The following is a 52,955-nucleotide window of genomic DNA, read 5'->3' as shown; positions in this document are numbered from 1 at the left end:
CCAGCCGACCAGCAGCTGCCAGGGAGCGGTGCTAAGCGCGAAGATGAGGAATCCGATGCATACCAGTACGCCACCTAACCCGATGACCCCACGTACTCCGTGAGCGTCACAGTGTCGACCGATCGGCACGGCGAATATCGCGCCGACCAGCACCGAGCCGGAGAACGCCATGGAGAGCAACGCGATGGAGTAGTCGGCCCCCGCGGCAGTCGAGGTGATCATGACCGAGGTACCGAACAGGATCGCGCCGAAGCTCACACCTATGCTCAGCGCTAGGGAGTAGACGAGACGACGGAAGTGCTTCGAATGGGGAGAAACCTGTGGCATGGATCCTTCTTGGTGTCGAGGGCATCACGAGATGCCGACTCCACTCCTGAAGGTTTCTGTCCCTTAAGATCCATGCCGCTGGGGTGCAGGGGCATATCGCGGCGCTTGAACCAGACTCGACGTGACCGTCGACGGAACCCTAGCCGCCTGTGCTGGCCGGTACCCCTGAGTCTAGCTGACAGTCCTGCTTTGGCTCTCCCATACGGAGTCTCAGCTCAGTCCCAGCGGAACAGAGCCCCCGCCACAGCTGCCCCCATTACGGCCGAGCCACCAAGTACCAACCAGTTCTGCATCTCCACGCCTTCGCCCGACCAGGCCGATTGGAAGGCTTCCACAGCTGCACCAAACGGCAGCCACGAACTGACAGTTTGCACAGCATCCGGAAGATTCTCCGTTGGTCCGAACATGCCACCCAGGGCGGCAAGCCCGAAGAAAGCGATCAGACCGATAGCAACGGAAGAGTTCGGAGTGGGAGAGATCGAGGCCACGATCATGCCTACCCCATACATCGCCGCGCAGGTCGCCAGCAGCGCCCCTACCGCCATCAGCGGCGACTTCGGCAGGTTTGCACTGAAGAACATCATGGCCACCGCGAAAGCAACACCGATGCCGATAATGACTTGAATGAAGCTGACCACCATCTGGGCGACCAACACCATCGTCGGCGAGGCCGGGGTCACCGCCAGTCGGCGCAGCAGTTTGGTCTTGCGGTAGGTGGCCAGGAAACTAGGCATATTGATGACCGCGATAGTGGTCACGACCATGGTGACCACCACAGGCAGCAGGTAGTAGTCCATGACGGTGATTCCGTCGCTCATCTCCAGACCGACGTCGTCGAACGAGATTGCCTGCATCACCAAGATCAGCAGCGGCATTCCCAACGGGACTATCAACCCCGCGGTGTCGCGTATGACCATCTTCGCTTCCGCCTGGATCAGTTTCAGCCAGGCTGCTGCGCCGGGTCTACGGACCTGAACAGTTTCCGTTGTCATCAGTCGTCCTCTTCCTGATCAGTCAGTTCTTTGCCGGTGATGGTGACAAAGGCGTCCTCGAGTGTGGTTGTGCCGGCTTTCTCCATGAGTTGGCCTGGAGTGCCTTGGGCGACGATCCGTCCGGCATCGATCAGTGCCACTCGGTCGCACAGCCTCTCCACCTCATCCATGGCGTGACTCACCAGGATCACTGTCTGCCCGGCCAGTGACTCGAGAGTCCCCCAAATCCGACGGCGCGCTCTCGGGTCCAGACCGGTGGTCAGCTCATCAAGAATCACCACTCGGGGCTGGCCGATGAGTGCCAACGCGATGGAGAGGCGCTGCATCTGACCGCCGGAGAGGTCGTCGAATTTAGTCTTGGCCTGATCGGTCAGCTCCATCATGGCCAGGGCTTCAGCAGCATCCCGCGGATTAGGGTAGAAACTGCGGTAGAGATCCACCAGCTCCCGGACGGTCAGCGAACCGTGGAGATAGGCCTGCTGCAGTTGGACTCCTAGAATCTGCCGCACCTTCGCTCGATCGGTGAATGGGTCCAGGCCTTGAATCCGCACTGTTCCCTCAGAGGGTTTGCGCAGCCCGGCGATCATCTCCACCGTGGTGGTCTTACCGGCCCCATTGGTCCCCAGAATGCCGAAGGTCTCGCCCACTGCGATCTGGAGACTGATTCCGTCCACCGCGGTCTTGTTCTTATACCGCTTGACCAGATGCTGGGCATCCACGGCCAAGAGCGGTCTCTGGTCGCTGTTTGTTCTCATGCCCTCCAGCATTCCGCCGCCCGCCCGAACCCACTTGTGCCTTCGGTCATGACCTTCACCATGACTTTTGGCACCCCCGCACTACGTCGGTGCTCAGTAGGCTGGGGTGTTATGGACACCGATGTGCCGCCTGGGCACACACGCCGCAGGCATCTGACCGAGACATTCTCCGGGGCAGGGATCGGGGCTCTGTGCTTGGGCATCGGGCTGCTCTTGCTGTTTCTGGGTCCCGAGCCCTACATACCGCGTGGACTCTGGTTCGGGCTGTTCCTAGCGTCCCTGTTCTCCGTCGTCTGGGCAGTAGGCGGCGAGATGAGCCGCCGCAAGTCTCAGATGACCTACTGTGGCGCCGTCGTTCTCTCGTGGCTGGTACTTCTGACCATCCCGGATCAAGGCATGCTGGTGGTGCTGCTGGTGGCGGTGGCTGCAGTGGGCAGCTACCTGCTGCCGCTGTGGGCGGTGGGCGTCGTCGTCGCGCTCAACTGCTGCGTCGTCGCAGTGCAGTTCCTGATCCGCGGAACTCACCTCATCGACTTGACCATCTCCGTCGCCTTCTACCTCATCATCCACTGCGCCTCCGTGCTGAGCACCTACACACTGCATAAGGAGTCCGCACTGCGGGCCGAGTTGGAGCAGAAGAACGTGGAGCTCGAAGCGGCCGGGGTGATGCTGGAAGACTCGGCCGCCACCGCCGAGCGCCTGCGCATCTCCCGGGAGCTGCACGACACGGTGGGCCACCAGCTCACCGTGTTGAACCTGGAGCTCGAAGCGGCCAGACACCTCGCCCAGAACGGTCCGGCGAATGAGCATGTTGAACGCGCAGCAGGAGTGGCCAAGCAGCTTCTGGCCGAGGTGCGGGCCACGGTGGGTGAGCTGCGCGCCTCCGGTTCCGCTGACCTGCAGGCCAGCCTTCAGCGGCTGGCCGCAGCCGTTCCCTCTCTGGACATCCATGTGGAGGTTGACCCCGCGGTGAGCGTGGACGATCAGCAGGCCGAGGCGCTCCTGCGAGCTGCTCAAGAGATCATCACCAACGCGATCAAGCACTCCGAGGCCCAGGAACTGACTCTCAGCGTGCGCAGAGAAGGCACCGACACGGTACTGACCGGCACCAATGACGGCTACGCGCCGAAGGTAGTCACGTTCGGCCATGGGTTGACGGGCCTGCGAGAACGGGTGGAACTGCTCGGCGGAAACTTAAGCGTCAGCTCGTCACCGAATTTCACAGTGGAGGTGAGGCTGCCATGACGCGGGTGATCCTGGTGGATGACCAGACCCTGGTTCGCCAGGGCATCCGCACACTGCTGGAGATCGGCGGCATCACCGTGGTGGCTGAAGCCGGTGATGGTGCCCAAGCGCTGACGATCCTAGAGGAGGCAAGCGGGCCGGAGGCACCTGATGTGGTCTTACTGGATCTTCGGATGCCCCGGTATGACGGGCTCTGGTTGCTGAGAAAGCTGCAGGACGCCGGGCGGGAGGTTCCGGTGCTTGTGCTCACCACCTTCGACGACGACGCCCTGGTGCTTGAGGCGCTTCGCGCCGGCGCCCGTGGCTACATGCTCAAGGACGTCACCGTGGAGCAGCTCGCAGAAGCTGTGCGCGCTCTTGCAGATGGTGGAACGCTTATTGCCCCCTCGATCACTGACCGGCTGTTGCGGGCCATCAAGGCAGCTCCCGAGCCCGCAGGCTCCCAAGGTGTCGTGGTCGATCAGCTGACTGAGCGTGAGCTAGAGGTGCTGCGGCTGATGGCTGAGGGGTACTCCAACCGCCAGATTGCGCAGCTGATCCATCTGGCTGAGGGCACGGTGAAGAATCACATCTCATCAATCCTGACCAAGATGGGGGCCAGGGACAGAACCAACGCGGTTCTGCGTGCTATCCGGGAAGGCCTCCTGGGCTGAGACAATCCGTGTGATTGGCGCCGCTCCCCTGGGCTAGCGGTGTAGGATGACCCGGGCCGTTTCAGAGATTTGTCTCGCGGCCTGCACCTCTCTTCTGGATGAATCACCAACGAAAGGCACTATGAGCGACCTCACCACGTCGTACCCGCTTCTGACCCTGGTACCTCCGGTGCTGGCGCTGACCCTGGTGATCCTTACCCGGAAGGTACTCATCAGCTTGGGTGCGGGCGTGGTCGCGGCTGCGCTGCTGATTCATGACCTCAACCCGCTCAGCACCGTGCAGGCCGTGTGGAATGCGTTTGCTTCAATTTTCTGGGCGGACGGGGAGGTCAACACCTGGTCGGTCTACATTCTGGTGTTCCTACTGCTGCTGGGCGTCATCGCCGCCTTCATCCTGATGTCTGGCGGCACCACCGCTTTTGCGCTCTGGGCCATGCGCCGGATCCAGAAGCGGCCAGGTTCCATGTTCCTACCGGCGATCCTGGGCATCGTCATCTTCATCGACGATTACTTCAACGCCCTGGCGGTCGGGCAGATATCGCGACCAGTTACCGACCAGCACCGGGTTTCCCGTGCCAAGCTCGCCTACATCATTGACTCCACCTCTGCACCGGTTTCGGTGCTTTCCCCGGTCTCCAGCTGGGGCGCCTACATTATGGGCATCCTCGCGCCGATCGTGGCAGCCTCGACGCTGTCCATCAGCAGCGTGCAGGCCTTCCTGGGTGCCGCCGTCGCCAATTACTACGCCATTGCCGCCGCAGTCCTGGTCTGGCTGGTGATTATCTTCCGTATCGATATGGGCGCTATGCGCAAAGAGGAGCGGCGCGCCATCACCGAGGGGCAGCTCTTTGACCCCTCCGACGACGTCCCCGGGCAGCTCTCCGATGACCTCCCGGTCCACGATCCTGGTGCCCGGCGTGCGCTGATCGTGCCCTTCGTGCTGCTTGTGGTGGGAGTCTTCGCCGGCATTGTGTGGACCGGACAGCGGGCGGCGGAATCCTGGAACATCATCGACATCCTGGCGGAGACGGATGCCAGTGCAGCACTGGTGGTCGGTGGACTGCTCGGGCTGATCTCGGCGGTGTACTACTACCTGCGCAATACCCGGAAGAACCCGCAGTTCGTGCGCTCTACCTTCGCCCGCGGCTGGGTGGAGGGCGTGAAGTCCATGCTTCCGGCAATAGCCATTCTCATCCCCGCGTGGATGCTGGGCGATCTGATCGGCCAGTTGGGCACCGGGGATTACCTGGGTCAGCTTGTGGAGGCGTCCAATATTTCCGCCGGCTGGCTGGCTCCGGTGGTTTTTGTCATCGCTGCGGCCATGTCATTCGCCACTGGTACGTCCTGGGGCTCCTTCGGCCTGCTGCTTCCCATTGCCGGTGGCATCATCAACTCCATGGATCAGCCCGATCTGCTGCTGCCAGTGCTGGGTGCGGTGCTGGCCGGCGCGGTGGCAGGTGACCACGCCTCCCCCATCTCCGACACCACGATCCTCTCGGCCACAGGTTCCAGCTGCAATGTCATCACCCATGTGGTGACTCAGCTGCCGTACGTCGCTAGCGCGGCAGTCTGCGCGACTCTGGGCTATGTGGCTCTTGCGCTGACCAGCAGCGTGGTGATCGGCCTCGTCGTGGTAGCTGCTGGGCTTGCCGCGTTCGTGGTGATCATGAAGGCGACGACGATGCCGATCGAGTCAGCTCAGACGGTCTAACCCGAGCCTCTGGGCCGTTTAGGCAGCAGGGAGGAGAGGTTCATACTGGCTGCGGAGCTGGTGGTACCTCTGACTCCAGTCCAGGTCCGGGTCGCCTTCGGCCAGCCGGTCAAGGTAGGCATGCCAGCCGGGGGCGTACTGACTGAAGTCCGCGGCCTGCAGATCCTTGTGCTCCAGCGTGAGAAGCACGCCGGCGTCGTCTTCCTCCAGAGTCACTCTGAGCAGGGTCTCGGCTAGGGGTTTGGTGTCGTCGCTGGCGTGCCAGGTGAGTTCGAGCAGCCGCTGCGGTTCGCACTGCCGGATCTCTCCTTTGGCGTATTCCCTACCGTCATCCCAGTAGGTGATCCATTCCTGTCCGTCCACGGTGATGGGAGCGAACCATCGGGCCACTCGCTCGGGCTGGGTCACCGCGCTCCAGGCATCGGCCAGACTGGTGTTCAGGTACCGTTCGAATCGGATTCTGCCTGTACCACCGTTGAGGGTGATATCAGCAAACCCTGGGGGCTGTGGTGTCTTCATGCTGTTCTCTTCTCTGTGGTGGGTGGTACAACCGGGGGTTGAACGCGGCGTCGCGCAGACTTGCCACGCGCCACTTCGGTCTCCAGAGCGTCGAGTCGCTGGTTCCAGAATCCGGTGATCCGCTGGGCCCAGGCGGCAACTTCTTCTACTGCCGCCGGCTTCAGCGCATAGAGCCGCCGTTGGGCATCGACCGTCATCTCCACAACCTCTGCTTCACGCAGCACCCGTAGATGACGGGATGAGGCTGGCTGGGAGATGCCAAACTCGGCATGGAGCACTTGTGCCAGCTCCCCCGCTGAGCAGGGTCCCGAGGACAGTTCTTCCACGATTCTCCGTCTTACCGGATCGCCGAGTACATCCAGTGCGTTCATATCACCACTATTGCATCGTTGGTTATATAACGCAATAGCTATATATAAGTGCTTATTCTGAGACTGCTTCCTGCAGGGTGATCGCGTGAGAGAGCATGAGAAGCTCGCGGAGAACGCTCATATCTACCTTGGATAAGCGCGTGAGGTAGAGGCATGCCTTGCTTGTCCGGTAGCTGCCGAGCCTTGCCAACAGCTCGGGCCAGCGTTCGGCGTAGTTGCTCACCAGATAAATGGTGTGCTGGTTCTTCCCCGTGGCAAAGGCCATCAAGGGTGCTTGACCGCTGTGCCCGCTCGCGTAACGGTACTGGTACTCCCCGAATCCGATAATCCTCCCAGCCCACACCACTGGCTTTTCTCCGCTGATCTCGGCGAAGAGTGAGACAAGCTCATCTGCTTCGACCCGCCGTGGACCCACAGTTTGATCAAGCACCGCTTCCACAGGGGTGTCCGACGGCGACATCGCTGGTTGTTTAGCAGGCATCCGGGTCCCTTGCTCTTATGGTGCTGCTGAGCCTACCGCGAAGGGAGCAGCCACAACCGCTATGCGGGGTTTCCTCCGGTTCCCGGGGATCCGCGACTACTCCCTTCGCACCTACCCGTGGTTCCGGTCAGGCGACTGCGCCGCGAACAATCTCCGCAATGCGCTGCTCGGTGGTCTCGTCAAGGTCGTTGAAGTACCAGGCAGCGGGTGCAAGAAGACCGTCTCTGCCACCGGCGGGTCTTATCGGGGCCTTCTCGCTGATCCCCAGCGTCATGAGCTCGTCCTTGCGGAAGAACACCAGGACGGGGCTGCTGGCGGACTTCGCGTAGCCGGGCATGCCGTACCAGATGCGGGGTTTCAGCTCTGGCGCGGCGGCAGTGATGACCTCGTGCATCCGGCGCATGGTGTCCCGCACGGATTCGTCCATGGTCTCGATCTTGTCGAGGACCTGCTGGAGGTTCTTCTGGTCTTTGGAGTTCGGGCTAGTTGCCATGGGTAAGTCCTTTCTCACCGGCGACTGAACCGGCGCGTGAAGTGAGTGCGCAGCAAGGCGCAGCACCCCATCCGGACATGCCCTGTGAATACAGGTCCCTCCGCGATGATTCAGGCGGTCGTTCACCTGGAAGCGCGTGATGCCGAATTTATCAGCAAACGGAGTCGCTGAGGAAGATCTGCGCGGACTTCGGCGCCCGTCGTCGCACCTTGTAATCCTCCGGTGTATGAGAGTCTTTTAGTCATGCCCCTTGCAACACCACCTGCACAACCCCTGCCTGCTGAACGCCAATCGGTGCTGCGCACCCTGCGCTCCCCCAGGCTGCTCAAGGTAGAAATCCTGGCGGGGCTGGTGACCGCCCTGGCGCTGATCCCGGAGTCCATGGCATTTGCCATCATCGCCGGTGTAGATCCCCGCGTGGGCCTCTACGCGTCGGTGGTCATGGCCATCAGTATTGCCTTTGTGGGTGGGCGGCCCGCCATGGTCTCTGGCGGAGCCGGAGCGACTGCTTTGGTGATCGCACCGCTGGTGGCGGCCTATGGACTCGATTACTTCATCGCCGCAGTGATTCTGGCCGGGGTGTTTCAGGTACTGCTGGCGGTGGTGGGGGTGGCCAAGCTGATGCGGTTCATCCCGCGGTCAGTGATGATCGGCTTCGTCAACGGCCTGGCCATCCTGATCTTCTCCTCCCAATTCCCCGAGCTCATCGGCGTGCCCGGGCTGGTATACCCACTGGTTGGCCTGGGGCTGCTGATCGTGTTCCTTTTCCCCAAGCTGACCCGGGCGGTGCCGGCACCGTTCGTGACCATCGTGGTGCTGACAGTGATCACCGCGAGCTTCGCATTGGCTGTCCCCACAGTCTCTGACCGCGGTGAGCTGCCGGAGAACCTGCCGCAGCTGTTCATCCCCGAGGTGCCTTTGAGCTTGGAGACTTTCCAGATCATCGCCCTCTATGCACTGGGTATGGCCTTTGTGGGGCTGCTGGAGTCGTTGATGACCGGCAAGTTGGTCGATGACATCACCGACACCCACTCGAATAAGACGCGTGAATCCTGGGGGCAGGGAGTCTCGAACATGCTCTCCGGGTTCACCGGCGGCATGGGCGGCTGCGCGATGATCGGCCAGACCATGATCAATGTGAAAGCTGCAGGAGCTCGCACCCGGATCTCCACGTTCCTCGCCGGGGTTTTCATTCTGGTCCTTGTCCTGGCGATGGGCGAGGTGGTCGGCATGATCCCGATGGCCGCGCTTGTGGCAGTGATGGTGTTCGTCTCCTTCATCACCTTCGACTGGCACAGCATCGCTCCAGGCACACTGAGGGCCATGCCCAAGTCTGAGACGACCGTGATGCTGGTGACCACTGCGACGACCGTCATCACGCACAACCTCGCAATTGGTGTGGGGGTTGGTGTCCTCACCGCCATGGTGCTCTTCGCCCACCGGGTCTCCCGGTTCGCTCAGGTCCATCGGGAAGAGCACGACGGCGACTCGGTCACCTACCGCGTAGAAGGCGAGCTGTTCTTCGCCTCCTCGAACGATCTTTACTACCAGTTCGACTACGCAGAGGACCCCGAGCATGTGGTCATCAATTTCACTGATTCCCACCTGTGGGATGCCTCGACCGTGGCGGCCTTGGACTCGGTTGTCCACAAGTATGAGAGTTACGGCAAATACGTGGAGGTCACTGGCCTGAACGAGGCCAGCGCGCAAATGCGTGAGCGCCTGACCGGCCGCTTGGGCTCTTGAGGTCCTGACAGCTTATCGCTGGGAGTTAGTCCGGAAGCGCCGAGAGACGTGCCTGGTAAGCCGAGGTCAGCTCGGCGAGCACGCCGTCGTCGGGGAAGACTCCATCACGCAGATGCACTTCACGCAGCTCGTCCATGAACCGCGACCACAGTTCAGGGCCACCATCGGCTAGCAGCTCAGCGCGGACTTCGAGTTCGGCTGTAGTCGGCAGCCAGCGCGATCCCCAGACTCCGAGCTGCGCCAACACCGGTACAAGTTGAATCGCCGGTTCAGTCAGACGGTAGTCGATTTTCTGCTGATGACTGGGGTCTTCGTGGCGGCTGAGCAGGCCAACGTCCGACATGCGCTTGAGTCGGTCCGCGAGCACATTGGAAGCGATCCCCTCCTCGGAATGTCGCTGCAGCTCCCGGAAACGCCGATGCCGCCCGAAGATGATGTCGCGCAGCACCACGAGGGTCCATCGATCCCCTAGCACCTCGACAGCCATATTGATCGGACATCCAGACCTGCCATCTGGAACACGTAGCTCTGTCACATGAACCGGTTGTGTCACGCAATCAGTCTAGCTAGACTCGCAACTGATCCTAATAAGCAATCAGTTTTAGGTTGCAAGGCACTGCATCACTGGGTCCCGCGCTCAGCGGCATCACTAGGGAGAGTCATGGGAAGTCTGATCTATTCGATGATCGTTTCGCTGGACGGGTACGTCGCTGACAGCAACGGTGAGTTTGCTTCCTGGGCCCAGCCGGACGAGCAAGTACTGGCAGCGATCAATGAAGAAACCACTTCAGTCAGCACCTACCTGCTGGGAAGGCGGATGTACGAGATGATGGCGGTCTGGGAAACCGACCCTGAAGTCATTGAGCAGTCGCCTGAATCCACGCGATTCGCCGAAGTGTGGCAACAGGCTCAGAAGGTTGTTTACTCCCGCACCCTTAGGTCGGTACAGACCTCACGTACGCAGCTGCGCTCGCATTTCGACCCCGATGAGGTTGCGCAGATCAAGGCAGAGACGAACGGGGATGTCACTATTGACGGCCCAACGTTGGCTGCGGAGGGGATTCGACATGGGCTCGTGGACCGCATCGACGTTCTCCTGTGCCCGGTGACGACCGGCGGTGGATTGCGGTTCTTACCAGATCACAGGCTCAACCTGGCGCTGCGGCATGAGCAGAAATTCGACAACGGCATGGTTCAGCTGCGCTACGAAGTACTCACTGGGTAGCGATCACCGGGCCTAAGCCTCGGCGTAGACGCCCAGTCGATTCCCGCTGGGATCAGTGAACTCGAAACGTCGCCCGCCGGGGAAATCATAGGGTTCTGCCGTGATGCTCCCTCCGGCGGCGCGGACGGCATCAACCGTGGCGTCCAGATCTTCGGAAAAGAGAAGCACGAGCGGACCTCCACTTTGAGGCGCCGTGCCGGCGTCCAAACCACCGATTTCACCCTCCCCGTCCGGTGATTTAATCCCGCTGTACGTCGGCCCGTAGTCGTTGAACTCCCATCCAAACGCAGACTCGTAGAACGCGCGGGTCGCGGCGAGGTCCTTGACCGCGAACTCGACGTAACTGATGGCATGATGCTTCTGTACAGGCATGGCGACACCTCAAGGGATAGGGACTCGACTTTCTGAGTATTGCAGGCGAGTCCGACGACGTGAAGTACTGAGCCACCTCTGAACTTTCCGTTCAGGGTTGTCCCTGACCCCCGGCGTCCACCGGCTGCTCTCCGCGCAGGTAGAACGCTCCGAGTGAGCCCGCGAGAGTGGCGAAGACGCCAACGGAGTACACCGCGAGCACCAACTGCACCGCCTTGGAGAGTGGGTCCTCGGTCGTGATCCCTGTACCGGTCACCGTCGCCATGGCGGCTTCATACAGCGCGCTGCCGTAGCTGGAGTGAGCTTCGAAGGCGTACAGGAGCTGACTTGCCGCCAGGATGACGACTCCAGTCACCGCAGCCAGCCATCCGATGCGGCTCGAAAGGAGCCTCCCCGCCGAACGGGAACCGCGGACTCCAGCCGAGAGAATGCTGCCCACCCTGGCCACACGTGCCACGCGCAGCAACCGCACTGCCTGCAGCGCTCTGACGAACCGAAGGAACGGCACAAGGAGAAAGATCACCTGCCACCAGTTGCGCCGCCAGAAGGTGGCCTGGAAACGGGCGATATATGCACGGAGGACGAACTCTGCGACGAAGACCGCCCAGAACCCCCATCCGGCGATCATAAGGGCCATGCTCCACCCCGGCTCCGTCACCAGCAGCTGCCCCAGGAACACAAACAGAAAGAGCACTCCGAGCAGACCCATAGGGCGGTCCAGGCGAGCGGCGAGCACTTCTGCGGCCTTCACGCGCTCGGCCTGCTCCTCTTCTTGCTGCGTCGGTGTCCTGTTCACGGTCTGATGACCTCCAAGGCCGAGGGTGAGGGGTGTCCTGAGACCACTTTAAGAGCCTTCGAGCCGGTTGAGGCTCTCACGCCGCCCACGCGTTGCCGGCTGTCACTCATCTGAGGCGGCGCGCGCTGGCGTTCAGCCCGCTGTCCCCCGGTGGATAGGCTGGCTGGATGGCAACAGTTCTCCTCGTGCGGCACGGCCGCACCACAGCAAATGCCACTGGTCTGCTGGCCGGTCGAACCGCTGGCGTCAGACTGGACGACGTTGGGTGCGACCAAGCGGCTCTCACCGCAGACCGGCTCGCCGCCGTTCCCCTGGTCGCGGTGGTGTCCAGCCCGCTTGAGCGTTGTCAGCAGACCGCCCAATACATCCTGGATCGTCAGGTCGGCACCCCCTACGCGCCGGTTGATCACGGTCTCACCGAATGCGACTACGGTCAGTGGCAAGGCCGCACGCTCGCCGAACTCGCGACCGATGACCTGTGGCCAAAGGTGCAGACGCAGCCATCCGCCGTCGTCTTTCCCGAGGGTGAATCAATGGCCGAAATGCAGGCTCGGTCGGTGGCAGCGATTCGCCGCCACGATGCGGCCTTCGAAGCCGAACACGGGCCTGAGGCAGTGTGGGCTGCGGTCAGCCACGGTGACATCATCAAATCGATACTCGCCGACGCGCTGGGCATGCACCTGGACCTGTTCCAACGCATCACCGTGGGCCCGGCCTCAGTATCGATCGTGCGCTACTCCGCGGACCGGCCGAACGTCTACGCGATCAACACCGAGGCAGGTGAACTGTCGTGGCTGTCGAAGGGCATCCAGTCCGGCGATGCGCCCGTGGGCGGCGGCGCAGGGCACAGGGCATAAGGCTTTAGGCATAAGCACTGCGAACCGGCTGCACCTAGAATTGGGACATGCCTACACGTGTTCACGAGTTTGACTGGCCTGATCGGGCCGTCGTCGGCACCATAGGCCCTCCGGGGGCGCGCACGTTCTATCTGCAGGTGCGCTCGGGAAAGCAACTGCTGAGCATCGCCCTGGAGAAGCAGCAGTCGGCTCTGCTCGCGGAGATGATCGACGATCTCCTCGACCAGCTGATCGCCGTTGAAGGCAACCCCTTCAGCGTTCCCACGAGCACTCCGGTTGAACTTGTCGACAATGATCAGCTCGAGGCAGTTCAGGAGCGCTTCCGCACCGGCGCCATGCGCCTAGGCTGGGATCCCACCACGGCCCAGGTCGTCATAGAGGCCTACCCCATCGCAGATGCCGAGGACTACGACGAGTCGTCGGAGGAGGACGGCGCTGACGAGACCGAAAAGCTGTTGGTGCGGATGCCCGTGGGCACCGCTCGCGCCTTTGCGAAGCGCACACTTGAGGTCGTAGGTGCAGGCCGCCCCGCGTGCCCGCTGTGCGGTTACCCCATGGATGCCGACGGCCATACCTGTACGCTTCCCGAGCGCTGATGTCGACGACGGACCTCGTCACCGCCGAACTGACGCTCACCGGGCGCATCAGGACGGCTTCGAACGCCACATTCTTAGGCAGCATAGGCGAGGTGACCGTGGTCTATAAACCCATAGCGGGTGAGAGTCCGCTGTGGGACTTCCCCGACGGCACCCTCGCGCACCGGGAAGTGGCCGCTTACCTGGTCTCGGAGACGCTGGGGTGGGACGTGGTTCCGCACACCTGGCTGCGCGATGGCCCCCTGGGCGAAGGTATGGTGCAGCTCTGGCAGGAGCAAGACCGGAATCACAGCGCCGTCGATCTGGTGGCAACGGATGATGCGCCCACCACTGGCTGGAAGCACGTTCTTGAAGGACAAGACCAGGACGGACGGATGGTCACCCTCATCCATGAGGACTCGCAGGCGCTGCGGCGTATGGCGGTGTTTGATCTGATCGTCAACAACGCCGACCGCAAGGGGGACCACGTTCTTGCCATGACGGACGGCCACCGGTACGGCGTGGACCATGGGCTCACCTTCCATCAGGACCACAAGCTGCGCACGGTCCTATGGGGATGGGTGGGAGACGGGCTGACCGGCGACGAGCTCGACGGCGTCGATCGTGTCAGCGAAGGGCTGCATGGTGACCTGGGACGACACCTAGCGGACTTGCTCAGCGCCGAGGAGATAGCGGCATTCGCTGCTCGCTGCGCCAGCCTGCGATCATCAAGTCAGTTTCCCGCTCCCAACGGTGAGATGCCCGCAGTTCCGTGGCCGCTGTTCTGAGCAAGGCACAGGTACTTGAACTCAACAGTGTTCAGGAGAAACCACCCCTCCAGATCTCCCGGCTGACCTGCACCCTGTGCAGGACACGCGGGTTGAACTAGAGTGCACCCCATGTCGGTCTCCACGAACGCTGCCCTTACCGTCGTCGCCGATGCTGTTGGAGCGGTCTCTGTGGGACTCGGCGGCTTCCTGGCTATCGCACCACTCACGGGCGGGCGGCGACTAGGCCTGGAGGAGACCACCCTCGAAGGTCGGCGCATACTGGGCACCGCAGATCTCGCCCTCGGCATCGCGATCATTGCTGGCAGGTCGTCGCCTCAACGATGGCGTACCGTGGCGGCGCGATCTTTGCTCCACCTAGTGTTCGCACGCGAGTACATGCGCAATATCCGCAAGCGTCACGCCGTCGGTATGTGCGCCCTTTTCGCTGTCGACGCGGGAATAGCTCTCGGGCTTCGGAAAGAACAGCGCTCGGCCTGACCGTGCGACCCCGCTCAGAACTGCAGATCCATACTGCAGCTTAGGAAGCCTTCTTCACCACACTCGATTCGAGCTGCATGCGACCGAAACCGGGCACGGACGCGTTGAAGTCGTGATCACCGACTCCGTCTTCGATAAGAAGAATGCCCTTGACTTTGGTCCCGGCTTTAATGGTGCCCGATCCGGCACCCTTCACCTTGAGGTCTTTCGCGATGGTGACAGTGTCTCCATCTTTAAGCGGGTTGCCCACTGAATCGCGAATCGCCACCTGGGAGTCAGCGGCTACCTCCACTTCCACCTCAGGCGACCACTCGTAGCCATCCATAGGGCAAACCAGCAGCCCGCCCTGCTCGTAGGTGTACTCCGAGCCACACTGCGGACAGGGCGGCAGCTGATCAGACATTGAACTTGAACTCGACCAAGTTCAGAACCAAATCAACATCTGACCGCACCAGCCCCATAAACTGTCATCATGCTCGAGCTGCGACCGAACTGCGAGTGCTGCGATCGCGACCTCGCGCCCACGGACCCCGACGTCTACATCTGCACCTTCGAATGCACCTGGTGCGAGGATTGCGCACGGAATCGCTTCGGGCTGGCCTGTCCGAACTGCTCCGGCAACCTCACCCCTCGGCCAACCCGGCCGGAGAGCGCCCTTGCCACACACCCGCTGCCCACCACTCGGATCCTCAATCCCGACTGCCTGGCAATGCATCCCGGTTGACCGCCAGCGCCCCACAGTACTAACGCATACCTGACTGCCCGAACTCAAAGCCGGACCTCTTTATCGATAAACGTCGCGACGGTGCCCGGCTCGCAGCACGAGGATGACCAGCTCCCCGTCGTGCACCTCGTAGATCACGCGATAGTCGCCGACTCGGATTCGATACTCGCCCTCGCCACCTTTAAGCTGCGTGCAGCCCTGAGGCCTGGGATTCTCAGAGAGTTCCCCGATTGCCTGCAACAGCCGACGCGCGACCTGCCGGTCCAACTTGCGGAGAGTTTTAGCAGCAGAGGGGACGTAGCTGATGGAGTATGGCACTAGTCTGGATCAGTCGGCCAGCTCACGCACGAGATCTTCGTGAGAAACACGACCCTCTTCACGCCGCGCCTCAGCCGCGCTGCGGATATCTGCCTGGTCCTCCAACGCCTGAACCGCGCGGTCGTAGAACTCAGGGGAGACCACAACCGCACGTCGACCAGCCCCGCGTGAGGTGATCTCAACGGGGTCACGCTGGGCCGCAGCAAGCAGGTCTGCCTGACGGCTGCGGAACTGGGACAACGTCACGGAGGTCATGGATCAATCGTACAACTTGTACAAGTTGGCGACAACTCCGGAACACCTCATCCGTTGTTCGCCTAGACACGTAGCAGTTCAGCCTCCGAACAGCCTCCGCCAGTGCGCGACGCCGAGACTTGGATTGCCGTCTTGGGCAGCCTTGAGCGCGAGCGATGAGCTCTGGACGGCCTGCTCGATCTCGTACTTCGCGGCGATGGTGTCTACGAGGCCGCTCGCCCCGGTCGAGATACGTCGGCCGTAGCTGGTCGGGTCGTTCATCTCGCGCAGCGCATCGCCTGACAGGCTCTTGAAGAAGGAACGCAGGTCCCAGTCATAGATGATTGTCGGGTTGCTCAGTGCGTACTTCGCCACGCGCATCTCTAGATAGAAGGACGAGAGCGGCACGGAATTCCGTGCCTTCCACGTCTTGACCAAGCGGATCAGACTCTTCGCTTCGCTGTTCGTCTTCTTCTGTACGTCATTGACGTAGTCGAGGTGGACGGCAGGGTTGCTCTGGATCCAGCCAGTGCCATCCGGGTCGGGGATGTCGTAGTCATCCGTGTCACGGAAGTACGCCGGGGTGATCTCGACGGAAGGTCCGGAGTCGAAGTACCTGAGGTTCACGGCCGGTCGGTCGGTGCGCACGAATGCGCTGGACACGCCGCGCGCCAAGGACGACCGGAGCTCTTCCAGGGCGGACCATGAAGCACTGGGGCGCGAACCGCTCATGGTGACGAAGTAGTCGACGTCGCTGTGCTTGCTGATGGCGGTCCCGTGTTGCCACGAGCCCGTCTCGCGCATCCGGATGATGTCGAGGTCTTTCCTCAACCAATCCTCGAGGGACGCGCGGTGGGACGCTGCCTTCTTCCGAGCCTCCTCGTCAGGTGTCACCTCACGGAGAACCTCTTCCAGGTAGGCGCACGCATCACGATCGGTGTTCATGCGTCCGCCTCGAAGGCCTGCCCGCCGTCAAGCTCGATGTTCTTCTTCGCACGGTCATAAGCCCACCTCGGGATCAGGTCGGCGGATCGGTCGAGCGCGGCGGCTCGATCTGCCAGCGCGTTGAGCTCGCTGGCAAGATCCTGCGGATCGCCCTGCGGAACCGTAATTCCTTGAAACCGTTGCGCATCGTTGCGCAGTGTCGTGTACCCGGTTCCCGCGGCCTGCGCCCGCTCTGCCAGCCGGTCGGGTCGGGCGGACGCCAGCACCGTCGTAGAGATCGCCGCGAGCACAGCGAAGACGGCCGACCATGCCTGTGCGCCATCGGCGAACGTGATCACGGCCGTCGCCGAACTGAGCCCGGCCGCGAGTACCGCGAGGCACCAATGAACCAGACGCCACCGCTTCGCCGCCTCGAACTGGCCCTGCGCCGAGAAGACCGCGCTCTCGTGGATGCGAGACGCTTCGGCGCGGATCGCGCCGCGCTGCGGTTCAGAATCCTCCACGCCGTCGCCCATCTGTACCCCCTGGGTGTTGGTCCGGTGCGCGCCACCGACGACAGGCGCTCTCGCGTGTCCCAATGCTAACAATGAGGCACCACGCAATGCCGTGCCGGCTATGTCATACAAGGGCCGAGTCGGTCGACCCTAGCGACGGTCCGACCGGGCACGATGGAGTCATGGAGGCGGGCGACGAGGTTTACATGCGGGACGATCAGAACGCTTTCGGATTCGTGCCGAACCTTACGTATTCCGACTTGATGCGAATCGCGAACTTCGCCGAGACGCTCGGGTACGACACGAAGATCCGGGACCCCGGGTACACCCTCAAAGAGGTCCAGAAACGACTGCGCGAGGACGGCCCGAGCGCTTTCCTCCGGCTCACGCGACTAGAGGAGGACGTCTCCCCCAAAGCTCCCCCGAAGCAGGCCACCCAGTACGTCGCCGAACGCCTAGAACGCCTAGCCCCGCAGGACGAGCTCATTATCACTGACCCGTACCTCTTCTCGAGCAGCGCGAGGAAGGACATCGAGGCTTACTCACAGTCCGTGGCTGACCTGATCGCTCCGCTCCTCGCCGACGGCGCGAAGCTCATCGCCATCGTGGACAAGGACGCGTCGCACCGCGAAGTCCGCGACGCGGTACTCGCTCGGCTCGCTGCCACACGCGACGACACCGACATCCGCGTAGCGAAGTCCAAGGACTTCCACGATCGGTTCTGGATCGCCGACCGATGTCGTGGCGTGATCATGGGCACATCGCTGTACAAGATCGGGCGCAAGATCTTCTTCATGGACACTCTGAGCGACAGCGACGTCGCGGCAGTGCTCGCAGAAACAGACGCCGCGTTGGATCTCGCGAAGGTCGCTACGGAGCATTCTCTGCCGACACCGCCGGGGGTCCGGCGTAGCTGACGTTCTCTGGATGACTATCCGCTACGCACAATCTTTCCCATGCCCTTCGACTCGGCGAATTCGAAGAGGCAAACGTGCGTGACGTACGCGAATTCGATGAGCCAAGCGTAGGCCGTCAATTTCTCCTCGTCGCTCTTGAATCGAGGAGCAGTCTGGAAGGTGAATTCATTCCCTTCGCCGACGCGCATGTTCGCGAAGTGACTGATTGAGCTCGGGTGCGCGTACTTGCTGAGCTGGTCGTAGACCTGCCGGAAGTTCTTGAAGCGCCCGCTCCGATCGGCATGGCTCGTGATTTTACCGATCGGAACGCCCCGCCCCTCGAGGTCGTTCCACAGCCTCTCGGCCCGGGCGGGATGATCGGTCAGATACAGAGCTGCCGCGCACTGTTCGATGTAGGCGCGGAGAAGCGTGAACGCTGCGTGCGGATTGTTCGAGTTGACGGCTTCGAGCGCCGCCTCATGGAACGCTTGGGCGCGCGCGACCATTCCAGCGACGATGAGGTGGTCGACGGTGATGTCGCCTTCGCGGATCACTGAACGAGCGACCTGCAGCAGGTAGTCGCGTGCCTTCGTGGCACGCTCGCGACCGGATTCTTCGTCAGTCACTCCATACTTTTCGAGCAGGCTCGTCTCTTCGTGCGCACGCGATTCCATACGCTCACGGTAATACAGGCATCCGCTCGGTCCGCGTCACGATTCAGCGCGTGGTTGTTCACAGCGCGCCGCGCTCCTTGGATCATGGAGAGCATGAGCAAAGGACGGCGAGGACAATTCACGGTTGAAGGCCACGAGTTCGCGGGCTGGATGCCGGCCAAGGAGCTGACGGCCGACGAGCAGGACGCGATCGAGCGCCTCGAGGACGCGATGAACGACCGCTCCCTCGGTTAAGAGGTCCACCAGTCCTTGGAGCGGCAGGGCAAGCAGTTCGAGGGCGACCTCGCCCACGTGTGAATGCGGCTGGAAGGGCCTCCCAGACGGCTGACTCCCGCCTTCATCACGCGGGCGGCTGACTGAGCAGCAGCACATCTCGCACCGCCACCAGGCGGAGATAGACAGGATCGTCGGGCACCAGGCGGCCCAGATGGCCGCCGCGGCGCAATGGCTCCGCGAGCGCGCCGACCACCTCGCCAAGGTGGACTACTACGACGGCGACGAGCGGCCGGAGCCGGCGCAGGTGGGCGCGCGCGGAGCTGCTGAGCTTCGGAGTGCCGCGACGCGACGTGGGCGGCGATGGACACCTCCTCGCCGCTCTCACGAGCGAAGCGTACATTCACCGGCCACAGGACGTCGAGGAGTTCTGCCCCGCCACGTTCGGCGACCCGTGCCCGGTCGCAGACAGGTTCCAACACCGCGACGTCGGAGACGGAGCTTTCGTCCACGCGGGGTCGTCGTCCGCCGCGAGTGCGTGGCCTGCACGGATGAGGACAATCAGCCGGCTGAGCACCCCCTGCGAGGAGTACCGGGCCGTCCTCGAGGCGCTGGGGCCGTCGCAGCGCTAGTGCTGCGACTTCTCGGCGAACCGGCGGGCGTCGTTGCGCATCGCTTCCAGCTTGGCGTAGTTGCTCAGCACGATCTCGGGCTCATAGGTCTGGGTCATCTTCAACTGCCGCATCCGAGCGAGCACCTCCTGGTCCGTCAGGCTTTCCAGCCACGCATCGATCTGCTCGGCGCTCGGAGCATCATCCATCTGAGCCAGCGTCTCCACCATGTCGCTGCGCACGATCTCCGCGCCAAGGCGATCGTTGTGGAGCTGAGCCGCAGAGGTCGTCACTCCAGACGCCAGCGCGTCGCGCTCGTCGTCGTGACCGACGGTGATTTCGTACCTGCACGGCAGTGCCGGGGAGGGCTGCTCAGTGCCGGTGACCAAACGCGGGATCGCCTGCGTCCGAACCCATGAGGCCAGGTCGTCGAGCTCTCGCATCAGCACCGGCCATCGCTTCGTGCGCGGTCGGTTGATCCCGATCGTCGGGAACAGCGCGACGGGCACCCTCGTCCCCAAGGGCGTCTCCGCGATCACCTCACCGACTTGCAGAGGCGCCTCGGGACGGCGCTCGACGTCGGCCAGGGACGGCGGCGTGCGGTCTTCCCGGTGGATGGCGGCGAGCCGTACGGCGGTGATCGCCGGTGCTCGGTGCTTCGAGTGGTTCGTGTGCAGGACGAGCAGTGCCAGAGGGTGGCTCTCCGGATCCCGCACCCGGCGAAAGGGCTGCAGGCCCTCGATGCGCCGGAGGACCTCACTGCCCCGTTGCAGAGACGGCGGGCCGTTCTTCGCACGGCTTCTGACCCACTTCTGGAAGTCGTCGTAGGTGCGTGTAGCGGGCATCTCGACGACCTTGGCCGCCTTCTCATCGAGCTCGCCGTCCCGGAACTCGATCTCCGCGAACAGCGAGTGCTCGATGGCGTTGCGCAGCGCCACCAGCGCGTCAGCGACCAGCAGCGGCACCTTCCGTGGGATCGGCGCGACGCCGGTGACGACGGTCCGGCTGTGCGTCGCGCCGACCTCTTCCTGAAGCCTAAGGATGCCGTCCGGCTGCGTCTGGTAGCCATAGAGGATCTCTGCGGCCTGAGCGATGAGCTCATCAGCGTGCGCAAGCGTCGCCCCGACGCCGAGGTGACGGTCGGAAAGCCACGTATAGGTCTGAGTCGTCACGGCAAGGTCCTCTCGCGCCAAATTCTAGATGCGATCACGACTTCGGCGCGATCTGCACCATCTCGTGGTCGATGGTCTTCTCCCCGCGCGGGTGCGGGAAGAGCCGCACGGTGCAGAAGAAGTCGGAGAAGTCCGGGACCCCGTCGTCAGTAGACCCCTCGCACTTGGACTGGAACCCGAACTTCTTCGGGACGATGAACGTCGAGACCCCGCAGAACTCTCAGAACAGGTTCGCCGTGTAGCTCTCTGCCATGCCCTGATTACTCCTTCGAGCCCAGTGGTTAATCCACTACACGTTGAACTTGAACTCGACGACGTCGCCGTCCTTCATGACATAGTCCTTACCCTCCAGGCGGACCTTTCCGGCGGCTTTGGCGTCGTTCATCGAACCGGCTGCCACTAGGTCATCGAAGCTGACGATCTCGGCCTTAATGAAGCCACGCTGGAAATCAGTGTGAATCACACCAGCCGCCTCTGGCGCCGTCGCGCCCTGCGGGATGGTCCAGGCGCGTGTCTCCTTCGGGCCAGCCGTCAGGTAGGTCTGCAGCCCCAGTGTGTTGAAGCCGACGCGTGCCAGCTGGTCCAGGCCGGATTCTTCCTGACCGTTGAGCTCCAGCATCTCGCGAGCTTCCTCCTCGGAGAGGTCCACCAGATCTGATTCCAGCTTGGCGTCCAGGAACACCGACTCAGCCGGTGCCACCAGATCCGCCAGCTCCTTCTGACGCTCAGGAGAGCCCAGCACGCCCTCATCGGCGTTGAAGACATAGATGAACGGCTTGGCGGTCAGCAGGCTGATCTGCGCCAGCTGCTCCATATCCAGTGATGAGGCCTTGGAGAACACCGTCTCCCCCGCCTCCAGCACGGTCAGCGCCTCCCGGTAAGCATCCAGGGTGGCCTTATCCGCCTTCTTGCCGGAGACCTGCTTCTCCAGCTTCGGGATCGCGTTCTCCAGGGTCTGCATATCAGCCAGGATCAGCTCAGTGTTGATGGTCTCCATGTCAGAGGTGGGATCCACTTTGCCGTCCACGTGGATGACGTTCTCATCCTCAAAGACGCGCACCACCTGAGCAATCGCGTGGGCCTCGCGAATATTGGCCAGGAACTGGTTGCCCAGTCCCTCCCCCTCGGAGGCGCCCTTCACAATGCCGGCGATGTCCACAAAAGACACCGTGGCGGGAAGGATCTTCTCCGAGCCGAAGATCTCGGCCAGCTTCTCCAGGCGCTCATCGGGCAGATTCACCACACCCACATTGGGTTCAATGGTCGCGAACGGGTAGTTCGCCGCCAGGATCGTCTGCCGGGTCAGTGCGTTGAAGAGGGTCGACTTGCCCACATTGGGGAGTCCCACGATTCCGATAGTCAGTGCCACGGGGATACAGCCTACCGGTTACGGGCCGCTATAGCCCGAAAAGCACTCATCCCGCGGGCGGTTCAGGGCGCCTGCGCAGCAACCTGCCCTTACGGCTGTTGGACCACAGCACTCCGATAATCACCAGAGCACCTCCGGCCAGCTCCACCACAGTAGGGACTTGGTTCAGCACCAACCAGGCCGAAAGCACACCGAAGATGGGCACCAGCATAGAGAACGGTGCCACTGCGCCGGCTGGGTGACGCCGCATCAGCCACACCCAGATCCCCGAGCCCACCACCGTCCCCAGCAACACGATGTAGGCCACCGAAGTCCACGCCGGCAGCGCCTGGAGGCTCCAGGAGCTCACCAGTGAATCCCCGATCTGCTGCGGGCCCTCCACCATCAAGGACACCGCCAGCATCGGCAGCGGGGGCACCACGCTCATCCACATCACCAGTGACAGCGGCTTATCGGTCTGTGCCTTCCGTGAGGCCAGGTTCCCCAGCGCCCAGCCGAATGCTCCCAGTACCACCAGCAGGAATGGCACCCAGCCGTCTGCGCTGCCGCGGGAAAGCCCCACCACCCCCAGGCCGATCACCGCAACACCTACACCCACAGCCCGGCGCCCGGTGATCTTCTCTCCCAGCAGCAAAGCACCCATCAGCACGGTGAACGGAGCAGAGGCTTGCAGCACCAGCGAGGCAAGACCTGCCGGGAAGCCCGCTGCCATTCCCAAAAACAGTCCGAAGAACTGCAAAGTGCCGAAGCCCAGTCCGTAGCCAATCAGGTATCGGACCTTCACCCCCGGCCAGGGCACAAAGAGCAGCGCGGGGATGGCCAGAATCACGAACCGCAGGGCAACCAGGAACAGCGGCGGGAACTGTTCCAGAGCAAAGTGAATGGCAATGAAGTTGAAGCCCCATAGGACCGCGACGACGACGGCCAGGAGCATATGACGTATGGGCACCTGATTATCCTCCTCCCACCGGAGCAGAAGGTCCACTGGACGCATGGACAGCCCACTATCCGGTCCCATTTGTGCTCGGCCTAAAGTCTCGACAAGGATCGATGCTGTGAATCGCGCCCTTGACTCCACTATGGCTCCGCAATCCGCGACCCGGCGCGCCCTGTTAGGTGCCAAACTGGCTGCGCCGATCATCATCGGCTATCTCCCAGTAGCCTTCGCCTTCGGCATCGTGGGGCGCCTCGCAGACTTACCGGACTGGGCCACCATCACCATGTCGGTGATCGTCTACGGCGGCGCCTCCCAGTTCGCCGCTCTGCAGCTGCTGAGCACCGGGGGCTTGAGCGCGATCATCTCCACGACCTTCATCATCAATTCCCGCCATATGCTCCTCTCCGCTTCGCTGGGACCGAAGCTGCACCGGATGAACCGTTGGCAGAAGGCCCTGTTCAGCCTGGAACTCACCGATGAGGCCTATGCGCTTCACGATGCCCAGTACCGCAGCCGGCCCCAGCGCAGTCGCACCGAAGTCTTCACTGCCAACCTGCTGGTGCATGTCTCCTGGGTGGTAGGCACCATCCTGGGCGTGAGCTTCGGGCATATCGTGCCGAATTTGGACCAGCTGGGCCTGGACTTCGCGCTGACCGCCATGTTCATCGCGATCCTATTCACCAGCGTGCTCAAGAGCGCCCATGATTGGCTGGTGGCCGGACTTGCCGGCGGCATCGCGGTGGTGGTCACGCTGGCGGGGGCAGGCATCTGGGCCACGGTCATTGCCGCACTGACTGCCGCCACTATCGGGTGGCTCATCAGTATGCGACGACGACGCCGCACCATCGGCAAAGCCGTGTCCCTCTCGCCGCAGAAGACTCGCGAGGCCGGGGCATGAGCACATCATTCTTGATCATCATGCTGATCGGCATGGCAGTGGTGACCATCGTCTCCCGCCTGGTGCCGGTGCTTCTGGTGGACCGCTTCGAGCCCGGGCCTAAGCTCACGCTGTGGCTTGAGCAGGTGCCGGCGGCAGTGATCGCCGCCATCGTGGTTCCAGCCATGCTGATTCACCACGGCGTGGTGGATGTCAGCCTGGACAACCGGGCGCTGTGGGTGGGTCTGGCCACCATCGCCGTAGCGGTATTGACCCGCAGCTTCTTCCTGACCATCATGGCCGGACTAGGCCTGATGATCGGCGTTTCCCTGCTGTTCTAGGCTCAGATCCAGCCGTTCTCTGCTGCCTGCCGGGCGGCGTCGTGCCTGTTGCGTGCGTTGAGCTTGCCAATGATGGCCGAAAGGTGATTGCGCACCGTGCCCTGGGACAGGTGCACCGCCGCTGCGATCTCCTTGACCGATCCCCCGCCGGCTGCGCTGCGCAGCACCTCCTGCTCACGCAGGGTCAGCGGATTGGTGCTGCCGGCCAAGGACTCCGCTGCCAGCACCGGATCCACCACCCGTTGACCCGCAGCCACCCGGCGCACCATCTGCGCCAACTGCTCGGCCGGGGTGTCCTTCACCACGAACCCGTAGGCCCCGGCATCCATGGCCCGACGCAGGTATCCCGGGCGCCCGAAGGTGGTGACAATCAGGCACCGGCAGGACAACCCTGCCTCCTGAATCCGTTGCACAGCGGTGATGCCGTCGATTCCGGGCATCTCGATATCCACCAGCGCGACGTCGGGCCGATGATCTTGTACCGCCGCCAGCACCTGGTCACCGCGGCCGACCTGAGCCACCACCTGCAGATCCGGTTCCAGACTCAGCAGCGCCGAGAGTCCGCCGCGCACCAAATCCTGATCATCGGCCAGCAGCAGCCGGATATTTCCAGTATCTGCACTCTGTGTCATGCGGCACCTTCCGGACAGGTGATGGTCAGACGACAGCCTGGCCGAAGGTGAGCACTGGCCGGACCAATACTGATCTGGGCACCGGCGGCCGCGGCGCGCTCACGAAGGCCGCGCAGCCCATTGCCCTCAAGAGCGTCCCCGAGCCCGAGTCCGTCATCGCTGACGCTCAGGCTGTGGGCGCTCAGCTCAATCCTGCAGGTGCTTGCCCCGGAATGGCGGACCACATTGGTCACCGCCTCGCGCAGCGCCCAAGCCAGCAGGGGCGCGGCGCGTTCGGCGTCGTCGTTGGTGGTGATCACCGGAGTAATGCCGGCGGCTTGAAGGGCTGAACGGGCTACCTCCAGCTCGCTGGGGAACTGCGGGCTGCGCAGTTGAGTCACCGTGTTGCGGACCTGGGTCAGTGATTCGCGGGCCAGCTGCTCAATCTCATTGAGTTCCTGTTGGGCCCGCTGCGGTTCAGCCTCCATCAGTCGGCGGGCCAGCTGGGCCTTGATGGAAAGCACCGTCAGAGAGTGTCCCAGCACGTCATGGACGTCCCGGGCGATCCGGTCTCGCTCTGCTGCCTGGTGAAGCTGCTGCTCCTTGTGGCGTTCGCGATGCTCGTAGTACTCCTGCAGTCGGATCAGCACAATGAAGAAGACGCCGATCCCCGGCCCCAGCACCGCCCAGTAGAGCCCATCCCAGAAGCTGCTGCCCTGCATGTTGCTGATTGCTATGGCCGCCGAACTAGGCACCGCCCACAGTGCCACGCCTATCGGAATGCTGATCTTCGGGCGGTAGGAGAACACCACCAGGGCGGCCATAAAAGTGCTGAAGGTGGTGCCATAGACGCCGATGGCGGGCAGCGTGAGCCCCACCAGGGCCGCGAGCAGCAGCTGGGTGGAGATCATGGCCTTCGGCGTCGGCGGATGTCCACGCTCAACTGCCTGCATCCACACGGCCATACGCCACAGATACAGCGCAGCGAATGCCGCAGTCGCTGCCCAGGCAGTGATCCGCCAGCCCCACCCTGTCTCGCTGACCAGTGCCGCATAGGCAGGAATGAAGAGAAACACCAGCCAGATGCCGGCATAGAGAATGCCCATCAGGTGCGCCTGGCTGGTGGCCTGCTTCGTCATGCGCCTATCCTTACACGCGGTCCGCCTGAGCCGGTGAGGCTTAAGTCAAGCCTGCTCATCTGCTGGTGCGTCTGCGCTGCAGGGCAAAACAGGCGGCGGCGAAGACCAGGCTCCACACCACCACATTCAGCAGCACCGCCCACAGCGGATCTGTGCCCACAAACCCGGTGGTTCCCACAATTGTCCCCTCTGTCAGCGGATAGCGAGCCAGGGCGGCTGAACCGTACATGGGCGTGAACCGGCCGATGTCCAGCAGGACACCCTCCAGCGGCATGAAGGCGTTCCCTAAGAAACCGAAGATCACCAGCACCCCGGACGCTGCACCCACGGCCGCATCTGAGCGGAACAGCAGACCCACCGCCAGCCCGTAGAGCGCAAAGGGCAGTGCAGCGATGACAGTCAGCCCGATGGTCGCCACCCACACACCGGCGGGCATCTGGGCCACCGTGAAATAGGCGATCACGTTCAGTACCACTACCGGCAGCACAGCCATCATCAGGGCGATGACTGATTTCGCCAGCACAAAGGCCCCGTGCGGCATCGCCGTCAGCGAGAGCTGCCTGCCCCAGCCGGTCTGAATCTCCACCGCGGCAGAGCCAGCCAGCGCTGTGGTCGCAGTGATCGCACCGTAGACCGCCATCCCGATCATGATCCAGGCGCTGACGTTGCCGTTGCCGGCGTCGAACTCCGACCAGTCGTTATAGACCCCGAAGAACAGGTAGAGCGCGGTGGGCAGCACCACGATGAAGAAGGTATTGCCGAAGTTGCGGAAGTTCCGCCAGAAGTCCATGAGGATAAAGGCCATGAGGTTCATGCGGAAACCTCCTGCTCTGCGCTGTGGTCCTGTTTTTCGGTGAGCAGCATGAAGGCTTCCTCCAGGCTTGCCGGCCGCACGCTGATTCCGTGCGCCGGTGTCCGCGCCAGCAGGTGGCGGGCCAGGGTGTCGGCGTCGTCGGTTCGGAACGTGATCTGCGGGGTCTCCCCGGTGCCGCTTTGGTGAACTTCCCAGCTGCGTACTGCCGGCAGCTGCGCTAAGTCCTCCGCCGACGGCGCCCAGGTCACCTTGATCTGCGCGGCTCCGGCCTGTCGCTGAATCTGGGCGGTGGGCCCATCGGCGATGATCCGCCCCTGGTGCATCAGCACAGTGCGGCGAGCGAACTGCTCAGCCTCTTCCAGGTAATGGGTGGCGAAGAGCACTGTGGTGCCGCCTGTTGCCAGTGCGGCCATCCGGTCCCAGAATTCGTGGCGGGCGGTGGGGTCCATCCCTGCGGTGGGCTCATCCAGGATGATCAGTTCCGGCTGTGGCAGCAGGGCGAGTGCGAACTTCAGCCGTTGCTGCTGGCCGCCGGAACATTTGGCGACGGATCGGTTGGCGATCTCGGTCAGCCCTGCTGTCTCCATCACCTCGTGCACCGGCGCGTGACGGCGATGAAGTGCCGCGACCATCTGCACTGTCTCTTTGACGCTGAGATCCGGCAGCAGTCCTCCGGTCTGCAGCAATGCACCGACCCTGCCCTGCTGCACCGCAGTGCGCGGAGTGCTCCCGGCGATGCTGATCCGGCCGGAGTCTGGAGTGTTCAGCCCCAGAATCATGTCCAGCAGAGTGGTTTTGCCAGCCCCGTTGGGTCCCAGCAGCGCGGTCACCTCGCCCCGGCTGAACTCCAGACTGACCTGGTCGACCGCACGGAACTTCCCTCCGCCGCTGGCTCGATACTCCTTAGTCACCGCCGCCACGGTGATCAGTTGGCTCAGATCCGGTTCTTGCGCGGACGTTTGGCTTCTCATACTCCTAGGCTGCTACAGCAGGGCACGGAGCATATAGAGCAGCTGTCATGACTTGCCCATGACATCTGTCATTGCCGGACTAGAGGGCGGCGGTCTCCGCGGCGGCAGGATTCAACAGCTCCGGCGAGAGGTTGATGACCCGCAGCCGGCACTGCTGCTGAATCTGTTCATCGCTGAGGCCGCGGATCAGGCGGGCCTCGGCGGCGTCGTCGTACTCATCATCCAGACCCCCTGCTGGCAGCGAGGAGGACACCGGGCCGGTGTGCAGCGGAATATCGATCACTGTGGACGAGGCCGGGGTCAGTGGGATGAACTGGTGGCGATCAATCAGGCCCAGACCTTCCAGCAGCACCCGCAGTGCCGCTCCGTGGGAGACCACCACCGCGGTGCGCACATCAAAACTCAGATCAGCCGACGGCGTGGGGCTGACCTCCGCAGTGCCGCGGACGATGTCGAAGAACGCCCCGGTCATCCGCTCCAGCAGCTGCTGGTGGGTCTCCCCGCCTTCTGGGGTGTAGGTGCCTGCGCGCCAGCCCTCAAAAGCTTCGGCTTCAGTGTCGCGGATCTGTGCGGCATAACCGCCTTCCCAGCGGCCCAAGTTCTGCTCCCGCAGCTCATCCCAGATCCGCGGGCTCAACTCCAGCCCGAACTCCGCGAAGGTCTGCTGGGTACGGATCAGCGTCGAGACGTGGGCGACCTGGGGGTTCTGCGCGCGAACGAATCCCCCGGTGATGCGGGCCTGCTGCACTCCGGAATCAGCCAGCGGGATATCCGAATGCCCTTGCAACCGGTGGGCTTTATTCCATTCGGTCTCGCCGTGCCGGATCAGCAGTACCCGGATCATCTGCACACTCCTTGGTTCATCGCCGTAGCTTAAGGCCGAAGTCACCCTATGTCATCGAGCTGACGTGCCGACGACGGCGCCCCACCTAGTTCACCCGATGTTCATCTCCTCGCCGGCTGGTGGAGTGACCGCGCTTTATTCCAGCAGCCGGCGCCGCTCGGCTTCGATGTCGTAGTCGGCTGGCGGCCAGCGCAGGTTCAGGTCCGCCAACGCTGCGATCAGCAGTTCCTGGACCGCCAGCCGTGCGTACCATTTGCGGTCGGCGGGGATGATATGCCAGGGCGCATACGCGGCGTCGGTGGCTTCTAACAGAGCCGCGTAGACCCTCTGGTAGGTATCCGCCTGGGCGCGCGCATCCGCGTCGGATGGGTCGTACTTCCACTGCTTATGCTCGCTGTCCAGCCGGGAGAGCAACCGTGCCAGCTGCTCCTGCGGGGACAGATGCAGCATCACCTTGATGATCACGAATCCGCGCCGTGCCAGTTCCTGTTCAAAGAGCAGCAGCGTCTCAACCCGTTCAGCGACCTGATCTTCGCTGTGGCTTCCGGAGACAGCAGGTACCAGTACGTCCTCATAGTGCGAGCGGTCGAATACCCCCACATGACCGGGTTCGGGAAGCTGCGCGATGACGCGTTCCAAATAGTGCTGCCGACGTTGTGCAGCGGTTGGCCTGCCGAAAGCCGCCACGTCCACACCCAGCGGGTTCATGGCACCGACCACTGACTTCACCACCCCGCCCTTGCCGGAGGCGTCCATACCCTGCAGGACCAGCAGGATCCGTGGTCCCCGCGGCAGTTGCTTAAGCTGCTCCTCCACCTCCGGGGAGAACAGCTCGCTGCGTCGTTGCGCCTCAGCGGGGCTGCGGCGCGGCACTCGGGCCGCCAGGGCAGCATTGACCGCACGCTGATCCGCAATGGGAGCGCCAGCCACATGCGCCCACAGAAGCTTCTGGAGTTCGCTGAGCATCCCCGCTCGGGCAACCAGGAGCTTGCTGCCACGCTGTTTCCCGCCTGTGAAGCCTGAACGCCGGGCAGTGCGGACCTGCTCCAACTCCAGTGGTGAGCCGAGCCGGCTGACCCGCCACAGCTTGCGCGGGTTCTTGGAGAAGGGCTGATCTGCTCCGGCGTCTGGACCGGTGAAACCGCTGAGGTTCACGTCAAGCGGTGGCAGCGGATCTGTTGCACGCGTTGCCATAGATGTCCTCTCCGCGTCCCCTGGTCTCATCTCTATCAGATACGCCTACACGCTGCACCTAAAAGGCCTTCAGCGAATCACTGCGGTGTGGGCACCAAAGGATGTCAGTGGCTCATGGGAGCCTGTCCTTATGCATTGGATGGAGATTCTTCTTGGCCTGCTCGCTGGTCTGCTGCTGGGGCTTGCGCTGGGTGCCTTCGCAGCCTGGCGGTGGGCGCAGCGCGGGGACGACGGCGCCGCTGCGCCGCGCATAGAACTGGAGTCCGCCAACCAACAGATTGATCAACTGCGCGAGGAACTCAGCATCAGCCAGCAGCAACTGGCCGATGCGCGCGGGCGGCTAAGCGAGATTCAGCGGCATCGTGCTGAAGAAGCCGAGTCCGCCAGGGAACGAGAGTCGCTGCTGGAGATGCTGCATCCGGTGCGCCAGGGCGTCACGGAGATGCAGCGGAAAATCCAGCAGCTGGAAACCGAGCGTGCCCAGCAGCATTCAAAGCTCTCCCAGCAGCTCACAGCTGCGGCGCAGAGTGACGCGCGGATCATCGAGTCCACCCAGGCGCTGCTGGGCAGCCTGCATTCAACGTCCGCACGAGGCCACTGGGGCGAGATTCAGCTGCGTCGCGTGGTGGAGTCAGCGGGGATGCTGCCCCATGTCGATTTCACTGAGCAGCACTCCCGTCGAACCGAAGCGGGAGACCTGCTTCGGCCAGACATGGTGGTGCACCTGCCTGGCGGACGACAGCTTGTGGTCGATGCCAAAGCCCCGCTGAGCACTGCAGATGCGGCAAGCCAGGCCCGTGCCCTGCGTCAGCGGGTAGATGAGCTCTCCAAGAAACGGTACTGGCAGGCGGTGGATCTCTCCCCCGACGTCGTATTCTGCTTTGTGCCGGCGGAATCGCTGCTCTCGGCGGCCTTGGAAGCCGATGGCAACCTCCTTGATGATGCCCTCTCCAAAGGGGTGACGCTGGTGTCGCCGGCCTCATTGCTGGCCTCTTTGAAGGCGGTGGCCGCGGCTTGGCGGCAGGAGCGGCTGACCGCCAATGTCGCCGAGGTGGTGGAGCATTCCCGGGACCTGTACCGGCGGTTGGAGAAGATGAGCGAACACCTCGGACGTACCGGGGACCGACTCCGTCAGGCAGTAGAGGCCTATAACGGGCTGATCGGCAATATTGAGCGCCAGGTGCTTCCCAAGGTCGAGGCCATGGGCCGGCTCCAGGTGGCTGAGTCAGCGGAACCTGCCGGACTCCAAGACCTGGGCGAAACCGTCACCCCCACAGCAGTACGTGCGGAGGTCAATGCACTGGGACCGCGCCTGGCGGCAGCAGACACAGACGCTGAGTCGGCGACAGCTGCTGGGCCCAGCACCTGAGCCCAGCAGCTTGTGACCAGTAGCTTGTGACCAGCCCCTATGCCGGGAACTAGATCGTCAGCCCGAAGACCCAGACCAACAGGGTCATAGACACTAAGGTGATCGCCACAATCGCCACCAGGTTCAGCAGCGCACCGCCCTTGACCATCTGGCCGATTGTCACGTACCCGGAACCGTAAGCGATGGCGTTGGGCGGAGTAGCCACCGGCAGCATGAACGCACAGGTGGCGGCCAGAGCCACCGGTGCGGCCAGCACCAAAGGATCGACACCGGTGCCCATAGCCACACCGGAGGCCACCGGCAGGAAGGTTGCCGCCGTCGCAGTATTGGAGGTCATCTCGGTCAGCAGAAGGACACCCACCGCTGCGATGAGCACCAGAACCCAGACCGGGATTCCGGCCAGGCCTTCCATCTGAGTGCCTAGCCATGTGGACAGACCAGAGGACCCGAACTGCCCGGAGAGTGCAAGTCCACCACCGAAGAGCAGCAGCACGCCCCACGGCAGTTTGGCGGCGTACTCCCAGTCCAGGAGCCGGACGCCTTTATTGGCACCACCGGGCAGCAAGAAGAGCAGCAAGCCCACCACCATCGCGATGCCGGCATCGGAGATGAACGGCTCAGCGTCCATGGCGTCAGCGATCAGCGGGATCGAGACCCATGAGACTGCGGCCAGGACAAAGATGATCAGCACCCGAAGCTCACCTGCGCTCATCGGCCCCAGCTTGCGCAGCTCCTCCTTAATGAGGTCCGAGCCGCCCGGGATATGGTCGATCTCGGGGCGGAAGATCACCCGGGTGAGCAGCAGCCAGGTGGCCACCAGCATCACAATGGAGATCGGAACACCAACAAGCATCCACTGCCCGAAGCCGATGGTCAGGTCATGGTTAGTTGCCATATGGCCAGCCAGCAGGGTATTCGGAGGGGTGCCGATGATGGTTCCCAGGGAGCCGACCGACGCGGCATAAGCGATGCCGAGCATCAGTGCGGTGCCGAAGTTGGACTTGATGGCCTCCTGTTTGCCCTCCTCCTGGGCTTCTTCGCTGTGCACATCGGCGCCGGCAGGATCTTCGCCTTTGAGGATCTTCTGCACCAGCATCAGCACGGAGATACCAATGGGCAGCATCATCACAGCAGTAGCGGTGTTGGAGACCCACATTGAGAGGAAACCGGTGGCGATCATGAAGCCACCGATGAGGTTCACCGGCTTTGAGCCCATGGCACGCAGCGTCACGAGGGCGATACGCCGGTGCAGGTTCCAGCGCTGCATGGCCAAAGCCAGCATGAAGCCGCCCATGAAGAGGAAGATGATGTTGTTGCCGTAGCTTGCGCCCACGTCATCGAAGGCCACTCCCCCGGCCGGTTCGTCCCCGCTGCCGTAGTCAGTGGCAGGTACCAGCACCGGGAAGATAATCAGCGGCAGCAGCGCCGTCGCGGGGATCGGGATAGCCTCGGTCATCCACCACACGGCCATCAGCACTGCCGTGGCTGCCGTCAGCCGGGGCCAGACCTCAAGGTCACCGGGCATCGCGAAGTACACCAGCAGAGCAGCGATGACACCACCGGAGAGACCAATGAGCCGACGCAAGATGGTGGGCCGCTCCAGACCCTCCGCGCGGGCACCAGCAGAGGGTTGAACCGCTTCCTGCTCGGACTGAGTCCGTGGGTCGTATTTCTTCAGATGGTCACCGGTCACCCGGGAACGTGGGGGCATCATTGCATCCACTCCGTTTCATCAGATCTCGAGGTCCACCAATCCGCCCCTGTGTCAGGAGTCACATCGGCACCAAGTGAGAATAGCACCATGCAGGCACAGTATTCACGAGCGACTGACGTGATGCACCGGCCAACGGCGTCGCACTAGCAGACTTCTCGCGAAGTTCTGGTCTAGTTCTTCGGCAGCACTAGAGCCGCTAGCGCTGTTGCCAGGGCCGTCAGCACCAACACCATGACCACGGTGCCTGACCAGCCCGCCTGGTGCAGGAACGTCCCCCCGAGGAATCCGAAGACGGAGGAGCCTGCGTAGTAGCCGAGGTTGTAGAGGGATGCTGACTGGGACCGGCCCGCCACAGCCCGGGCTCCTGCCCACCCGGACGCCACGGCGTGAGCGGCGAAGAAACCGCCGGTAAGCACCACCATGCCCACAATGATGACCCACATCTCTGACACCAAGGTCAGCGCAGTGCCCGTCATGGTGATGAAGTTGCCGGCCAGCAGCACCTTCTTGCGCCCCCAGCGCGAGGCCATACGACCAGCCCGCGGCGAGGACAACGTCCCGGCCAGGTAGGCCAGGAAGACCAAGGAGGTCAGCCAGATAGGCAGCAGGAACGGCGGCCCGGCTAAGTGAAAACCCAAATAGTTGTACATCGCCACGAACCCGCCCATGGTCAGGAAGCCCTGCAGGTAGATGACCCACAACGCCCCGGAGCGCAGATTGCCGAAGAGTGCCCCCAGTGCCTCACTGACCCCGGTACGGCGCGGAGTGAACCGCAGCGCAGCCGGTGCCATGCGCAAGAAGACCAACACACAGATCACCGCCAGGGCAGTGACGACCAGCATGCCCAGCTTCCAACCGAGCTGTTCTCCGATAGGGGCAGCGATAATGCGTCCCGCCAGTCCGCCTAGGGTGGTGCCTGAGACATAGGTGCCCGCGGCGACGGCGGCGACCTTCGAGCTGACTTCTTCGTTGAGGTAGGCCACCGCCAGGGCAGGCACTCCACCGAGCATGAAGCCTTCGAAGAACCGGGCTGTCAGCGCCAGGGTAAAGCTAGGCGCCACAGTGGTGAGCACGGCGAACAGGCAGGCCAGGCTGATCGCCCAGACCATTGCGGGTTTACGTCCGGCTGCATCGCCGATATAGGACCAGGGGATCACTCCCAGCGCCAGACCCAGGGTGGCAGCTGAGACCATCAGTGCAGCTTGATCTGCCGTGATGTCTTGTTCGACCGCGATGATCGGCAGCAGACCCTGGGGCGAGTAGAGCTGGGCGAAGGTGGCCACGCCGATGAAGAACAGGGCGATGAGCAGACGGCGGTAGGCCTGGCTACCGGGCGGGTGTCCGTCGTCGTCGTAGGGGATGGCGTGCATCGGGTTCAGAGCACCTCGATGAGTCCGCGCACGATCGCCCCGGCCCCGCCCAGCCCGGCCAATGTCATCGCCAGTGTCCGGGCGGCCGAGGCGGAGACGCGTCTGGAGAGCTTGGTACCAAGGAGGATGCCGAGCAGGACGGTGAGCACAATCCCGGGGAAGAGCCAGCCCAGAGGTAGGCCCGCTTCCCCGTTGGTGACCACTGATCCCATGGCCAGTTTGGTGATCACCGATGCTGCGCCCATGGTCATAAAAATAGGCTGCAGGGTGGCTGCGAAGGAGGCCTGCTGCCACCGTGAGAGCCGGGAGTAGATGACCATCACAGGCGCTGCGACACCGGAGGTGGTGTTGAAGAACCCGCCCAAGAGTCCGGCGACCAGGGCTGGCGTTCGCCCTGCCCATTGGGGCAATGCCCGGAAACTTACGGTGACCAGCAGAGCGGCGACGACGATGCTGCCCAGGATGATGGAGAGCCATCCTGCCGAGAGCTGTCCCACCAACCATGCTCCCGGGATAGCACCCAGTATTGCTGCGGGAGCGATGATCCAGAACTTCCGCCAGCTGATCGCGTGCCAGACGCTGAGCATAATGAGAAACCCGGAGACCACTGTGGTCATATTGGTGATCAGCACCCCGAGGGCAGGGCCCAGCAGGATCGAGAGCACCGGGGCGACCACCAGCCCGACGCCGGTGCCCGAGAGACGCTGCAGGATAGTTCCGATGAGCACGGCCAGCACGATGACGGCGACGGTGCCCACAACAGTCATGGGCTCATCGTAGACCAGCGCCGCAGGTCAGCGGCGGGGTTTCCCCCTGACCTACGACGCGCCATGCCCTGTCCGGTCTTGGACACTTCGTTCGGTCACGCGTTATGACCGCATCTGGGCCATCGATCACGCGAAAACACAGCAAACTCACGTCACATTGCGTGACCGAACGGGAAGCCCCCCGCCCGCGGAACCCTTCAGGCGTGAAGGCCGCGGCCACTGCACGCGGCCGAGAGCGTGGCGGGGTTTCCCCGCCCGCGGAACTAACTCAGTCGCTGCAGGCTGTGCGCTTGCGTCCGCCTCGGCCGACGTCGTCGTGACCTGCCTCCTGCAGAGCCTTGCGGATCTCCTTGGGCAGCGAGAAGACGATGTCTTCTTCGGCGGTGACCACTTCCTCCGGGTCGCCGTAGCCGTATTCGGCCAGCAGCCGCAGCACGTCCTGGACCAATACCTCCGGCACTGAAGCGCCCGAAGTGACGCCGATGGTCTGGGCATCGGTGAACCAGGATTCATCCACCTGGTTGGCGAAGTCCACACGCTCAGCGCGCTTGGCTCCGTATTCCAGGGCGACCTCTTTCAGCCGCACGGAGTTTGAGGAGTTCGCGGAGCCCACCACGATGACCAGATCAGCTTCCGGGGCGATCTTCTTGATGGCGGCCTGGCGGTTGGAAGTGGCGTAGCAGATATCGTCGCTGGGCGGGTCCTGCAGGTTCGGGAAGCGCTCGCGCAGTTTCTTGACGGTCTCCATGGTTTCATCCACCGAAAGGGTGGTCTGCGAGAGCCAGATCAGCTTATCCGGGTCCGGCACCTCGATCTGATCCACTTCCCATGGGCCGTTGACAATGGTGGTGCGTTCCGGGGCGTGGCCGTAAGTGCCTTCTACTTCCTCGTGACCGTCGTGGCCGATAAGCAGAATGTGGAAGTCATCCTTGGTGGTGAATCGCACCGCCTCGCGGTGGACCTTGGTCACCAGCGGGCATGTGGCGTCAATGGTCTGCAAGCTTCGGGAGGCAGCCAGATCCTTGACCGCAGGTGAGACCCCGTGGGCTGAGAAGATCAGCAGCTCGCCTTCAGGGACCTCGTCGGCCTCTTCAACGAAGATCACGCCCTTCTCGGTCAGGGTCTCCACCACATGCCGGTTGTGCACGATTTCTTTACGCACATACACCGGGGCACCGTACTGCTCGAGGGCTTTCTCCACAGCGACAACGGCGCGGTCCACGCCTGCGCAATAGCCGCGCGGGGCGGCCAACAGCACTTTGCGCGGACCTTCCACGGTGGAGTCCGCAGCGATCTCTCCAGGGCTGCGACGTTTGCGCGGCACCATCGGCGTAGGCACCGATATGTGCTTGCGGCGCTGCTCGGCGGAGGTTTCGGGGGCGGCCTGGGTGGCGGTGGTCATGGGGTGAAGTTTAGCGGCCAGACCTGAACAGACTCTCCCCGGGGCGGCCTGAGGTGTCTGTTCTCACAGCTGAGAAGCACAATCACAGGTGACGACGACGCGCTGAGGCCGAAGGCGCCACCACTGCTGCGAGCACACCGATGACGACGACGAAGCCGGCGGCAGCGGCGAAGATCCACCAGGCCGGCTGAGACCATTCGGTATAGCGGGTCTGCACGTGCTCCAGGATCACGCCGGCGGCTTGGGGCAGCTGGGCAGGGTGCTGGAAGTCAGGTGCGGCCGCGGTGGTCGCTACCCAGAGGCCCAGACCCGCAGCCGTGAGCCCGCCCAATGCCAGGGCGATCCAGCGACTCTTGCCGGGTCCGATTATGAGGCCGAGGATCACAAGTGCGGCTGCCGCGATCCCGAACCAGACCCAGTATTGGCTGGCGGTGGCCGCCGTGGCCCAGGTGTACGGGTCGGCTTCCTCATCGGTGACAGCCTCAATGTCCACCACAATCTCTGGGGCCAGGAATTCGAAGCTCTGCGTGTCGATAAACGGCAGCCAGCCCAGGGACTTTTCCAGGCCTTCACGCAGCGGCTCGGTGATAGCAGCGGCGACAGGCGAGAGGTCGACGTCGATAGCTAGTTCCTGCGGTTCCCCGGTGCTGCCAGTTTCGAAGAGCCGTTCCAGCTGGCCGGTGTAGGTACTCCGCGTGGTCTGCAGGGTCTCATCCCAGGCAGCCACCGTCCGCTCATTATTGATCAGCGGGCCGATGATGCCAGAGACCATAGATTCCACTCCGCCGGGAACATGCTGGTCCAGGCCGGCCGGCAGCCGCGATGTCAGGTCGGTGACGATCATCTCGGAGACAGCATCAGAGAACTCTTCCTGCTGCGGCAGGTCGCCAGCGATCTGGCGGACAGGCTCTTCGGTACGCAGCAGCTGATCGACCTGATAGCCGGCCAGTGTGGCCGCTGAGAGCAGTCCGGCCAGCACCAGGCTGAGCACACTGAGCAGCTGACGCATTCGCCCTCCGGTTCCTTTGTCCGTGTCCGCGGTTAGTCTTTAAGGAGTATGAACTACCAAGAGCCTGCCTCCAAAGAGCCACTTCCGCTCTCGGCGATCCCCGCTTCAGCCCAGGAGACCTCCCCGGAGACTCCTTGGCCGCTGAGTCATTTCTCCGGCAAGCTGCGCGCCCATATTGATCGAGTCACCCCCACCTGGGTGGAAGGTCAGTTAGTGGAGTTCAATCTGCGCAACGGTACCGCCTGGATGACTTTGCGTGACCTTGAGCAGGAGGTTTCCTTCTCTGCCGTGGCCTGGCGCAATGTGGCTGGCGGACTGGCAGGCACGGTGACTCCTGGGGCCCGAGTGGTGGCGCTGGTAAAGCCGAATCTCTATGAGAAATCAGGTCGGCTGAGCCTGGTGACCCAGCAGATGCAGCCGGTAGGGCTTGGGGACCTGCTGGCGCGGGTAGAGCAGCTGAAGCACCAGCTGGCCTCGGAGGGCTTATTCGACGCCGCCCGCAAGAAACCCCTTCCGGTACTCCCGGCTCGCATTGGCTTGATCACAGGCCGGGATTCAGACGCGAAGAAGGACATCCTGCGCAATGTTCACACCCGGTGGGCAGCAGCGCAGTTTGAGATCCGCGAGGTCGCCACCCAGGGGCCAACCGCACCTGCTGAGGTGGCAGCTGCACTGGTTGAGCTGGATGCGCACCCTGAGGTGCATGTCATTGTCATAGCCCGCGGCGGCGGCGCGCTGGAAGAAGTGGTGTTGCCTTTCTCGGATGAGCGTCTGATTCGCGCGGTCTCCCAGGCACAGACTCCCGTGGTTTCGGCCATCGGGCATGAGGCGGATCGGCCGCTGCTGGATGAGGTCGCAGATGTGCGTGCCTCCACGCCGACCGGCTCTGCAAAGCTGCTGGTACCGGATGAGGCCCTGGAGCGTTCGGGACTGACGGAGGCCCGTTCGCGCATGTCCTCCGGTGTTCAGCGGATGATCAGCCGTGAGTATGAGGCACTTGCCGCGATTCGCACCCGGCCGGCCTTGCAGCGCCCGGAGACTATGATCTCCACCCGCGCAGAGGAGCTGAACGGGCTTCGTCGTCGTGCCTTGGTCTCGGCGGAGGCTGCCGTGGGCCGTGCCGCTGACTGGGTGTCACATACCCGTGCCCGGGTCACCGGGCTCTCCCCGCAGTCCACATTGGACCGCGGGTATGCCGTGGTCCAAACCACCAGTACTGGTTCAGATATAAACGGTCGAACTATTGTGCGCGACGCCTCCCAACTGACCCCGGGTGCCGGGGTGCGGGTCATGGTGGCCTCCGGCGAGTTCGATGCAGACGTCACAGAAGTGTATGAGGAGAAGAGAGCATGAGCGTAGAAGCATCTGGCACTGAAGATTCCGGCACCGAGGGTTTCAGCACTGCGAGGGTCGATGACATCGAGCAGATGAGCTACGAGCAGGCCCGTGACGAGCTGATCACGGTGGTCACCAAACTTGAAACCGGCGGAGCACCGCTGGAGGAGTCCCTGGCACTGTGGCAGCGCGGTGAGGCCCTTGCTGATCGCTGCGAGCGCTGGCTCGACGGCGCCTCAGCACGCCTAGCCGAGGTGCGCCAGCAGCTTGACAATAAGGGATGAGGTTGGGAGACCCCACGTTTATGCCGCCGGACTATGGTGGGCTGATCTCAGGCGACTGACGTCTGAACAAATTTCCAGCGGATCAGCATGGCAATCCCTAATCCACAAGCCGAGAGTCCTGCAGCGATGGCCATGGACAGCACAAAGACACCCCAGGCTCCAAGGCTGTCGGGCTGCTCGACCATCAAGGACCACACGCCATTTGCGACTGCGGGAGCTGGCAATACGGCGAAGAGATGCCGAAGCCAGCCTCCCACCCCGCGTTCGGCGTGATAAAGCGAAGCTGCCAAACCCGCTAGCAAGGGACACAGCGCATAGACGTAGAAGTTGGCGTATCCGACGGTAATGCTCAAGACGAAGTTCAGTCCGAGAAACACTGACGCCGCGATGAGCCAGGCGCGCCATAAGTCCATGATCTACCTATTCCTCATCCTGCGCTTGATCTTCACCAGCTCTGCTCTGAGTCCAATGTCAGAGATTCCTGAAAACGATCGAGGTCTTCTTCAGTGACGTCGCTGCCGTAATACTCCACGGTGACGGCGACATCCTGCTCTGGATCCACGAGCATCCACCAGCGGCCAGAGATGTTCTCAGCTGAATCCTCCAGGGTGAACTTCACGATGGAAGCATCTTCAGCTCCTGGGATGTCAACATCCCCGCCCTCACTCGTGCTGATCCCGGGGTGGGTTCCCGAAGCACGCACCTGCACAGCCATCTCGGTTGCAGCCGCACTTGCCGATGGAGGGGTCTCCCTGAAGCGCCAGACCCCGATGAATGCTCCCGCGCTTTCTTCGTTGTCAACGTACTCGGCAACCCAGCCGCCCTCACGCTCTGCGTCCCGGTAGGCCTCCTGGATCCCGTCAGGAAGCTCGAAGCTGACCGGTCCAACGTGTGTATTGGCCGCGCTGTCCCCGCTGCCGCCGTCGCTGCCGCAGCTAGCTGAGCTCACCATCAGCACACCAGCCAAGCCCAGCAATATGCTGCCTCTTCTCATCGTTTGGGTCCTTTCAGCAGATGTATTAGCAGTTAGGGTTCGGTTGGAATTCGCGAGATCCACCAGGGTAGTCGGGAGGGGCAAGATAATTCGATTCTTCGAGAGTCTCTTCGCTAGATCCGGTGTTTCGTCCGTAACCCCCGCCAACCCCGAGAATCTTCGCACGGAACCCAAAACCACCATCTTCGGAAACGCCGGAATGCACATCGTGGGTGGTGACTCCGCGCTCATACATCAGCTGCTCGAGGGGATTGAGGCTCTGGCTGCCATCGGGGGTGGGGTAGTACTGAGCGCTTCCGCTCAGGTCCTCTGGTGGTTCTGTAATTCCCTGAGCGTTGGGAAGCACTCCGGCTGGCAGGCCACCCACTGGATCGCTCATCCAATCCATGACCACTTCACGCTGTGCGTCAGACTCGATATCTATGGACGTGGAGTACACCTCGCTGGTGTAGTCACCACTGGTTCCCGTCACGGTCCCTGCGGTGAAGGTCAGGCCGATAATCTCGCCGTTGGCATCTTCGACCACGGTAAACGACTGTTCCACCTGATACTGGGGATCAAAATCCCACTCGTATACTCCACCGCCAGCCTGAGCTGAGAAATTACCGGTGAAAGTGTATGCCCGTGTCGTATCCGCTGGGTCTTCGCCGTGGGTGGTGGCGACGTTGACATTGCCGTTCAGCGAGGCGCTGCCGCTGATTGAGGGCAGCCAGTCATGACTGAATGAACCAGAATGCTGGCGGTTTCCGTCCTCGTCTTTGTCGCTTTGAAAGCCAGGTCGCAAGGAGGCGTTGCCCCCGACGTCGCCTTCAAGGCTGAACTGATGGTGAGTCACATTGGGTTCCCCCGGCGGCTCAGGGGGGCTGTTAAAGATCGGTCCGAGCACTGGTACGTAGTTCCAGTTGGAATCCACATAGCCCTGCATGTCGTCAACAAAAGCTTGAGCTTCTTCACGGTCGTCAAACACCCAGGTATCGCCGTTGCCGTATCCCAGTTCAATACCCGCATTGGCACTGGCGCCGCCGACGGTAACGTTCTCACCCCAGGTCACGCCCGTATTGACGTTCGCACCGGCTGAATACCCATCCATGATCGTGACGTGGAACTCCCCGTCACTGTATTCCTTCCACGAGAGCCCGGCGTCTCCGCCCAGAGAAACCCATGCGATATCTACGGTGGACCCAGCATTTTGCGAGGTTGAACTAATAGTGCAGCGAGTCTGAAAATCCTCTTCGGTGAGGAGGTCTCCCCCGCACTCACCTCCGCCGCCTCCGGGCAGATATGAGGTGATCTCACAGATGAGATCGCTGATGGTGCCGCGCAATTGCGGGGCTGCAGGAACGGCAATCAGCGCCAGCACGAGGATTCCGGTGAGCACCGTCATCGCCACGTACTCGATAGTGCTGGCACCACGCTCTCGGCACGTAGGGCGGAGATCCCCCTGCGCACTTACCTGGTGTGCAGGGATGTTCCGAATCACTCGGCGCTCCGACATATGATGCTCTTCCGCTCCGTACAGGTTGCTCAGCCCATCCGGGCTGGGATGTCTCTCTCGTAGTCCAATCTAGGAAAGGCCATCGTTGAGGGCATGAGGCACCGAACCCGACTCAAGGCCCAAAACGTCAATCGCAGGGCCCAAATCGGGACCCAAGGTCAGCCGGTGCCCTACCGGCAATCAGCCCACCAACCGGACTTCAAAAAGCCTGCCGAAGGTCGATGCGTCGTATTCCGCGCTGAAGCCAGTGCTTGCCCGGTATGTCGCTTCGATGACACCGTATCCGTGGCCTGTACAGTGCAGGCTCCAAGAAACCAGGGTTGGCGAGCCCAGGCCTGTTTCCCAGTCAGCTTCCGGCAAGCACTGGACGCCGGGTCGCACCCGGATTTCGGCTGTGGCGTTCGCCGTGCTGCGGGGCACTCCCAGCCAGCGATCCCCGGTTCCCACCGGTTCAAGGTCTTCCGACAGTGTCTCCACCTCGATGTGGATAGTCCGCCACCCGGCACGTTGCGGAACATAGCTTGTCAGCGTGGAATTGCTGTTCAATCCGGCATAGTTCGTGGCAGCCCCTGAACCTGTCCACGCAGCGGGAAGACCGTAACCATGGGGGTCCGGCGGCAGGTGGCCTGAGTCTGTGCGGCTAGGGCGGTAGGGGCTAAGACTAGTCAGCCAGGTGCTCACCCAGCTGGTTTTGGCTTGTTCCGCAGCCGCCAAGGCTGCCGCATCTGCGGCCTTCTGCGCTTTGCCGCGAGCATCAGAAGCCTGACCGATCACCATCAGGGTAATTCCTACAAAGATCACAGCAAGGGCCAGTAGCGTCATCAGAATCGACATCTGGCCCGCTTCGCGGTTTCTCCGCGTTGAGCGCATCTGTGACCTCCGTTCCCGTGCCTCGACAACCCTGCGCTTGTCACCCCCGGGGCGACAACCCCGTTCATACTAATTGAGGCGGCGGCCGGAGAAATGGGCCGATAGACCCGCCTCTGGGCCCAGTTCAGAACCGAAGTTCATAAACGTTACATATCCAACTGGCTGCGGAACCAGACGCTCACGGCCTCAGCGCGCGAGCCCACGCCCATCTTGGAGAAAATTCGGTTCGTGTGGTTCTTCACGGTCTTCTCGCTGAGGAAAAGCTGCTGGGCGATTTCCTTATTCGGCAGGCCATCAGCAATGAGCTCCATGATCTGAGCTTCCCTTCCGCTGAGTCCGAAGGGTGAGTTTCCGCGCACTGGTTGCGTCTCCACCACATGATCGTGCTCGGCGACGGATGTCACTGCAGCTGGGGAGTGAGACATCATCGCAGTCATAGCGGTGGGCGACATGAGCGTGGCCCCGGCAGCCACTGACTTCAGCGCCCCGGAGAGATACTCGACGTCGAGTTCGCTGTAGACCACGTATCCGCGGGCCCCGTTTTGCACGGCACTGGCGATAGTCTCGTGCTCTTCGCTGTGGGTCAGCATCACCACGGCGGCATGCGGGGAAATATGCCGTGCGGCCTCCACTCCACTCATCACTGGCATCCGGACATCCAGGAGCACGACGTCGGGCTTGAGCTCCTCCACGAGGTCAATCGCCTCCTGGCCATTGGCTGCCACCCCGACAAGCTCGATGTCACCGACAGCACCAAGCACTTGCTGCAGGCCGCTTCTGACGACGCTGTTGTCATCAGCTATGACTACGCGCAGATCTGCCATTCATCTCTCCTTCGAGACCAAGGGGAACGCTGAAGACCACGGTGGTTCCTCGCCCCTCTTTTGAACTAATAGTCAATCTACCGCCGGCCTCCTCGGCGCGCTCCCTCATCCCGATTAAGCCAAAGTGTCCGTTCTGGCGCTGCGCGTGCCGAGGTAGCCCTGAACCATAGTCCTGGACCTCGGCATGGAGCTTTCCTCCTACTCTGCTGATCCTGCACGTGACAGCTCCTGAACCGGAGTGCTGAGCGGCGTTGGAGAGCGCTTCCTCCACGATCTTGTGGGTGGCGTGCCTGATGTGTACCGGCAGGTCCGGGAGTTTCTCTACCTCCAAGGTGATGCACACCGGGTACAAGGCCTGCAGCTCCTCGACGGTCCGTTCAAGGGCCGAGCACAGCGGGGGCACCGCAGCCTCCCTGAGATCGGTGAGAAGTTCTCGGGACTCCTGGACTGCCTGTTTGGCCGCGGCGCTGATTGCAGCGGCGCTGTCAGGGGCCTCACCGCGCATCTTCATCGCCACTGCCTGCAGGGAGATGCCCTCCAGGCTCTTGACCAGCGAGTCATGAAGTTCACGAGCTACTCGGGCCCGCTCATCGCCTTGCGCGGCCTCAGCAGCTGATTTCTTCGCCGCCTGCAGGCTGAGATCCACTTGAGCTTGAAGCCTCTGCATCACGCGGCCCACGTAGGTCAGGCAGGCAAATAGCACCAGCGATGCCGCGGCTGCCGCCGGGGTAGGCGCCAAGGAGCTTTCCTGGAAGGAATAGGCCATCGCCACGCTGAGGTATCCACAGCTGAGCAGCAGCGTGAGCGCAATCTGTCCCACGGTAGGAAAGAAAAGTCCGATCAGCACTGCAGTCGAGCCCAGATAGCCCATATAGACGTGCGGGGCACTGGTACTGCCGAAGATCATCAGAGCCACCAAAATATCGATGGCGACCACGCTGGGATGTCTGCGGACGAAACCTGAGAGCCGATCCCAGGAGAGCAGGAGCCCTGTCGAACCTGCCACGGCCACGATCACCAGCAGCAGCTCCGAAATGCTCCCGAGGTCTGACCACCCGACCACCACCGGATAGATGCATAGCACGCGTGCCAGGAGCGCAATCTTGGCGCATTTGGCCAACACGCCTCCGGGCTTGAGGTCACGGGAAGATGTCTTTCGCTTCAGCATCAGAAGCCGCCGTCCCCGAACAGCAGATCAAAATCAAAATCGGCCACCAGGAACATCGACGCAAGCATGAGCACCAGCGTGCCCGGCACCATAATCAGCGTCACCACACTGGCGATCTTAGGGGATGCCTTCGCCGCTACTTGCCTGGCCTTCTGCGCCCTTGACTGGCGGACATCCGTGGAGATCTGCTCCAGGGATTCCACTAGCGGGGATCCCAGATCCTCGGCCTGCATCAGCGAGGTGACAAAGGCCTCCATCGCTTGCGAGTCAGTCCGTTCCTTGAGCGCATGGAAGGCGTCATACCTGGAGGTGCCGACATCCATCTGCTGCAGGGTTGTCTCCATCTCCTCCGCCAAAGGTCCTTCAGTCCGCTCAATGACACGGTCCAGCGCGCCTCTGAATGACAGTCCGGCCGAAACGGTCACACTCAGTACGTCGAGAAAATCGGGCAGTCCCTCTTCGATCATCGCCTGCCGCCGCTGACCTGCCGCACGCAACACCAGATCCGGCAAGAAGAACCCGATCACCGCGATGAGGAATGCCGCCAGGTAGTTATCAGCGATGGATCCCACTGCCAGCGCCCCTACCCCGAAGATCAGCAGCAGCCGAGCCTTCATGGCAAAGAAGTCAGAAGCATCAGCGAACTGGTCGGATCGGGCATACATCACTCTGCGTGAAATGAAGTCGTAGTAGCTGCGTCCCATCAGTCCGCTGATCGATGGCCCGAGCCACTGCCCGAACTTCGTCAGCAAGGAAGCGCGCTGGCGCTTCTTGACCGGCGCTTTGATTAGATCACGGTCAGCTTCAGAGAGGTGACCCAGCGGATCCGCGCGCAGCTGGGTATAACCGCGGAAAAAGACGACGAACAGTAACGCTGCGGCGATGCCGGCACTCAGTGCGACCATCAGATCTTCACCTTGGTAATCCGGCGGATGATGATGATCCCGAGGACATAAGTCGCTCCGGTGATGATCAAAGCGATTTGCCCGATGAGCGTGCTGGTGAGTTCATAGAGCAGACCCGGGTTGATCCAGTTGAACATCAACACCAATCCCACGCCGAAGATCACGACCATGTATCCGGTGAAGCTGGCTTGGGTCATCAGAGTTCGCACCTCGCGGGTGGTCTCCTTACGGTCCTCAAGAGCTTGCGCCATACCCCGCAAGGCGGTAATCAGAGAGCCGCCTGAACGTTGCGAGATGACCAGGGTTCCGATGAGAACAGCCAAGTCCTTACCGGGGATGCGCGCCTCCAAACGCTCCAGTGCCACATCCAAGGGGGTTCCAATGCGCAACTCGTCATTGAGGATCGCCAGTTCCCGGCCGGCGGGATTGGACATCTCGCCGGCGGCAATTTCCAGGGCTGAACGAATCGACAGTCCGGCGCTAGTGGAGTTCGCCAGAATGCGCGATAGCTCAGGAAGCTGAGCAAGAAAAAGCCGGTACTGCCTTTCTCGGAGTGCGCTCAACGCATTGAGCAGGATGACCATCACACCGCCTGTGATGAGCAGCGCCCACACCAACGTCACCTCGGAGCTAGCAATCAGAAAGGTCCCGACGACGATCAAAACCCCAAGAATGAAATACTCCAGTGGGTACAGCGCGCGAAGGTTTGCTTCCACCAGCCGCCGAGCCAAAGCTTCCCCCGGCGCTGTCTGCTGGAAGAGCTGATTCAGGGGTCGGATAACTCCCCCGCGAAAAGAGCCTCGCAGTCCTCCAGACTCCGAACGCACGACTGCGGCCTGATCCAGTGTCCCACCGGCGAAGAGCAGGATCCCGGCACAGGCAAGAATGAGCACTACCCCCAGGAGCAGCAGTATCAGCCCGGGAGTCACGGCACCTCCACCCCGGGCTGCCGGCATGCCGCGCCTGATTCCACAGCAATATGACGCGGTAGCGGATTTCCGGAGAGCCACAGCCGGTCCGCCAGAGCCGCAGGTACCTCAAACTGCCGAATACGACCTCGTACCGAGCGGTCGGCCTGCGGCGGCTCCTGTTCAAAGACCATCAGCGGCTGAAGCCGGACTTCCTCCCGACGTTTAGATGCCACAGTGGAAACCTCCACGACACGACGGGACCCATCCGCACCTCGATTCAGCTGCACGATGATGTCTACCGCGGAGTTGATCTGGTCCCTGATTGCCGCATAAGGGACTTCCAACTCGCTCATGGAAGCCAGAGTTTCCAAACGCGAGACTGCATCCTCAGTGCTGTTGGCGTGCACCGTCACCAACGAGCCATCATGGCCGGTATTCATCGCCTGAAGCATGTCGAGGGTCTCACCGCCGCGCACCTCACCGACGATAATTCGGTCAGGTCGCATACGAAGCGAGTTCCGCACCAAATCACGGATACTGATTTGCCCTTTGCCTTCTACGTTTGGAGGCCGTGACTCCAGTCGGATGACATGCGGCTGCTGCAGCTGGAGCTCAGCAGAGTCCTCGATGGTCACGATGCGCTCGTAATCCGGAATCTGGCCTGAAAGAGCGTTCAGCAGAGTGGTTTTACCGGTACCTGTACCCCCTGAGACCACCACGTTGAGGCGACCCCGAACACATGCGCGGAGCAGTTCAGCGGTCGCGGTGTCGAAGCTCCCCTTCTCCACCAGGGTCTCCATGCTGAAGGGAGTGGGGAACCGACGGATGGTGATCGCGGCGCCGTCAAGCGCCAACGGCGGAACAATGACGTTGACGCGCTCACCAGTGGGCAGCCTGGCGTCAACCATCGGGGAGGACTCGTCAACCCTTCTGTTGACCCCGGCGACGATCCGGTCAATAGTCTGCATCAGTTGATCTCGGCTGGAGAACCCATAGTCCAGCTTCTCCAGTCGCCCAGCGCGTTCGACAAAGATGTCATCGGGCCCATTGACCATGATTTCGGTGACGGATGCATCCTTGAGCAGGGGCTCCAGAATGCCAAGCCCCAGCGCTTCATCGACAACCTGCCGAATGATGCTCTGACGTTCTCTGGTCGAGAGCACCGGTCCTCGGCTGGAGAGCAGGTGGCTCATCACCCGTTCCAAGCGGACCCGCTGCTGCGTGGGATCCAGTTTGGAGAGTTCTTTGAGGTCGATCTCCTCCAGCAGCAGTTGCCGGTACTCCGCGACCGCCCGTTCCTGGACACCTTGGCTCGCTGACTGGCGCCTCGGCCGCCCTCCTCCGGAGGCGGTCCGGTTCGCAACAGGCTGGGCCTGCTGTTGGTCCTCTTGGCCGCCCTGGGTCAGCTTATGAGCTTCGACGCGTCGTAACAGGGGCATAGATCAGTCTCCGCTCCGCGGCATCGTTGCGCTACGGGTGATGCTTGGCATACTGCTGAAACGGTCACCAAGGATGCTGGGGATCTTGACCTGCGCCCGGCACGTCACGCCGCCCGCAATCTGGGAACAGGTCACTTCCGACCCTGATTGCAGAGACCGGCTCAGGGCCTGCTTGCCCGCAGTGCGCCCGTCGTCGCCAAGGGTCACTGCCCGGGCGGCATCACGGGCGGCGCTGTTGGCCTGTGTGAGAGCGTGCATGCCCAGGAACGCCTGCCACGCGATCATCAGCATCATGAGCACGATGAAAATTGTTCCGACGAATTCGATGGTCATGGCTCCGCGCTCGCCCCGCCGCTTCCGGCCCTGCTTCAGTTCCGGGATCATTCCCGTACCACCCCTGCTGATGCGTCAATGGACAGTCGCAGGACATCAGTCATGGGCACAAGCATCGGCGGGCGCATGCTGACATTGACACGTCCATTGTTCTCGTTGATTTGCATGCCGTTCTGCCATGCCCGTGGCGTCACGTCCTCTGCGGTCTCAACAATGGAGTGCCCGACCGCTGCCGCACGCGCCGCCTCTGATGCAGTATGAGAGGCGAACATCCAGGTGACTCCCACCAGCACCAGTTGCAGCACCAGCACAGCGAGAACAATGAAGCACAAGAAGACGCCGACAAACTCTATAGAGCTCTGGCCGTCTTCTTTCTTCCGAGTTCTTCTGGTCTTGGTCTCCTTGGCTTTGGCCAGGGTCACGGGAGGAACTACCTGCATCTCGCGACCAAGTTCCTGGACTTTCTGGCTCCAGTCATTACCGGCGGCTGCTGGTTCTCGTCGATTGACCGACTGCTCCAACGCCCGCGTCATTCGTGGCACGACCGTCTTATAGGTAGGCAGTGCCACAATCTTCCGAGCAGACTCCGGCTGGATGTCATTGGTCTTATGGACAGAGTTCAGCACAATCTTGAGGTCTTCTGACCGTCTGGCGCCGATCCTCTCCCAGAGTCCCACCAGCCGACGCACACCGCGCAGGCTGAGCACATCAGACTGGGTCACCACAGCGACTTCGTCCGCCATCTCTACCGCTGTCGCATTGGCTTCGCCCATATACGAGCCCACATCCACAATCACAATGTCGAAGCGGGAGCGGAGAATGCCAAGGATCTTCTTGGCCGCCTGCTCGGTGATGAGCTCCCCCTGCTCCCCTTCTTTAGGACCCAGGAGCACCGAGAGACCGCTGGGATGTTCAAAGAGGACGTCTCTGACGAACCGTGGCGAGAGCTCGTCGATGACCGGCAGAAGGTCGGTGATATCCCGCTGTTTAGGGATGTCGAGGAGAATAGACTGATCAGGCTTTTGCAGATCAAGGTCCAGAAGGACGACTTTTCGACCTGAGGACTGAGCGGCTTCTAGGGCAAGATGCAGGGCCAGAGTGGATGCTCCGGCACCACCTTTGGAGCTTGCAACGGCGATCATCTTGCCACCGCCGAATTGCTGCTCTTCGCTCTGTTCCCGGTTGACCGCCAGACGCAGTGACGTGCTCCAGGCTGCTGCTGACTGGATCCTAGCGGCCAAGTTCTCAAAGTTGAGCGGATAGCTGATCACGCCTCGAGACCCTGAGTCAAGGGCTGTGGCATAGTCCTGGCTGGTGGGCTCAGTGACCACGGTGAGCACCGCCACCGAGGGGTACCGGCCAGAAATCTCGGCGGAGAGTTCCCACATCGGCATGGGCGTGGACGTCTCATCGACGACCAACAGATCCACCTCGGCATCCCCATACTGTGCCATCGCGGTCAGCAGGGTCTGGGTCGAACCGTACTGGCGTGTGACCTCGGCCCCGGCGTCAGTCAGGGCCTGCCGGATCTCATACCCGCGGCTTTCGTCACCGCAGCACAGAATCGCTTTCGCCATCTCAGTCCTCATCCCCCTCGGAGTCTTCCTCGCCGTCCTCATTCTCCAGCTCTGACCGGAAGTTCGGGCCAAGATCCGGATCCTGGAAGGACTGATCCTCCAGGTCAAAAGCAGTGCCGGTCTCATTGTTTCCAGAACGAATAATGCGCATGGAGACGGCGAAGGACTCCCCGTAGGCCAACTGAGTCGCCTGCCCCACAGACACAGCGAACGTCACCGGCACCACCATGCCGGGGTCCGCCCCACCTTCAGCGGCTGCGCCCGCGGCAGCACCGGCATCCACCGGCTGGCCCACTGAGACCACCAACGCGTTCTGGACAAGCACACCCGAGACGTTATAGGGAATCTGAGCTCGCCGGTAGGAGATATCTCCGGCACCGGGTCCGCCCTGGTCACGGGCGAATGACGCAATGACGTCCACTCGGTCTCCGGGCTGAACACGGCCGTGAATACCCTGGTCGCCCGTGAAGTTAATGGAGATCTCTCGCTCGCCGTCACCCAGAGACGACGCCGGCTCGATCATGTCCTCCTGCAGGTAGGAACCCTCCCTGATGGTGGAGGTTGCTTTCATTCCCGCAAGCTGCTCTTGAGAGGTGATCATCTGATCGTTGAGGTACTTATTGGGGACCTCTTGGGTCTCCACCGCTTCGAAGCCGATCGGCTGGTAGATGCCGATCTCTTCAGTAGCGACGTACACCTCAGTGGTGGGCCCTACCTCCGCCTGAACCTCGCTGATATAGGAAGTCACCGCGAGGAAAACGGCGACGGCGCCGACTCCGGCGATAATGAGCGTCACCAGGCCGCGCAGCTGTTTGGGGTTCACTGATTCTCCTTGTCCTGGTTCGCTCCGCTAATGGAGGGCAGTGCGCCGCCGGCGCAGAGGGTCCGAGCCTGCATATCGTCAGCGCTGATATCGGTGGTAGCAGCTTCACCGGCGGCCCGTCCAAGCTTGCTAGGGGCAAGGACGATCTGCGCCGCATGCTTGGACCCCCACCACTGCGGGTCTGGATTCGGGCGCTGCACCACGTTTGGGGAGTCCAGATGCTCCAGGAGCAACTCCATAACGTGCTGCATGCGCTGGCCGCGCTTGCCTTCGGCCGCAGACTCCGCCACCACCGCGATATATCCCTCATCAGCAGAGTCGAACGTCTCCAGAGCGCGCTCTGGTCGCCTCGCGGAGAAGGCCCGTGCGTGGTGGCCGCGCTCAGCGATATATGTACCGCCGGGGATCCAACTGCGCGCATGCAGCAATAAGGGGATCTTCGGCTCGGACATATCAATCACTGACGGAGTCACAGTGAGACAGCGGATCTGCGATTCCAAGGCCGCTAAGGCGGGCAGAATCTGGTGCGGCGGCAACGCCTTGACCAGAGTCTGGCCCATCTCCGCAAGAACTGCCGTACCCAGTGGTGACAGTCTCGTCACGTGGAAGGCTACAAGCGTTTCTTCCTGGGCGGCCCTGGCCCGGTAAACCAAGTGGCGGTACTCGTTATGGGTGCGATGCGGGCTGATGAGGATTGTCCAGGACCCCTGATCTTGATTGATCAGCGTAATAGCCTCATCGAGGTCGCGTGGAACAATCTCCACGGATCCTATTTTCTGCACAACGTCCGTTCGCATGCCGGCCAGCAGTTCCTGTCTTCTATGGTCAGGTGGCGCTCTTATCGTCAGAATTCCATCAAGGCAAAGCCGCACTATGGGCCGATAGTCTCAATACCCGCCGCATAGTAAGGCCTACAGATGGGCTCTAGGACCCAGATCGGGCTCAGTCGCCGGGGCGGATCTCCACCCGACGGTTTGCTGCGTAGGTGGATGAATCCTCCGGGTCTTCTGCCACAGCCGGCTCGGTTTCGCCAAACCCTTCGACCGTCATCTGCAGATCAGGGCGTTCCTTCGCCAGAGCATCTGCTACCGCCTGGGCGCGGTTCTCCGAGAGCTCCTGGTTATCGAAGTCAAACAGGTCCTGATTCACCGGGTTGGAGTCGGTATGACCGTGAACCGCAATCGAAGCGCCCTCTGGAATCTCCTCCACCAGTGCAGCGATCGTCTCCCCGGCGTTCTCCGGAAGGTCCCATTTATTCGGGCTGAAGAGAATATCGGTCTCTAACGTGATGCCTTCTTCGGCGTCCCATTCTTCGCCCCCGAGGTGGGTGATCCACATCTGCGGATCATGATGGGTAGTCCACATTCGCAACAGGTCTTCTGAGAGGCTGGACTCCCACTCAGCACTCAACTGATCGGGGATCTCATTGTCCCCCACAGCCGGTCCCTGCTCAACAGCGGAAGCGGTAGAGACTGCGGTAACCGAGAACCCCAGGACCAGGAGACCGGATAAGCCTGAACGCACCAAGGACCGGGTCATCGGATGACCTCCACATCCTCGAAGGGGGGCAGATCCAGCTGCGGTATTTCCACATCGACCACGTCGATCTCATCCTCCGGTGCAGGCAGGAAGCCCCACCAGACGAAAGGCTCGCCGGAGGTCATCTCGGCACCCTCAACTTCACGAGCCCACTGAACATGACCCTCGAGGCCTAGGCTGCGGTGAGGGCGGATCACCTCGTATTTGACGTAATGCTGTCGGTCGATCAGCTGAGGAGCCAATTCCCGGTTACGCCAGTCCTGCCCACTGGTCTCGAGATTGTGCAGCTCGTAGTAATCCAGAGTCTCACCGTCATACTCCGGGTAAAACACCAGGGCTAACCGCATCACCTTGTCCTGCACCTCCACCGGGTAGACGTCCAGGGTAATCTCGCCACCGGGCGCACCCGGGGTGGGGTACGTCAGAGTGGAGTCGGGTTCGCCGAGCTCAAGCTCTTCAATGAAGTCCAGCCGCACTTCCTCAATCGAGTCATCGCCCTCAAGGCCTTCGGCATCCCCGTCGTCCTCGTCAGAGTCAGTACCCTCGGAAGGATCCGTCGCAGTTTCAGAGGATTGATCGTCCTCGGCCGGCTCAGGTGCCACCTCGGTCTCTGGTGAAGACTCTGCAGTTTCTGCTCCTGACTCTTCCTCGGCTGTACCCTCTGGGGCGCAGGCACTCAATACGAGCACCCCAGCTACCGCCAAACAGGCAGAATTTCGTGCGAACCGCGTCATCTTCCGTTCCCTTTCTGAACTCCAGTTACTGCAGAGACGCCCCCCCGCGCCAGAGATTACACTATGGCGCGAAGGGGCCTACTACGCCCGAAGGCGGCGTCTCATCCACTGATTCCAGGGATGAGACGCCGCCCACAAAGCGCTATGCCATTGCGTGAGAGGTCACCAGCTGCCACGCTCGGTGATGTTGGTGATCAGGTCGCTCACCTGACCGCTGAGCTCACTGCCCCAACCCGAGGCAGCACCAAGCAGGACCACAACCATCAGGCCGATCACCACAGCGATGCCGACGTATTCGATGGTGCCCTGGCCGGACTCACGGCGCTGGG

The 52,955-nt window shown here is 62.3% G+C and carries 64 protein-coding genes (2 of these 64 only partly in view); 18 read left to right on the top strand and 46 right to left on the bottom strand.

Annotated elements, in window-relative coordinates:
- The 3 genes from ABEA23_RS05355 to ABEA23_RS05345 all read right to left on the bottom strand — a co-directional run.
- A protein-coding gene (locus ABEA23_RS05355) for an MFS transporter (RefSeq protein WP_345477039.1) crosses the window boundary here: on the bottom strand, positions 1 to 327 show its 5' end (the start). The gene continues 876 nt to the left of window position 1, outside the view; only the first 327 of its 1,203 coding nucleotides appear in the window; it begins with the start codon at positions 325 to 327; its stop codon lies beyond the left edge, outside the window.
- A 215-nt stretch (positions 328 to 542) separates the two neighbouring features.
- On the bottom strand, positions 543 to 1,319 hold the full coding sequence (locus ABEA23_RS05350) for an ABC transporter permease (protein WP_345477038.1): 777 nt from the start codon (positions 1,317 to 1,319) through the stop codon (positions 543 to 545).
- Positions 1,319 to 2,074, bottom strand: coding sequence for an ABC transporter ATP-binding protein (locus tag ABEA23_RS05345; RefSeq protein ID WP_345477036.1), 756 nt, complete (start codon positions 2,072 to 2,074; stop codon positions 1,319 to 1,321). The genes ABEA23_RS05350 and ABEA23_RS05345 overlap by 1 nt, the downstream gene beginning before the upstream one ends.
- A gap of 111 nt (positions 2,075 to 2,185) precedes the next feature.
- Between ABEA23_RS05345 and ABEA23_RS05340 the strand changes: the two genes are divergently transcribed.
- The 3 genes from ABEA23_RS05340 (at position 2,186) to ABEA23_RS05330 (ending at position 5,683) form a co-directional block, all read left to right on the top strand.
- On the top strand, positions 2,186 to 3,319 hold the full coding sequence (locus ABEA23_RS05340) for a sensor histidine kinase (RefSeq protein WP_345477035.1): 1,134 nt from the start codon (positions 2,186 to 2,188) through the stop codon (positions 3,317 to 3,319).
- Positions 3,316 to 3,972 carry a response regulator gene (locus tag ABEA23_RS05335; protein ID WP_345477034.1) on the top strand — a complete coding sequence of 219 codons (657 nt, stop codon included), beginning with the start codon at positions 3,316 to 3,318 and terminating at the stop codon, positions 3,970 to 3,972. Before ABEA23_RS05340 ends, ABEA23_RS05335 begins: the two co-directional genes overlap by 4 nt.
- Positions 3,973 to 4,093: 121 nt before the next feature.
- Positions 4,094 to 5,683 carry a Na+/H+ antiporter NhaC family protein gene (locus ABEA23_RS05330; RefSeq protein ID WP_345477033.1) on the top strand — a complete coding sequence of 530 codons (1,590 nt, stop codon included), beginning with the start codon at positions 4,094 to 4,096 and terminating at the stop codon, positions 5,681 to 5,683.
- An 18-nt stretch (positions 5,684 to 5,701) separates the two neighbouring features.
- On the opposite strand, the gene ABEA23_RS05325 is transcribed toward ABEA23_RS05330, so the two are convergent.
- The 4 genes from ABEA23_RS05325 to ABEA23_RS05310 all read right to left on the bottom strand — a co-directional run bounded on the left by ABEA23_RS05325 (position 5,702) and on the right by ABEA23_RS05310 (position 7,547).
- Entirely contained in the window at positions 5,702 to 6,202 is a 501-nt protein-coding gene (locus ABEA23_RS05325; protein WP_345477032.1) for an SRPBCC domain-containing protein, read from the bottom strand.
- Positions 6,199 to 6,573, bottom strand: a complete 375-nt coding sequence (locus ABEA23_RS05320; protein WP_345477031.1) for an ArsR/SmtB family transcription factor — start codon at positions 6,571 to 6,573, stop codon at positions 6,199 to 6,201. Before ABEA23_RS05320 ends, ABEA23_RS05325 begins: the two co-directional genes overlap by 4 nt.
- Positions 6,574 to 6,625: 52 nt before the next feature.
- Positions 6,626 to 7,054 (bottom strand): DUF1801 domain-containing protein, encoded by a 429-nt coding sequence (locus ABEA23_RS05315; protein WP_345477030.1) that lies wholly within the window; start codon positions 7,052 to 7,054, stop codon positions 6,626 to 6,628.
- Positions 7,055 to 7,181: 127 nt separating this feature from the next.
- A complete protein-coding gene (locus ABEA23_RS05310; protein WP_345477029.1) occupies positions 7,182 to 7,547 on the bottom strand; it encodes a DUF1801 domain-containing protein in 366 nt (121 codons plus the stop codon).
- A 243-nt stretch (positions 7,548 to 7,790) separates the two neighbouring features.
- On the opposite strand from ABEA23_RS05310, the gene ABEA23_RS05305 reads away from it, so the two are divergent.
- Positions 7,791 to 9,293 carry a SulP family inorganic anion transporter gene (locus ABEA23_RS05305; RefSeq protein WP_345477028.1) on the top strand — a complete coding sequence of 501 codons (1,503 nt, stop codon included), beginning with the start codon at positions 7,791 to 7,793 and terminating at the stop codon, positions 9,291 to 9,293.
- Positions 9,294 to 9,318: 25 nt separating this feature from the next.
- Here ABEA23_RS05305 and ABEA23_RS05300 read toward each other — a convergent pair whose 3' ends face one another.
- Entirely contained in the window at positions 9,319 to 9,780 is a 462-nt protein-coding gene (locus ABEA23_RS05300) for a winged helix-turn-helix transcriptional regulator (RefSeq protein ID WP_345477027.1), read from the bottom strand.
- Positions 9,781 to 9,954: 174 nt separating this feature from the next.
- Between ABEA23_RS05300 and ABEA23_RS05295 the strand changes: the two genes are divergently transcribed.
- A complete protein-coding gene (locus ABEA23_RS05295) occupies positions 9,955 to 10,518 on the top strand; it encodes a dihydrofolate reductase family protein (RefSeq protein ID WP_345477026.1) in 564 nt (187 codons plus the stop codon).
- A gap of 12 nt (positions 10,519 to 10,530) precedes the next feature.
- Here the strand turns inward: ABEA23_RS05295 and ABEA23_RS05290 are convergent, their stop codons facing one another.
- Positions 10,531 to 10,890: a VOC family protein gene (locus ABEA23_RS05290; protein ID WP_345477025.1), complete on the bottom strand. Its 360-nt coding sequence runs from the start codon at positions 10,888 to 10,890 to the stop codon at positions 10,531 to 10,533.
- A gap of 91 nt (positions 10,891 to 10,981) precedes the next feature.
- Positions 10,982 to 11,686: a hypothetical protein gene (locus ABEA23_RS05285; RefSeq protein ID WP_345477024.1), complete on the bottom strand. Its 705-nt coding sequence runs from the start codon at positions 11,684 to 11,686 to the stop codon at positions 10,982 to 10,984.
- A gap of 167 nt (positions 11,687 to 11,853) precedes the next feature.
- Here ABEA23_RS05285 and ABEA23_RS05280 point away from each other — a divergent pair, with 167 nt between their 5' ends.
- The 4 genes from ABEA23_RS05280 to ABEA23_RS05265 all read left to right on the top strand — a co-directional run bounded on the left by ABEA23_RS05280 (position 11,854) and on the right by ABEA23_RS05265 (position 14,386).
- A complete protein-coding gene (locus ABEA23_RS05280; RefSeq protein WP_345477023.1) occupies positions 11,854 to 12,543 on the top strand; it encodes a histidine phosphatase family protein in 690 nt (229 codons plus the stop codon).
- A gap of 47 nt (positions 12,544 to 12,590) precedes the next feature.
- A complete protein-coding gene (locus tag ABEA23_RS05275) occupies positions 12,591 to 13,139 on the top strand; it encodes a DUF3090 domain-containing protein (protein WP_345477022.1) in 549 nt (182 codons plus the stop codon).
- Positions 13,139 to 13,906, top strand: coding sequence for an SCO1664 family protein (locus ABEA23_RS05270; protein ID WP_345477021.1), 768 nt, complete (start codon positions 13,139 to 13,141; stop codon positions 13,904 to 13,906). The genes ABEA23_RS05275 and ABEA23_RS05270 overlap by 1 nt, the downstream gene beginning before the upstream one ends.
- 111 nt (positions 13,907 to 14,017) lie before the next feature.
- Positions 14,018 to 14,386, top strand: coding sequence for a hypothetical protein (locus ABEA23_RS05265; protein ID WP_345477020.1), 369 nt, complete (start codon positions 14,018 to 14,020; stop codon positions 14,384 to 14,386).
- Positions 14,387 to 14,426: 40 nt separating this feature from the next.
- On the opposite strand, the gene ABEA23_RS05260 is transcribed toward ABEA23_RS05265, so the two are convergent.
- Complete coding sequence (locus tag ABEA23_RS05260) at positions 14,427 to 14,789, bottom strand: zinc ribbon domain-containing protein YjdM (protein ID WP_345477019.1); 363 nt, start codon at positions 14,787 to 14,789, stop codon at positions 14,427 to 14,429.
- 69 nt (positions 14,790 to 14,858) lie between these two features.
- Between ABEA23_RS05260 and ABEA23_RS05255 the strand changes: the two genes are divergently transcribed.
- Positions 14,859 to 15,110 (top strand): DUF1272 domain-containing protein, encoded by a 252-nt coding sequence (locus ABEA23_RS05255; protein WP_345477018.1) that lies wholly within the window; start codon positions 14,859 to 14,861, stop codon positions 15,108 to 15,110.
- Between the two features lie 60 nt (positions 15,111 to 15,170).
- Here ABEA23_RS05255 and ABEA23_RS05250 read toward each other — a convergent pair whose 3' ends face one another.
- The 4 genes from ABEA23_RS05250 to ABEA23_RS05235 form a co-directional block, all read right to left on the bottom strand.
- The gene (locus ABEA23_RS05250) at positions 15,171 to 15,428 is read right to left on the bottom strand and encodes a type II toxin-antitoxin system RelE family toxin (RefSeq protein ID WP_345477017.1); all 258 of its coding nucleotides are present in this window, start codon (positions 15,426 to 15,428) and stop codon (positions 15,171 to 15,173) included.
- A 9-nt stretch (positions 15,429 to 15,437) separates the two neighbouring features.
- Complete coding sequence (locus ABEA23_RS05245; protein ID WP_345477016.1) at positions 15,438 to 15,683, bottom strand: type II toxin-antitoxin system prevent-host-death family antitoxin; 246 nt, start codon at positions 15,681 to 15,683, stop codon at positions 15,438 to 15,440.
- Between the two features lie 78 nt (positions 15,684 to 15,761).
- On the bottom strand, positions 15,762 to 16,607 hold the full coding sequence (locus ABEA23_RS05240) for an SMODS domain-containing nucleotidyltransferase (RefSeq protein WP_345477015.1): 846 nt from the start codon (positions 16,605 to 16,607) through the stop codon (positions 15,762 to 15,764).
- A complete protein-coding gene (locus ABEA23_RS05235; RefSeq protein WP_345477014.1) occupies positions 16,604 to 17,122 on the bottom strand; it encodes an SLATT domain-containing protein in 519 nt (172 codons plus the stop codon). The genes ABEA23_RS05240 and ABEA23_RS05235 overlap by 4 nt, the downstream gene beginning before the upstream one ends.
- Positions 17,123 to 17,283: 161 nt before the next feature.
- Here ABEA23_RS05235 and ABEA23_RS05230 point away from each other — a divergent pair, with 161 nt between their 5' ends.
- Entirely contained in the window at positions 17,284 to 18,018 is a 735-nt protein-coding gene (locus ABEA23_RS05230) for a hypothetical protein (protein WP_345477013.1), read from the top strand.
- A 14-nt stretch (positions 18,019 to 18,032) separates the two neighbouring features.
- Here the strand turns inward: ABEA23_RS05230 and ABEA23_RS05225 are convergent, their stop codons facing one another.
- Positions 18,033 to 18,671 (bottom strand): hypothetical protein, encoded by a 639-nt coding sequence (locus ABEA23_RS05225; protein ID WP_345477012.1) that lies wholly within the window; start codon positions 18,669 to 18,671, stop codon positions 18,033 to 18,035.
- Between the two features lie 93 nt (positions 18,672 to 18,764).
- Here ABEA23_RS05225 and ABEA23_RS05220 point away from each other — a divergent pair, with 93 nt between their 5' ends.
- A complete protein-coding gene (locus tag ABEA23_RS05220) occupies positions 18,765 to 18,905 on the top strand; it encodes a hypothetical protein (RefSeq protein ID WP_345477011.1) in 141 nt (46 codons plus the stop codon).
- 607 nt (positions 18,906 to 19,512) lie between these two features.
- Here ABEA23_RS05220 and ABEA23_RS05215 read toward each other — a convergent pair.
- Complete coding sequence (locus tag ABEA23_RS05215; RefSeq protein WP_345477010.1) at positions 19,513 to 20,667, bottom strand: hypothetical protein; 1,155 nt, start codon at positions 20,665 to 20,667, stop codon at positions 19,513 to 19,515.
- Positions 20,668 to 20,777: 110 nt separating this feature from the next.
- Between ABEA23_RS05215 and ABEA23_RS05210 the strand changes: the two genes are divergently transcribed.
- The gene (locus ABEA23_RS05210) at positions 20,778 to 20,909 is read left to right on the top strand and encodes a hypothetical protein (RefSeq protein WP_345477009.1); all 132 of its coding nucleotides are present in this window, start codon (positions 20,778 to 20,780) and stop codon (positions 20,907 to 20,909) included.
- A 47-nt stretch (positions 20,910 to 20,956) separates the two neighbouring features.
- Here ABEA23_RS05210 and ychF read toward each other — a convergent pair whose 3' ends face one another.
- A complete protein-coding gene (ychF, locus tag ABEA23_RS05205) occupies positions 20,957 to 22,036 on the bottom strand; it encodes a redox-regulated ATPase YchF (RefSeq protein WP_345477008.1) in 1,080 nt (359 codons plus the stop codon).
- Between the two features lie 46 nt (positions 22,037 to 22,082).
- Complete coding sequence (locus ABEA23_RS05200; protein ID WP_345477007.1) at positions 22,083 to 22,985, bottom strand: EamA family transporter; 903 nt, start codon at positions 22,983 to 22,985, stop codon at positions 22,083 to 22,085.
- A 106-nt stretch (positions 22,986 to 23,091) separates the two neighbouring features.
- Here ABEA23_RS05200 and ABEA23_RS05195 point away from each other — a divergent pair, with 106 nt between their 5' ends.
- Positions 23,092 to 23,871 carry an AzlC family ABC transporter permease gene (locus ABEA23_RS05195; RefSeq protein ID WP_345477006.1) on the top strand — a complete coding sequence of 260 codons (780 nt, stop codon included), beginning with the start codon at positions 23,092 to 23,094 and terminating at the stop codon, positions 23,869 to 23,871.
- A complete protein-coding gene (locus tag ABEA23_RS05190) occupies positions 23,868 to 24,191 on the top strand; it encodes an AzlD domain-containing protein (protein ID WP_345477005.1) in 324 nt (107 codons plus the stop codon). Before ABEA23_RS05195 ends, ABEA23_RS05190 begins: the two co-directional genes overlap by 4 nt.
- Before the next feature lie 2 nt (positions 24,192 to 24,193).
- Here the strand turns inward: ABEA23_RS05190 and ABEA23_RS05185 are convergent, their stop codons facing one another.
- The 6 genes from ABEA23_RS05185 to ABEA23_RS05160 form a co-directional block, all read right to left on the bottom strand.
- Positions 24,194 to 24,823 (bottom strand): response regulator, encoded by a 630-nt coding sequence (locus tag ABEA23_RS05185; RefSeq protein ID WP_345477004.1) that lies wholly within the window; start codon positions 24,821 to 24,823, stop codon positions 24,194 to 24,196.
- A complete protein-coding gene (locus tag ABEA23_RS14225) occupies positions 24,820 to 25,524 on the bottom strand; it encodes a sensor histidine kinase (RefSeq protein ID WP_425577123.1) in 705 nt (234 codons plus the stop codon). Before ABEA23_RS14225 ends, ABEA23_RS05185 begins: the two co-directional genes overlap by 4 nt.
- 472 nt (positions 25,525 to 25,996) lie before the next feature.
- A complete protein-coding gene (locus ABEA23_RS05175; protein ID WP_345477002.1) occupies positions 25,997 to 26,755 on the bottom strand; it encodes an ABC transporter permease in 759 nt (252 codons plus the stop codon).
- The gene (locus ABEA23_RS05170) at positions 26,752 to 27,726 is read right to left on the bottom strand and encodes an ABC transporter ATP-binding protein (protein WP_345477001.1); all 975 of its coding nucleotides are present in this window, start codon (positions 27,724 to 27,726) and stop codon (positions 26,752 to 26,754) included. The genes ABEA23_RS05175 and ABEA23_RS05170 overlap by 4 nt, the downstream gene beginning before the upstream one ends.
- A gap of 79 nt (positions 27,727 to 27,805) precedes the next feature.
- Positions 27,806 to 28,570 (bottom strand): histidine phosphatase family protein, encoded by a 765-nt coding sequence (locus tag ABEA23_RS05165; RefSeq protein ID WP_345477000.1) that lies wholly within the window; start codon positions 28,568 to 28,570, stop codon positions 27,806 to 27,808.
- A gap of 135 nt (positions 28,571 to 28,705) precedes the next feature.
- Positions 28,706 to 29,764 (bottom strand): PPK2 family polyphosphate kinase, encoded by a 1,059-nt coding sequence (locus ABEA23_RS05160; protein ID WP_345476999.1) that lies wholly within the window; start codon positions 29,762 to 29,764, stop codon positions 28,706 to 28,708.
- A 130-nt stretch (positions 29,765 to 29,894) separates the two neighbouring features.
- Between ABEA23_RS05160 and ABEA23_RS05155 the strand changes: the two genes are divergently transcribed.
- A complete protein-coding gene (locus tag ABEA23_RS05155; RefSeq protein WP_345476998.1) occupies positions 29,895 to 31,133 on the top strand; it encodes a DNA recombination protein RmuC in 1,239 nt (412 codons plus the stop codon).
- A 49-nt stretch (positions 31,134 to 31,182) separates the two neighbouring features.
- Here the strand turns inward: ABEA23_RS05155 and ABEA23_RS05150 are convergent, their stop codons facing one another.
- The 5 genes from ABEA23_RS05150 to ABEA23_RS05130 all read right to left on the bottom strand — a co-directional run bounded on the left by ABEA23_RS05150 (position 31,183) and on the right by ABEA23_RS05130 (position 37,395).
- Positions 31,183 to 32,844 (bottom strand): SLC13 family permease, encoded by a 1,662-nt coding sequence (locus tag ABEA23_RS05150; RefSeq protein WP_345476997.1) that lies wholly within the window; start codon positions 32,842 to 32,844, stop codon positions 31,183 to 31,185.
- Positions 32,845 to 33,017: 173 nt separating this feature from the next.
- A complete protein-coding gene (locus ABEA23_RS05145) occupies positions 33,018 to 34,217 on the bottom strand; it encodes an MFS transporter (protein WP_345476996.1) in 1,200 nt (399 codons plus the stop codon).
- 5 nt (positions 34,218 to 34,222) lie between these two features.
- Positions 34,223 to 34,984 carry a TSUP family transporter gene (locus ABEA23_RS05140; protein ID WP_345476995.1) on the bottom strand — a complete coding sequence of 254 codons (762 nt, stop codon included), beginning with the start codon at positions 34,982 to 34,984 and terminating at the stop codon, positions 34,223 to 34,225.
- 268 nt (positions 34,985 to 35,252) lie between these two features.
- Positions 35,253 to 36,386, bottom strand: coding sequence for a 4-hydroxy-3-methylbut-2-enyl diphosphate reductase (locus tag ABEA23_RS05135; protein WP_425577119.1), 1,134 nt, complete (start codon positions 36,384 to 36,386; stop codon positions 35,253 to 35,255).
- Between the two features lie 82 nt (positions 36,387 to 36,468).
- On the bottom strand, positions 36,469 to 37,395 hold the full coding sequence (locus tag ABEA23_RS05130) for a hypothetical protein (protein WP_345476994.1): 927 nt from the start codon (positions 37,393 to 37,395) through the stop codon (positions 36,469 to 36,471).
- A gap of 48 nt (positions 37,396 to 37,443) precedes the next feature.
- Here ABEA23_RS05130 and xseA point away from each other — a divergent pair, with 48 nt between their 5' ends.
- Positions 37,444 to 38,748 carry an exodeoxyribonuclease VII large subunit gene (gene xseA / locus ABEA23_RS05125; protein ID WP_345476993.1) on the top strand — a complete coding sequence of 435 codons (1,305 nt, stop codon included), beginning with the start codon at positions 37,444 to 37,446 and terminating at the stop codon, positions 38,746 to 38,748.
- Positions 38,745 to 39,014, top strand: a complete 270-nt coding sequence (locus ABEA23_RS05120) for an exodeoxyribonuclease VII small subunit (protein ID WP_345476992.1) — start codon at positions 38,745 to 38,747, stop codon at positions 39,012 to 39,014. Before xseA ends, ABEA23_RS05120 begins: the two co-directional genes overlap by 4 nt.
- 47 nt (positions 39,015 to 39,061) lie before the next feature.
- Here the strand turns inward: ABEA23_RS05120 and ABEA23_RS05115 are convergent, their stop codons facing one another.
- From ABEA23_RS05115 to ABEA23_RS05040, 16 genes are all read right to left on the bottom strand, one after another.
- Positions 39,062 to 39,427: a hypothetical protein gene (locus ABEA23_RS05115; RefSeq protein WP_345476991.1), complete on the bottom strand. Its 366-nt coding sequence runs from the start codon at positions 39,425 to 39,427 to the stop codon at positions 39,062 to 39,064.
- 32 nt (positions 39,428 to 39,459) lie between these two features.
- Positions 39,460 to 40,008: a hypothetical protein gene (locus ABEA23_RS05110; protein ID WP_345476990.1), complete on the bottom strand. Its 549-nt coding sequence runs from the start codon at positions 40,006 to 40,008 to the stop codon at positions 39,460 to 39,462.
- A gap of 25 nt (positions 40,009 to 40,033) precedes the next feature.
- Positions 40,034 to 41,503 carry a hypothetical protein gene (locus tag ABEA23_RS05105; protein WP_345476989.1) on the bottom strand — a complete coding sequence of 490 codons (1,470 nt, stop codon included), beginning with the start codon at positions 41,501 to 41,503 and terminating at the stop codon, positions 40,034 to 40,036.
- A 180-nt stretch (positions 41,504 to 41,683) separates the two neighbouring features.
- Positions 41,684 to 42,337: a pilus assembly protein TadG-related protein gene (locus ABEA23_RS05100; protein ID WP_345476988.1), complete on the bottom strand. Its 654-nt coding sequence runs from the start codon at positions 42,335 to 42,337 to the stop codon at positions 41,684 to 41,686.
- A gap of 182 nt (positions 42,338 to 42,519) precedes the next feature.
- Positions 42,520 to 43,197, bottom strand: a complete 678-nt coding sequence (locus ABEA23_RS05095) for a LuxR C-terminal-related transcriptional regulator (protein WP_345476987.1) — start codon at positions 43,195 to 43,197, stop codon at positions 42,520 to 42,522.
- Positions 43,169 to 44,365 carry a sensor histidine kinase gene (locus ABEA23_RS05090; RefSeq protein ID WP_345476986.1) on the bottom strand — a complete coding sequence of 399 codons (1,197 nt, stop codon included), beginning with the start codon at positions 44,363 to 44,365 and terminating at the stop codon, positions 43,169 to 43,171. The genes ABEA23_RS05095 and ABEA23_RS05090 overlap by 29 nt, the downstream gene beginning before the upstream one ends.
- Entirely contained in the window at positions 44,365 to 45,270 is a 906-nt protein-coding gene (locus tag ABEA23_RS05085; RefSeq protein WP_345476985.1) for a type II secretion system F family protein, read from the bottom strand. The genes ABEA23_RS05090 and ABEA23_RS05085 overlap by 1 nt, the downstream gene beginning before the upstream one ends.
- A complete protein-coding gene (locus ABEA23_RS05080; protein ID WP_345476984.1) occupies positions 45,270 to 46,226 on the bottom strand; it encodes a type II secretion system F family protein in 957 nt (318 codons plus the stop codon). Before ABEA23_RS05080 ends, ABEA23_RS05085 begins: the two co-directional genes overlap by 1 nt.
- Positions 46,196 to 47,620, bottom strand: a complete 1,425-nt coding sequence (locus tag ABEA23_RS05075) for a TadA family conjugal transfer-associated ATPase (protein ID WP_081652773.1) — start codon at positions 47,618 to 47,620, stop codon at positions 46,196 to 46,198. The genes ABEA23_RS05080 and ABEA23_RS05075 overlap by 31 nt, the downstream gene beginning before the upstream one ends.
- 3 nt (positions 47,621 to 47,623) lie before the next feature.
- Positions 47,624 to 48,004: a TadE/TadG family type IV pilus assembly protein gene (locus ABEA23_RS05070; protein WP_044496245.1), complete on the bottom strand. Its 381-nt coding sequence runs from the start codon at positions 48,002 to 48,004 to the stop codon at positions 47,624 to 47,626.
- Positions 48,001 to 49,530 carry a CpaE/TadZ family protein gene (locus ABEA23_RS05065; RefSeq protein WP_345476983.1) on the bottom strand — a complete coding sequence of 510 codons (1,530 nt, stop codon included), beginning with the start codon at positions 49,528 to 49,530 and terminating at the stop codon, positions 48,001 to 48,003. Before ABEA23_RS05065 ends, ABEA23_RS05070 begins: the two co-directional genes overlap by 4 nt.
- Position 49,531: 1 nt before the next feature.
- The gene (gene cpaB / locus ABEA23_RS05060) at positions 49,532 to 50,353 is read right to left on the bottom strand and encodes a Flp pilus assembly protein CpaB (protein WP_345476982.1); all 822 of its coding nucleotides are present in this window, start codon (positions 50,351 to 50,353) and stop codon (positions 49,532 to 49,534) included.
- Positions 50,350 to 51,117, bottom strand: coding sequence for a hypothetical protein (locus ABEA23_RS05055; RefSeq protein ID WP_345476981.1), 768 nt, complete (start codon positions 51,115 to 51,117; stop codon positions 50,350 to 50,352). Before ABEA23_RS05055 ends, cpaB begins: the two co-directional genes overlap by 4 nt.
- 178 nt (positions 51,118 to 51,295) lie before the next feature.
- Positions 51,296 to 51,892, bottom strand: coding sequence for an OmpA family protein (locus ABEA23_RS05050; protein WP_049897866.1), 597 nt, complete (start codon positions 51,890 to 51,892; stop codon positions 51,296 to 51,298).
- Positions 51,889 to 52,626: an HAD family hydrolase gene (locus ABEA23_RS05045; RefSeq protein WP_345476980.1), complete on the bottom strand. Its 738-nt coding sequence runs from the start codon at positions 52,624 to 52,626 to the stop codon at positions 51,889 to 51,891. The genes ABEA23_RS05050 and ABEA23_RS05045 overlap by 4 nt, the downstream gene beginning before the upstream one ends.
- A 162-nt stretch (positions 52,627 to 52,788) precedes the next feature.
- On the bottom strand, positions 52,789 to 52,955 hold the 3' portion of the coding sequence (locus ABEA23_RS05040; RefSeq protein ID WP_044496241.1) for a Flp family type IVb pilin. It continues 37 nt past the right edge of the window; 167 of the gene's 204 nt are visible here — the last part of the coding sequence; its start codon lies beyond the right edge, outside the window — the gene reads right to left on this strand; the stop codon is at positions 52,789 to 52,791.

Origin of the sequence: Nesterenkonia rhizosphaerae, assembly GCF_039544555.1 — a bacterium.
GTDB classification, from domain to species: domain Bacteria; phylum Actinomycetota; class Actinomycetes; order Actinomycetales; family Micrococcaceae; genus Nesterenkonia; species Nesterenkonia rhizosphaerae.
Note: the sequence above shows the minus strand (reverse complement) of the source record. Positions and strands in the feature narration are given on the sequence as shown.

What these genes read in the sequence shown, in the direction of transcription:
- ABEA23_RS05105 (WP_345476989.1), bottom strand. Translation starts at nt 41,503, where the DNA reads ATGTCGGAGCGCCGAGTGATTCGGAACATCCCTGCACACCAGGTAAGT.
- ABEA23_RS05065 (WP_345476983.1), bottom strand. Translation starts at nt 49,530, where the DNA reads ATGGCGAAAGCGATTCTGTGCTGCGGTGACGAAAGCCGCGGGTATGAG.
- ABEA23_RS05100 (WP_345476988.1), bottom strand. Translation starts at nt 42,337, where the DNA reads ATGTCGATTCTGATGACGCTACTGGCCCTTGCTGTGATCTTTGTAGGA.
- ABEA23_RS05175 (WP_345477002.1), bottom strand. Translation starts at nt 26,755, where the DNA reads ATGAACCTCATGGCCTTTATCCTCATGGACTTCTGGCGGAACTTCCGC.
- ABEA23_RS05220 (WP_345477011.1), top strand. Translation starts at nt 18,765, where the DNA reads ATGAGCAAAGGACGGCGAGGACAATTCACGGTTGAAGGCCACGAGTTC.
- ABEA23_RS05305 (WP_345477028.1), top strand. Translation starts at nt 7,791, where the DNA reads ATGCCCCTTGCAACACCACCTGCACAACCCCTGCCTGCTGAACGCCAA.
- ABEA23_RS05260 (WP_345477019.1), bottom strand. Translation starts at nt 14,789, where the DNA reads ATGTCTGATCAGCTGCCGCCCTGTCCGCAGTGTGGCTCGGAGTACACC.
- ABEA23_RS05350 (WP_345477038.1), bottom strand. Translation starts at nt 1,319, where the DNA reads ATGACAACGGAAACTGTTCAGGTCCGTAGACCCGGCGCAGCAGCCTGG.
- ABEA23_RS05300 (WP_345477027.1), bottom strand. Translation starts at nt 9,780, where the DNA reads ATGGCTGTCGAGGTGCTAGGGGATCGATGGACCCTCGTGGTGCTGCGC.
- ABEA23_RS05275 (WP_345477022.1), top strand. Translation starts at nt 12,591, where the DNA reads ATGCCTACACGTGTTCACGAGTTTGACTGGCCTGATCGGGCCGTCGTC.
- ABEA23_RS05335 (WP_345477034.1), top strand. Translation starts at nt 3,316, where the DNA reads ATGACGCGGGTGATCCTGGTGGATGACCAGACCCTGGTTCGCCAGGGC.
- ABEA23_RS05320 (WP_345477031.1), bottom strand. Translation starts at nt 6,573, where the DNA reads ATGAACGCACTGGATGTACTCGGCGATCCGGTAAGACGGAGAATCGTG.
- ABEA23_RS05190 (WP_345477005.1), top strand. Translation starts at nt 23,868, where the DNA reads ATGAGCACATCATTCTTGATCATCATGCTGATCGGCATGGCAGTGGTG.
- ABEA23_RS05045 (WP_345476980.1), bottom strand. Translation starts at nt 52,626, where the DNA reads ATGACGCGGTTCGCACGAAATTCTGCCTGTTTGGCGGTAGCTGGGGTG.
- ABEA23_RS05310 (WP_345477029.1), bottom strand. Translation starts at nt 7,547, where the DNA reads ATGGCAACTAGCCCGAACTCCAAAGACCAGAAGAACCTCCAGCAGGTC.
- ABEA23_RS05080 (WP_345476984.1), bottom strand. Translation starts at nt 46,226, where the DNA reads ATGCCGGCAGCCCGGGGTGGAGGTGCCGTGACTCCCGGGCTGATACTG.
- ABEA23_RS05290 (WP_345477025.1), bottom strand. Translation starts at nt 10,890, where the DNA reads ATGCCTGTACAGAAGCATCATGCCATCAGTTACGTCGAGTTCGCGGTC.
- ABEA23_RS05330 (WP_345477033.1), top strand. Translation starts at nt 4,094, where the DNA reads ATGAGCGACCTCACCACGTCGTACCCGCTTCTGACCCTGGTACCTCCG.
- ABEA23_RS05265 (WP_345477020.1), top strand. Translation starts at nt 14,018, where the DNA reads ATGTCGGTCTCCACGAACGCTGCCCTTACCGTCGTCGCCGATGCTGTT.
- ABEA23_RS05345 (WP_345477036.1), bottom strand. Translation starts at nt 2,074, where the DNA reads ATGAGAACAAACAGCGACCAGAGACCGCTCTTGGCCGTGGATGCCCAG.
- ABEA23_RS05165 (WP_345477000.1), bottom strand. Translation starts at nt 28,570, where the DNA reads ATGATCCGGGTACTGCTGATCCGGCACGGCGAGACCGAATGGAATAAA.
- ABEA23_RS05325 (WP_345477032.1), bottom strand. Translation starts at nt 6,202, where the DNA reads ATGAAGACACCACAGCCCCCAGGGTTTGCTGATATCACCCTCAACGGT.
- ABEA23_RS05255 (WP_345477018.1), top strand. Translation starts at nt 14,859, where the DNA reads ATGCTCGAGCTGCGACCGAACTGCGAGTGCTGCGATCGCGACCTCGCG.
- ABEA23_RS05095 (WP_345476987.1), bottom strand. Translation starts at nt 43,197, where the DNA reads ATGGCAGATCTGCGCGTAGTCATAGCTGATGACAACAGCGTCGTCAGA.
- xseA (WP_345476993.1), top strand. Translation starts at nt 37,444, where the DNA reads ATGAACTACCAAGAGCCTGCCTCCAAAGAGCCACTTCCGCTCTCGGCG.
- ABEA23_RS05240 (WP_345477015.1), bottom strand. Translation starts at nt 16,607, where the DNA reads ATGAACACCGATCGTGATGCGTGCGCCTACCTGGAAGAGGTTCTCCGT.
- ABEA23_RS05075 (WP_081652773.1), bottom strand. Translation starts at nt 47,620, where the DNA reads ATGCCCCTGTTACGACGCGTCGAAGCTCATAAGCTGACCCAGGGCGGC.
- ABEA23_RS05170 (WP_345477001.1), bottom strand. Translation starts at nt 27,726, where the DNA reads ATGAGAAGCCAAACGTCCGCGCAAGAACCGGATCTGAGCCAACTGATC.
- ABEA23_RS05225 (WP_345477012.1), bottom strand. Translation starts at nt 18,671, where the DNA reads ATGGAATCGCGTGCGCACGAAGAGACGAGCCTGCTCGAAAAGTATGGA.
- ABEA23_RS05295 (WP_345477026.1), top strand. Translation starts at nt 9,955, where the DNA reads ATGGGAAGTCTGATCTATTCGATGATCGTTTCGCTGGACGGGTACGTC.
- ABEA23_RS05235 (WP_345477014.1), bottom strand. Translation starts at nt 17,122, where the DNA reads ATGGGCGACGGCGTGGAGGATTCTGAACCGCAGCGCGGCGCGATCCGC.
- ABEA23_RS05050 (WP_049897866.1), bottom strand. Translation starts at nt 51,892, where the DNA reads ATGACCCGGTCCTTGGTGCGTTCAGGCTTATCCGGTCTCCTGGTCCTG.
- ABEA23_RS05085 (WP_345476985.1), bottom strand. Translation starts at nt 45,270, where the DNA reads ATGGTCGCACTGAGTGCCGGCATCGCCGCAGCGTTACTGTTCGTCGTC.
- ABEA23_RS05145 (WP_345476996.1), bottom strand. Translation starts at nt 34,217, where the DNA reads ATGCACGCCATCCCCTACGACGACGACGGACACCCGCCCGGTAGCCAG.
- ABEA23_RS05130 (WP_345476994.1), bottom strand. Translation starts at nt 37,395, where the DNA reads ATGCGTCAGCTGCTCAGTGTGCTCAGCCTGGTGCTGGCCGGACTGCTC.
- ABEA23_RS05315 (WP_345477030.1), bottom strand. Translation starts at nt 7,054, where the DNA reads ATGCCTGCTAAACAACCAGCGATGTCGCCGTCGGACACCCCTGTGGAA.
- ABEA23_RS14225 (WP_425577123.1), bottom strand. Translation starts at nt 25,524, where the DNA reads ATGCAGGGCAGCAGCTTCTGGGATGGGCTCTACTGGGCGGTGCTGGGG.
- ABEA23_RS05140 (WP_345476995.1), bottom strand. Translation starts at nt 34,984, where the DNA reads ATGACTGTTGTGGGCACCGTCGCCGTCATCGTGCTGGCCGTGCTCATC.
- ABEA23_RS05155 (WP_345476998.1), top strand. Translation starts at nt 29,895, where the DNA reads ATGCATTGGATGGAGATTCTTCTTGGCCTGCTCGCTGGTCTGCTGCTG.
- ABEA23_RS05070 (WP_044496245.1), bottom strand. Translation starts at nt 48,004, where the DNA reads ATGATCCCGGAACTGAAGCAGGGCCGGAAGCGGCGGGGCGAGCGCGGA.
- ABEA23_RS05110 (WP_345476990.1), bottom strand. Translation starts at nt 40,008, where the DNA reads ATGAGAAGAGGCAGCATATTGCTGGGCTTGGCTGGTGTGCTGATGGTG.
- ABEA23_RS05150 (WP_345476997.1), bottom strand. Translation starts at nt 32,844, where the DNA reads ATGCCCCCACGTTCCCGGGTGACCGGTGACCATCTGAAGAAATACGAC.
- ABEA23_RS05160 (WP_345476999.1), bottom strand. Translation starts at nt 29,764, where the DNA reads ATGGCAACGCGTGCAACAGATCCGCTGCCACCGCTTGACGTGAACCTC.
- ABEA23_RS05270 (WP_345477021.1), top strand. Translation starts at nt 13,139, where the DNA reads ATGTCGACGACGGACCTCGTCACCGCCGAACTGACGCTCACCGGGCGC.
- ABEA23_RS05230 (WP_345477013.1), top strand. Translation starts at nt 17,284, where the DNA reads ATGGAGGCGGGCGACGAGGTTTACATGCGGGACGATCAGAACGCTTTC.
- ABEA23_RS05115 (WP_345476991.1), bottom strand. Translation starts at nt 39,427, where the DNA reads ATGGACTTATGGCGCGCCTGGCTCATCGCGGCGTCAGTGTTTCTCGGA.
- ABEA23_RS05120 (WP_345476992.1), top strand. Translation starts at nt 38,745, where the DNA reads ATGAGCGTAGAAGCATCTGGCACTGAAGATTCCGGCACCGAGGGTTTC.
- ABEA23_RS05340 (WP_345477035.1), top strand. Translation starts at nt 2,186, where the DNA reads ATGGACACCGATGTGCCGCCTGGGCACACACGCCGCAGGCATCTGACC.
- ABEA23_RS05185 (WP_345477004.1), bottom strand. Translation starts at nt 24,823, where the DNA reads ATGACACAGAGTGCAGATACTGGAAATATCCGGCTGCTGCTGGCCGAT.
- ABEA23_RS05135 (WP_425577119.1), bottom strand. Translation starts at nt 36,386, where the DNA reads ATGACCACCGCCACCCAGGCCGCCCCCGAAACCTCCGCCGAGCAGCGC.
- ABEA23_RS05090 (WP_345476986.1), bottom strand. Translation starts at nt 44,365, where the DNA reads ATGCTGAAGCGAAAGACATCTTCCCGTGACCTCAAGCCCGGAGGCGTG.
- ABEA23_RS05245 (WP_345477016.1), bottom strand. Translation starts at nt 15,683, where the DNA reads ATGACCTCCGTGACGTTGTCCCAGTTCCGCAGCCGTCAGGCAGACCTG.
- ABEA23_RS05280 (WP_345477023.1), top strand. Translation starts at nt 11,854, where the DNA reads ATGGCAACAGTTCTCCTCGTGCGGCACGGCCGCACCACAGCAAATGCC.